Source organism: Streptomyces sp. NPDC007157 (genome assembly GCF_040634235.1).
GTDB lineage: Bacteria > Actinomycetota > Actinomycetes > Streptomycetales > Streptomycetaceae > Streptomyces.
This window is the reverse complement of the sequence record NZ_JBEYFE010000007.1, coordinates 276,494-331,831: the sequence shown is the minus strand read 5'-3', so window position 1 is coordinate 331,831 and position 55,338 is coordinate 276,494. Positions and strand designations below refer to the sequence as shown.

Annotated in this window: 54 protein-coding genes and 8 pseudogenes (2 of these 62 only partly in view); 24 read left to right on the top strand and 38 right to left on the bottom strand. The window is 69.0% G+C overall.

Features of this window, described 5'->3' with window-relative positions; all coding sequences use genetic code 11:
* On the bottom strand, positions 1-456 hold the 5' portion of the coding sequence (locus ABZ642_RS16170; RefSeq protein WP_360483303.1) for a hypothetical protein. 138 nt of this gene lie to the left of the window's left edge; the window shows 456 of its 594 coding nt (coding positions 1-456); its start codon is at positions 454-456; its stop codon lies beyond the left edge, outside the window.
* Between the two features lie 230 nt (positions 457-686).
* Positions 687-1,139 carry a hypothetical protein gene (locus tag ABZ642_RS16165; RefSeq protein ID WP_360483300.1) on the bottom strand — a complete coding sequence of 151 codons (453 nt, stop codon included), beginning with the start codon at positions 1,137-1,139 and terminating at the stop codon, positions 687-689.
* Positions 1,140-1,435: 296 nt separating this feature from the next.
* Here ABZ642_RS16165 and ABZ642_RS16160 point away from each other — a divergent pair, with 296 nt between their 5' ends.
* A complete protein-coding gene (locus ABZ642_RS16160; protein WP_360483297.1) occupies positions 1,436-1,942 on the top strand; it encodes a hypothetical protein in 507 nt (168 codons plus the stop codon).
* A 344-nt stretch (positions 1,943-2,286) separates the two neighbouring features.
* Here the strand turns inward: ABZ642_RS16160 and ABZ642_RS16155 are convergent, their stop codons facing one another.
* The 8 genes from ABZ642_RS16155 to ABZ642_RS16120 all read right to left on the bottom strand — a co-directional run bounded on the left by ABZ642_RS16155 (position 2,287) and on the right by ABZ642_RS16120 (position 8,967).
* The gene (locus ABZ642_RS16155; RefSeq protein ID WP_360483294.1) at positions 2,287-3,555 is read right to left on the bottom strand and encodes a HAMP domain-containing sensor histidine kinase; all 1,269 of its coding nucleotides are present in this window, start codon (positions 3,553-3,555) and stop codon (positions 2,287-2,289) included.
* 40 nt (positions 3,556-3,595) lie between these two features.
* Positions 3,596-4,273 (bottom strand): response regulator transcription factor, encoded by a 678-nt coding sequence (locus ABZ642_RS16150; protein WP_360483291.1) that lies wholly within the window; start codon positions 4,271-4,273, stop codon positions 3,596-3,598.
* Between the two features lie 116 nt (positions 4,274-4,389).
* Positions 4,390-4,596 carry a hypothetical protein gene (locus ABZ642_RS16145; RefSeq protein WP_360483288.1) on the bottom strand — a complete coding sequence of 69 codons (207 nt, stop codon included), beginning with the start codon at positions 4,594-4,596 and terminating at the stop codon, positions 4,390-4,392.
* A gap of 169 nt (positions 4,597-4,765) precedes the next feature.
* On the bottom strand, positions 4,766-5,146 hold the full coding sequence (locus ABZ642_RS16140; protein WP_360483286.1) for a nuclear transport factor 2 family protein: 381 nt from the start codon (positions 5,144-5,146) through the stop codon (positions 4,766-4,768).
* Positions 5,147-5,293: 147 nt separating this feature from the next.
* Positions 5,294-6,076, bottom strand: coding sequence for an alpha/beta hydrolase (locus ABZ642_RS16135; protein ID WP_360483283.1), 783 nt, complete (start codon positions 6,074-6,076; stop codon positions 5,294-5,296).
* 247 nt (positions 6,077-6,323) lie between these two features.
* Positions 6,324-7,250 (bottom strand): helix-turn-helix transcriptional regulator, encoded by a 927-nt coding sequence (locus tag ABZ642_RS16130; protein ID WP_360483280.1) that lies wholly within the window; start codon positions 7,248-7,250, stop codon positions 6,324-6,326.
* A gap of 710 nt (positions 7,251-7,960) precedes the next feature.
* Positions 7,961-8,623: an HD domain-containing protein gene (locus ABZ642_RS16125; protein ID WP_360483277.1), complete on the bottom strand. Its 663-nt coding sequence runs from the start codon at positions 8,621-8,623 to the stop codon at positions 7,961-7,963.
* Positions 8,620-8,967, bottom strand: a complete 348-nt coding sequence (locus ABZ642_RS16120; RefSeq protein WP_360483274.1) for a DUF6616 family protein — start codon at positions 8,965-8,967, stop codon at positions 8,620-8,622. Before ABZ642_RS16120 ends, ABZ642_RS16125 begins: the two co-directional genes overlap by 4 nt.
* Positions 8,968-9,046: 79 nt before the next feature.
* On the opposite strand from ABZ642_RS16120, the gene ABZ642_RS16115 reads away from it, so the two are divergent.
* The gene (locus ABZ642_RS16115) at positions 9,047-10,012 is read left to right on the top strand and encodes a helix-turn-helix domain-containing protein (protein WP_360483271.1); all 966 of its coding nucleotides are present in this window, start codon (positions 9,047-9,049) and stop codon (positions 10,010-10,012) included.
* Between the two features lie 51 nt (positions 10,013-10,063).
* On the opposite strand, the pseudogene ABZ642_RS16110 reads toward ABZ642_RS16115, so the two are convergent.
* Positions 10,064-10,238 (bottom strand): annotated as a pseudogene (locus tag ABZ642_RS16110) (IS110 family transposase); the annotation flags it as partial.
* Positions 10,239-10,441: 203 nt separating this feature from the next.
* Positions 10,442-11,389 (bottom strand): helix-turn-helix domain-containing protein, encoded by a 948-nt coding sequence (locus ABZ642_RS16105; RefSeq protein ID WP_360483268.1) that lies wholly within the window; start codon positions 11,387-11,389, stop codon positions 10,442-10,444.
* 287 nt (positions 11,390-11,676) lie between these two features.
* On the opposite strand from ABZ642_RS16105, the gene ABZ642_RS16100 reads away from it, so the two are divergent.
* Positions 11,677-12,477 carry an alpha/beta hydrolase gene (locus tag ABZ642_RS16100; RefSeq protein WP_360483265.1) on the top strand — a complete coding sequence of 267 codons (801 nt, stop codon included), beginning with the start codon at positions 11,677-11,679 and terminating at the stop codon, positions 12,475-12,477.
* Positions 12,478-12,631: 154 nt separating this feature from the next.
* Positions 12,632-13,681 carry an SgcJ/EcaC family oxidoreductase gene (locus tag ABZ642_RS16095; protein ID WP_360483262.1) on the top strand — a complete coding sequence of 350 codons (1,050 nt, stop codon included), beginning with the start codon at positions 12,632-12,634 and terminating at the stop codon, positions 13,679-13,681.
* A 298-nt stretch (positions 13,682-13,979) separates the two neighbouring features.
* Here the strand turns inward: ABZ642_RS16095 and ABZ642_RS16090 are convergent, their stop codons facing one another.
* The 5 genes from ABZ642_RS16090 to ABZ642_RS16070 form a co-directional block, all read right to left on the bottom strand.
* The gene (locus tag ABZ642_RS16090; RefSeq protein WP_360483259.1) at positions 13,980-14,231 is read right to left on the bottom strand and encodes a hypothetical protein; all 252 of its coding nucleotides are present in this window, start codon (positions 14,229-14,231) and stop codon (positions 13,980-13,982) included.
* Positions 14,232-14,389: 158 nt separating this feature from the next.
* Entirely contained in the window at positions 14,390-14,599 is a 210-nt protein-coding gene (locus tag ABZ642_RS16085; RefSeq protein ID WP_356278289.1) for a DUF6243 family protein, read from the bottom strand.
* A 136-nt stretch (positions 14,600-14,735) separates the two neighbouring features.
* A complete protein-coding gene (locus ABZ642_RS16080) occupies positions 14,736-15,071 on the bottom strand; it encodes a hypothetical protein (protein WP_360483256.1) in 336 nt (111 codons plus the stop codon).
* A 291-nt stretch (positions 15,072-15,362) separates the two neighbouring features.
* A complete protein-coding gene (locus tag ABZ642_RS16075) occupies positions 15,363-15,887 on the bottom strand; it encodes a peptidylprolyl isomerase (protein ID WP_360483254.1) in 525 nt (174 codons plus the stop codon).
* A gap of 410 nt (positions 15,888-16,297) precedes the next feature.
* The gene (locus ABZ642_RS16070; protein ID WP_360483251.1) at positions 16,298-17,155 is read right to left on the bottom strand and encodes an inositol monophosphatase family protein; all 858 of its coding nucleotides are present in this window, start codon (positions 17,153-17,155) and stop codon (positions 16,298-16,300) included.
* A gap of 75 nt (positions 17,156-17,230) precedes the next feature.
* Between ABZ642_RS16070 and ABZ642_RS16065 the strand changes: the two are divergent.
* Positions 17,231-17,996: pseudogene (locus tag ABZ642_RS16065) on the top strand (transposase).
* A gap of 326 nt (positions 17,997-18,322) precedes the next feature.
* Positions 18,323-20,008 (top strand): ribonuclease J, encoded by a 1,686-nt coding sequence (locus ABZ642_RS16060; protein ID WP_360483248.1) that lies wholly within the window; start codon positions 18,323-18,325, stop codon positions 20,006-20,008.
* Positions 20,009-20,831: 823 nt separating this feature from the next.
* On the opposite strand, the gene ABZ642_RS16055 is transcribed toward ABZ642_RS16060, so the two are convergent.
* Positions 20,832-21,758: a LacI family DNA-binding transcriptional regulator gene (locus tag ABZ642_RS16055; RefSeq protein WP_360483245.1), complete on the bottom strand. Its 927-nt coding sequence runs from the start codon at positions 21,756-21,758 to the stop codon at positions 20,832-20,834.
* Between the two features lie 183 nt (positions 21,759-21,941).
* Here ABZ642_RS16055 and ABZ642_RS16050 point away from each other — a divergent pair, with 183 nt between their 5' ends.
* Positions 21,942-22,502, top strand: a complete 561-nt coding sequence (locus ABZ642_RS16050) for a hypothetical protein (RefSeq protein ID WP_360483486.1) — start codon at positions 21,942-21,944, stop codon at positions 22,500-22,502.
* Here ABZ642_RS16050 and ABZ642_RS16045 read toward each other — a convergent pair.
* From ABZ642_RS16045 to ABZ642_RS16020, 6 genes and pseudogenes are all read right to left on the bottom strand, one after another.
* Positions 22,435-23,429: pseudogene (locus ABZ642_RS16045) on the bottom strand (chorismate-binding protein); the annotation flags it as partial. The gene ABZ642_RS16050 and the pseudogene ABZ642_RS16045 sit on opposite strands and share 68 nt — an antisense overlap.
* 115 nt (positions 23,430-23,544) lie before the next feature.
* Positions 23,545-24,414 carry a bifunctional 5,10-methylenetetrahydrofolate dehydrogenase/5,10-methenyltetrahydrofolate cyclohydrolase gene (locus ABZ642_RS16040; RefSeq protein WP_360483242.1) on the bottom strand — a complete coding sequence of 290 codons (870 nt, stop codon included), beginning with the start codon at positions 24,412-24,414 and terminating at the stop codon, positions 23,545-23,547.
* A 210-nt stretch (positions 24,415-24,624) separates the two neighbouring features.
* Positions 24,625-25,530, bottom strand: a complete 906-nt coding sequence (gene purU / locus ABZ642_RS16035; protein WP_360483239.1) for a formyltetrahydrofolate deformylase — start codon at positions 25,528-25,530, stop codon at positions 24,625-24,627.
* Positions 25,527-26,399, bottom strand: coding sequence for a methylenetetrahydrofolate reductase (locus ABZ642_RS16030; protein WP_360483236.1), 873 nt, complete (start codon positions 26,397-26,399; stop codon positions 25,527-25,529). The genes purU and ABZ642_RS16030 overlap by 4 nt, the downstream gene beginning before the upstream one ends.
* Positions 26,400-26,540: 141 nt before the next feature.
* Positions 26,541-27,884 (bottom strand): aminomethyl transferase family protein, encoded by a 1,344-nt coding sequence (locus tag ABZ642_RS16025; RefSeq protein ID WP_360483234.1) that lies wholly within the window; start codon positions 27,882-27,884, stop codon positions 26,541-26,543.
* Between the two features lie 166 nt (positions 27,885-28,050).
* Complete coding sequence (locus ABZ642_RS16020) at positions 28,051-28,251, bottom strand: hypothetical protein (RefSeq protein WP_360483232.1); 201 nt, start codon at positions 28,249-28,251, stop codon at positions 28,051-28,053.
* A gap of 444 nt (positions 28,252-28,695) precedes the next feature.
* Between ABZ642_RS16020 and ABZ642_RS16015 the strand changes: the two genes are divergently transcribed.
* Positions 28,696-30,783, top strand: a complete 2,088-nt coding sequence (locus ABZ642_RS16015; RefSeq protein ID WP_360483229.1) for a pentapeptide repeat-containing protein — start codon at positions 28,696-28,698, stop codon at positions 30,781-30,783.
* Between the two features lie 612 nt (positions 30,784-31,395).
* Positions 31,396-32,460 (top strand): MBL fold metallo-hydrolase, encoded by a 1,065-nt coding sequence (locus ABZ642_RS16010; RefSeq protein ID WP_360483226.1) that lies wholly within the window; start codon positions 31,396-31,398, stop codon positions 32,458-32,460.
* Between the two features lie 188 nt (positions 32,461-32,648).
* On the opposite strand, the gene ABZ642_RS16005 is transcribed toward ABZ642_RS16010, so the two are convergent.
* Both ABZ642_RS16005 and ABZ642_RS16000 read right to left on the bottom strand, forming a co-directional pair.
* On the bottom strand, positions 32,649-33,653 hold the full coding sequence (locus ABZ642_RS16005; RefSeq protein WP_360483224.1) for an AI-2E family transporter: 1,005 nt from the start codon (positions 33,651-33,653) through the stop codon (positions 32,649-32,651).
* A gap of 1,208 nt (positions 33,654-34,861) precedes the next feature.
* Complete coding sequence (locus ABZ642_RS16000) at positions 34,862-35,422, bottom strand: hemerythrin domain-containing protein (RefSeq protein WP_360483221.1); 561 nt, start codon at positions 35,420-35,422, stop codon at positions 34,862-34,864.
* Positions 35,423-35,914: 492 nt separating this feature from the next.
* On the opposite strand from ABZ642_RS16000, the gene ctaD reads away from it, so the two are divergent.
* Together ctaD and ABZ642_RS15990 are read left to right on the top strand one after the other, a co-directional pair.
* The gene (gene ctaD, locus ABZ642_RS15995) at positions 35,915-37,588 is read left to right on the top strand and encodes a cytochrome c oxidase subunit I (RefSeq protein ID WP_360483219.1); all 1,674 of its coding nucleotides are present in this window, start codon (positions 35,915-35,917) and stop codon (positions 37,586-37,588) included.
* Positions 37,585-37,989 carry a cytochrome c oxidase subunit 4 gene (locus tag ABZ642_RS15990; protein WP_360483216.1) on the top strand — a complete coding sequence of 135 codons (405 nt, stop codon included), beginning with the start codon at positions 37,585-37,587 and terminating at the stop codon, positions 37,987-37,989. Before ctaD ends, ABZ642_RS15990 begins: the two co-directional genes overlap by 4 nt.
* On the opposite strand, the gene ABZ642_RS15985 is transcribed toward ABZ642_RS15990, so the two are convergent.
* A complete protein-coding gene (locus ABZ642_RS15985) occupies positions 37,907-39,442 on the bottom strand; it encodes a ubiquinol-cytochrome c reductase cytochrome b subunit (RefSeq protein ID WP_360483213.1) in 1,536 nt (511 codons plus the stop codon). The genes ABZ642_RS15990 and ABZ642_RS15985 overlap by 83 nt on opposite strands.
* A 613-nt stretch (positions 39,443-40,055) precedes the next feature.
* Here ABZ642_RS15985 and ABZ642_RS15980 point away from each other — a divergent pair.
* Positions 40,056-40,337 (top strand): NAD(P)-binding domain-containing protein, encoded by a 282-nt coding sequence (locus ABZ642_RS15980; RefSeq protein ID WP_360483483.1) that lies wholly within the window; start codon positions 40,056-40,058, stop codon positions 40,335-40,337.
* Between the two features lie 127 nt (positions 40,338-40,464).
* Here ABZ642_RS15980 and ABZ642_RS15975 read toward each other — a convergent pair whose 3' ends face one another.
* Positions 40,465-40,650 (bottom strand): hypothetical protein, encoded by a 186-nt coding sequence (locus tag ABZ642_RS15975; protein ID WP_360483210.1) that lies wholly within the window; start codon positions 40,648-40,650, stop codon positions 40,465-40,467.
* A 60-nt stretch (positions 40,651-40,710) separates the two neighbouring features.
* A complete protein-coding gene (locus ABZ642_RS15970) occupies positions 40,711-41,160 on the bottom strand; it encodes an ATP-binding protein (RefSeq protein ID WP_360483207.1) in 450 nt (149 codons plus the stop codon).
* A gap of 861 nt (positions 41,161-42,021) precedes the next feature.
* On the opposite strand from ABZ642_RS15970, the pseudogene ABZ642_RS15965 reads away from it, so the two are divergent.
* Positions 42,022-42,796 (top strand): annotated as a pseudogene (locus tag ABZ642_RS15965) (IS5 family transposase).
* A 19-nt stretch (positions 42,797-42,815) separates the two neighbouring features.
* Here ABZ642_RS15965 and ABZ642_RS15960 read toward each other — a convergent pair.
* Positions 42,816-43,673, bottom strand: coding sequence for an alpha/beta hydrolase (locus tag ABZ642_RS15960; RefSeq protein ID WP_360483204.1), 858 nt, complete (start codon positions 43,671-43,673; stop codon positions 42,816-42,818).
* 100 nt (positions 43,674-43,773) lie between these two features.
* Between ABZ642_RS15960 and ABZ642_RS15955 the strand changes: the two genes are divergently transcribed.
* The 4 genes and pseudogenes from ABZ642_RS15955 to ABZ642_RS15940 all read left to right on the top strand — a co-directional run bounded on the left by ABZ642_RS15955 (position 43,774) and on the right by ABZ642_RS15940 (position 45,359).
* Positions 43,774-44,184: a helix-turn-helix domain-containing protein gene (locus ABZ642_RS15955; protein ID WP_360483201.1), complete on the top strand. Its 411-nt coding sequence runs from the start codon at positions 43,774-43,776 to the stop codon at positions 44,182-44,184.
* 193 nt (positions 44,185-44,377) lie between these two features.
* The gene (locus ABZ642_RS15950) at positions 44,378-44,548 is read left to right on the top strand and encodes a hypothetical protein (RefSeq protein ID WP_360483510.1); all 171 of its coding nucleotides are present in this window, start codon (positions 44,378-44,380) and stop codon (positions 44,546-44,548) included.
* Positions 44,536-44,691 (top strand): annotated as a pseudogene (locus tag ABZ642_RS15945) (aldehyde dehydrogenase family protein); the annotation flags it as partial. The gene ABZ642_RS15950 and the pseudogene ABZ642_RS15945, both read left to right, overlap by 13 nt.
* A gap of 173 nt (positions 44,692-44,864) precedes the next feature.
* The gene (locus tag ABZ642_RS15940) at positions 44,865-45,359 is read left to right on the top strand and encodes a cupin domain-containing protein (protein ID WP_360483199.1); all 495 of its coding nucleotides are present in this window, start codon (positions 44,865-44,867) and stop codon (positions 45,357-45,359) included.
* 75 nt (positions 45,360-45,434) lie between these two features.
* On the opposite strand, the gene ABZ642_RS15935 is transcribed toward ABZ642_RS15940, so the two are convergent.
* The 5 genes from ABZ642_RS15935 to ABZ642_RS15915 all read right to left on the bottom strand — a co-directional run bounded on the left by ABZ642_RS15935 (position 45,435) and on the right by ABZ642_RS15915 (position 48,925).
* A complete protein-coding gene (locus ABZ642_RS15935; protein ID WP_360483196.1) occupies positions 45,435-45,863 on the bottom strand; it encodes a VOC family protein in 429 nt (142 codons plus the stop codon).
* Between the two features lie 124 nt (positions 45,864-45,987).
* Positions 45,988-46,722 carry an alpha/beta hydrolase gene (locus tag ABZ642_RS15930; RefSeq protein ID WP_360483193.1) on the bottom strand — a complete coding sequence of 245 codons (735 nt, stop codon included), beginning with the start codon at positions 46,720-46,722 and terminating at the stop codon, positions 45,988-45,990.
* A 248-nt stretch (positions 46,723-46,970) separates the two neighbouring features.
* Positions 46,971-47,153: a hypothetical protein gene (locus tag ABZ642_RS15925; protein ID WP_360483190.1), complete on the bottom strand. Its 183-nt coding sequence runs from the start codon at positions 47,151-47,153 to the stop codon at positions 46,971-46,973.
* 236 nt (positions 47,154-47,389) lie between these two features.
* Positions 47,390-47,749, bottom strand: coding sequence for a hypothetical protein (locus ABZ642_RS15920; protein ID WP_360483187.1), 360 nt, complete (start codon positions 47,747-47,749; stop codon positions 47,390-47,392).
* 384 nt (positions 47,750-48,133) lie between these two features.
* On the bottom strand, positions 48,134-48,925 hold the full coding sequence (locus tag ABZ642_RS15915; protein WP_360483184.1) for a DUF427 domain-containing protein: 792 nt from the start codon (positions 48,923-48,925) through the stop codon (positions 48,134-48,136).
* A 348-nt stretch (positions 48,926-49,273) separates the two neighbouring features.
* Between ABZ642_RS15915 and ABZ642_RS15910 the strand changes: the two genes are divergently transcribed.
* The 6 genes and pseudogenes from ABZ642_RS15910 to ABZ642_RS15885 all read left to right on the top strand — a co-directional run bounded on the left by ABZ642_RS15910 (position 49,274) and on the right by ABZ642_RS15885 (position 53,431).
* Positions 49,274-49,729 carry a VOC family protein gene (locus ABZ642_RS15910; RefSeq protein ID WP_360483181.1) on the top strand — a complete coding sequence of 152 codons (456 nt, stop codon included), beginning with the start codon at positions 49,274-49,276 and terminating at the stop codon, positions 49,727-49,729.
* A 33-nt stretch (positions 49,730-49,762) separates the two neighbouring features.
* A pseudogene (locus tag ABZ642_RS15905) lies at positions 49,763-50,026 on the top strand (hypothetical protein); the annotation flags it as partial.
* 452 nt (positions 50,027-50,478) lie between these two features.
* Positions 50,479-50,670, top strand: a complete 192-nt coding sequence (locus ABZ642_RS15900; RefSeq protein ID WP_360483178.1) for a hypothetical protein — start codon at positions 50,479-50,481, stop codon at positions 50,668-50,670.
* 194 nt (positions 50,671-50,864) lie between these two features.
* Positions 50,865-51,761 carry an RNA polymerase sigma-70 factor gene (locus ABZ642_RS15895; protein WP_360483176.1) on the top strand — a complete coding sequence of 299 codons (897 nt, stop codon included), beginning with the start codon at positions 50,865-50,867 and terminating at the stop codon, positions 51,759-51,761.
* Between the two features lie 212 nt (positions 51,762-51,973).
* Positions 51,974-52,318 carry a DUF3099 domain-containing protein gene (locus tag ABZ642_RS15890; RefSeq protein WP_360483480.1) on the top strand — a complete coding sequence of 115 codons (345 nt, stop codon included), beginning with the start codon at positions 51,974-51,976 and terminating at the stop codon, positions 52,316-52,318.
* Between the two features lie 552 nt (positions 52,319-52,870).
* A complete protein-coding gene (locus ABZ642_RS15885; protein WP_360483173.1) occupies positions 52,871-53,431 on the top strand; it encodes a hypothetical protein in 561 nt (186 codons plus the stop codon).
* A 25-nt stretch (positions 53,432-53,456) separates the two neighbouring features.
* Here the strand turns inward: ABZ642_RS15885 and ABZ642_RS15880 are convergent.
* The 3 genes and pseudogenes from ABZ642_RS15880 to ABZ642_RS15870 form a co-directional block, all read right to left on the bottom strand.
* A pseudogene (locus ABZ642_RS15880) lies at positions 53,457-54,133 on the bottom strand (FAD-dependent oxidoreductase); the annotation flags it as partial.
* Positions 54,127-54,298 (bottom strand): annotated as a pseudogene (locus tag ABZ642_RS15875) (N-acetyltransferase); the annotation flags it as partial. The pseudogenes ABZ642_RS15875 and ABZ642_RS15880, both read right to left, overlap by 7 nt.
* Before the next feature lie 182 nt (positions 54,299-54,480).
* On the bottom strand, positions 54,481-54,903 hold the full coding sequence (locus tag ABZ642_RS15870; RefSeq protein ID WP_360483170.1) for an OsmC family protein: 423 nt from the start codon (positions 54,901-54,903) through the stop codon (positions 54,481-54,483).
* A 294-nt stretch (positions 54,904-55,197) separates the two neighbouring features.
* Between ABZ642_RS15870 and ABZ642_RS15865 the strand changes: the two genes are divergently transcribed.
* On the top strand, positions 55,198-55,338 hold the 5' portion of the coding sequence (locus ABZ642_RS15865) for a cupin domain-containing protein (RefSeq protein WP_360483167.1). It continues 324 nt past the right edge of the window; 141 of the gene's 465 nt are visible here — the first part of the coding sequence; its start codon is at positions 55,198-55,200; its stop codon lies off the right edge, out of view.

Here is a 55,338-nt window from a genome sequence, read left to right as displayed (position 1 = left end):
GGAGGCGAACACCTCGTCAGGGGCGTCGGTATCGGTGTCCTCCCTGTTCCAGCGATCGTCGACAGCCTCGATGGCACGGCTGCTCACCACCGAGGCCAGATCGCCTGTACCGAACAGGTAGACCGCCGCAGCGTAGAGCACTGCAGCCGCCGCCGGCTCGTCGGCGTCACCAGGACCGTCCTGCCCGTCGTTGTGGCAGTACTCGCTCAGGAGGTATTCGCCCATCCCATGCTTGACCTCTCCGAACGCCGCCGAATTACCCAACGCGGCCTCCCAGAGTGCGTTGAGCAGCGGTCGAAGGCTGAGGGTGTACTCCGCCTGCTCATCGGCTGACAGAGCCTCCTGAGCCCGCATCAATCGCTCCGCCACGCCCACAACGAACACGACGCGTTCATCGACGGATGCACGGGTCAACCGGCTTGCCACTTCGGCCTCCAACTCCTGCCAAGTCGCCATCCACAAGCCTCCGTCCTCAGTCCGATCACCTGACGACGACCCTAGACGCACCGTTATCGAGTATTGGACAGCGGGAACGCGCACCACATCCGCACCAGATCGAGCAGGGAACAACGGGGACCCACGGTTAAAGAGTCTCGCCCCACGAGCCGCACCCCGACCGTTCGCCCAGGTCAGCGGCCGAACCATCCGCGAATGCCCGCAGCTTCCCAAGCTGATGGCCCGGCAACTCAGTATGGCCGCGGAATCTCATGCTCGCTCAACGCAGCCTCGTACCGCGACAGCAGAGCATCTAGGTTCGTCAGAAGTAGGCCGGCGGAGTCCGGAGCTTCATCCAGTTCGCCTCGCTCGCATGCCTCCATCACCTCAGCCACGTCGCTGCGGAGGATGTGAAGGGAGTCGCCCTGCACCAGGACCCCGGGGAACCGTCTGCCTGGCAGGCGAACCACTGCTTCGTTGCCACCATCTGTGAAAAGCTCGGCCTCAATGCGCTCCATCGGATCATCCAACCCGACATCACCTGCTGACATGAACGACGATGGACACAGGCGGCCTTGAGCGATCACGCACGCCTTATCGGCAGGACCGCGTGGGCCGTATGAGAGCCGCTCGATCGAACTCCTGAAGCGGATGTCGAACAGGACGCGGACGGCGAGAAGTCGACTACCAACGGCGTTGGGCATCGGTATGATCCCACTTGGCAGCTGCGCCGCCTGAGCCACTACGTCGTGCCCACACCACTTCGTACACCCTGGCCAAGGTCCTCAGTGGATCGCGCAACACTGGTTGACGCTCAGTGCAGGCAGGGTGTGGGTAACTGCCGGTTCGGAAACTGATGGTCAAGCATTCAACCAGAAAGCGTGCCGCGCGGCGTCGTCAGGCAACGGAGGACGTGCCGTACTCCGTTGCTCGCAGGACAAGCGAACCCTCGCTCGTCATCGAACCACGAGACTCGCTCCACCACCCCTACATCGGCTCCGTGGCCGACCATTGGGCCAACTCTGGCATTCCCGTCATTGGTTGGCGGGCCGGCGGATCGGGCGTGGACCGTTGGGGCGGGATCTGGTTCGACGAGGACTTCCGCGACGACCACGGCTGTGTGTTCCACCAGCTGTACTGGAGCCCCCGTGTCTACTCGCCGTCTGACCGCAGCGGCTGGGAGATGCATCTGATCCCCGCCGGACGCGAACAGGAAGAAACTAAGTACCACCTACCCAATCGTTTCGACCTCGCTCGGCGTGTCTTCGTCCCCTCCCCGCAGCAACTCTTGTCGGACCTGATGGTCTTCATCAACGGCGGTGACACATCGCCCCGCACGTCCCGGACTCTCATCGAGACAGCTTCGTACCGGCTCGACGAAAACGGCATCATCCCGCAGCTGGAGAAGTACGTCAGCAAGGTGGAACAACGGACGGGCGTAGCCCAGTGCTGCCTGGCAGGGATGTGCGATGCGGAAGGACCGGTGCTCTACAGTGCCATCGGCTGAAAGACGCACACGGTGCATCGATGGGTCCACCGCACTCGGCTGGATCACGGCGCTCACGGGGCTCATTGCTGTAATCACCGCAGCACTGCTCGCGTGGAATGGTGCCGCTGGGGCTGCTGCAACAGTCGCTGCAATCGGCAGTGGGTCGTCCCTCGTGGGCAGCATCCACGTCAGGGTTACCGTCCGGAGAGGACTTCCGCGCGGTAACCAGCCGAGCACGTATGACGCCGTTGACCGACCCCTGTAGACCCTTGGCATAGGCGGTCGCCGCACCTCTCGGCTCCCGACGCCACGGGAGCCTTGAGCGCGGCACCCACTCACACGCCCTCGCGCGCGTCCGATCTTCAGTCGCACGGCCATGACGTGCTGCGCGGCTGGTCCTGCCTGGCGATGATCAGGAGCAGGCGGGCACCCCCGTCGGTGGTCCGAGGCGATTCCGCAGTGAGCGTCCCCCCGTGGGCAGTCGCGATGTCGCGGGCGATGGCGAGGCCGAGACCGGTACCTCCCTCGCTGCGGGTACGGGCGTTGTCCAGACGCGTGAAGCGGTCGAAGACCCGCTCCCGGTCGGGTTCGGGGATGCCCCGGCCGTCGTCGCTCACCTCGACGACCAGGTCGTGCTCCGTGTGCCGCACCTGAACCGTCACCGTGCTGTGTGCGTGGCGCAGAGCGTTGTCGAGGAGGTTCGTGAAGAGGCGGGCGAGTGCCGTACGACTGCCCAGAACCGTCTCATCGGGGTCGGAGTCCGCCACGAGGACGACAGGTTGACCGGGGTAGCGCTCGGCGAGGACCCGTCGCAAGAGGTCGGTCATGCACAAGGGTTGGAGTTTCAGGGGCTGGCGGGCATCCAGGCGGGCAAGGAGCAGCAGGTCGGCGACGATGTCCTCAAGACGTGTGGTGTCGCGCAGCGCCTCGCTGCCGACCGCGGTCCACTCAGCCCGGTCGGGACGGGCCAGGGCCAGCTCCAGACGGGCCTTCAGGGTGGTGAGGGGTCCACGCAGTTCGTGCGAGGCGTCCGAGGTGAAGGTCCGCAGGCGGCCGACGGCGCGCTGGAGTTGATCGAGAGTGCCGTTCATCGTCTCCGCCAGCGATGCGACCTCGTCGTCGGAGTCGGGGACGGGGACGCGCCGCTGGAGACTGTGGGCGGTGATGTCGGCGAACTCGGCACGGATGTTCTCCACCGGTCGCAGTGCCCGGCCCATGGCGTACCACGCCAGGTAGGCGACCAGCAGGACCAGCAGGGCGGTACAGGGGACCAGGGCCCAGGTCAGAGTGATGACGGCGGTATGCGCGGGAGCACGGTTCGCAAACGCCTGTACCAGGATCGGTCCCGTGGGCGTGCCCACACTGGCACTGGCACCCTCGTCTGCCGACGCGGTGGACGACGCATCGGCAGGGGGCGCGGTGTCCAGGATGATGTCCGGCAGGGCGGCCTGTACGTCGGCCGGAGGTGTTCCTGAGCCGAGTTGGTGGGCTGCCATGTCGACGTGGTCACGAGCCGCGTTCTGGGCGGAGGTGACCAGGTTGGTGTGGACGGCGTAGAGCAGGACCACCGAGCAGGCGGCGAGGGCGAGGCTGGCGACCAGTGCGACGGCGGCGGTGGCACGGACGCGCACGGTCTGCGGCCGCAGCCGCAGGCGCCGACGGTGTCCGCGGTCATGCTCCGTCGGAGCGGAGCAGGTAGGCCCCGCCGGGCACGGTTTGGATACTGGCCCGGCCGAAGGGACGGTCGATCTTCCGGCGAAGAGCACTGACGTTGACCTCCACGATGTTGGGGCCGCCCTCGTAGGCTCTGTCCCAGACCCGGTCCAGGATGGCGGCCTTGCTGATGGCGATGTCCGGCGTTGCCGCGAGCAGCGCGAGGACATCGAACTCTCGAGGGGTGAGGGCGATGTCCGTGCCTGCGCGGCGGCAGCGGCGGGCTCCCGTGTCGATCTCCAGGTCCCCGAAGTGCTGGACGATCTGTCGCTCCGGGCGCGCGCGACGTATCAGGGCGTGCAGCCGGGCGTTGAGGACGACGAAAGAGAAGGGCTTCGTCAGATAGTCGTCGGCACCGGTCTCCAGCCCCTCCGCTTCGTCGTACTCACCGTCTTTCGCCGTCAGCATCAGGATCGGGGTGTTGTCGCCGATCGAACGCAGGTGGGCGCACACCTTGTAGCCGTTCAGGCCCGGCATCATGACGTCGAGAATGATCACGTCGTAGGTGTCCGCCGCCGCCTTGTCGAGACCGTCAAGACCGTCGCTCGCGGCGTCCACCGCGAACCCCTCCGCGCGAAGGCCCTGTTGGAGCAGCTCCACGAGACGGGCGTCGTCGTCCATCACCAGCACACGCATGCCCTCTACCTTGCCCGACCGGTCGCGCCAGGCGCTGAAGAGGATCTTCAGGACGTTCAGCGTCCCTTCAGCCGGCGGATCGGACTGCCCGCGCGACCGGGTGGTGACCCCATCGTCTACCGGGTCGCCCAGGTGCCGATCGTGTTCGGCGACAGACCCAGGTCGGCGGCGGCTCCGTTGGTGAGCCCGGAGCCGATCAGACGGGTGACCGCCGGCTCGGTATTGGTCAGTGCCTGCCACCCCGGCCCGGGGCCTGCCGCTCCCGTCGCCCACTGTGCCCGTCGAACTCCCGCCCCGCGAAGGACCTCTTGAACGGACAGCATCGAAGCAGCCCACCACGATCAACTCGCCACAGCCGAGCGCGCCGTCGGCCCGCTGTTCGGTGACCGGTCGCCGGGTGTGCTGCGAGCCACCCCAGTGGTGAACGAAAACCAGGGACGGGCGCTGGTTGCTGAGCGGGCGGCCGGGCACCAGGTAGCCCGGCCCGGATGCTCAGGCGGTGGTACCGAGGGGGTTGAGGACGGCCATGCGCCAGGTGCCGTCCTGACCACGGCGGGCGACATTGGCAGTGGTGCCGGTGGCCTTCATCCGGTTGCCGTCGGGACCGGTGATCTCGAGGGTCCACTCCTCGCTGATGAACGCGATGTCGTCACCGGCCACGATGCGCGACGGGCCGTTGGACAGCTGGGCGTTGCCGGCGATCGACCCGGCCGTGTAGTCGAGCAGCGCCTGACCGGTGACGGTCTTACCGCTGACGGTACGCATGACCGCACCGGGCGCGAGCAGGCTCAGGACCTCGTCAAGATTCCCGGAGTTCATGGCCTTCTCGAAGGCCGGGGGGAGCTGCGCCGGGTCGGTGATGGGAGTCGGCATGGTGGGTCCTCTCAGAATTGGATGGTGTGCAGATCGTTGAAATAGCGGGTGCTGCGACCTGCGTGTGAAGGTCCGCCAGGATGCTCTGCGGGCAGCAGCGCCGTGCCGGCCGCCGCCGCAGGTTCCACGCATGAGGGTGTGGGACCGTCAGGCATACCGGCGAAGGAAGCCGGTCAACGCCGGGTTGACCTGGTCGGGGTGAGTGAGGTTCGGCGTGTGTCCGGCCCCGGTCACGGTGACCAACTCCTCGGCACCGGGGATCTTCCCGGCCAGCGCCTGGCCCAACGGATACGGGATCGGCTGGTCCGCGTCGCCGTGGACGACCAAGGCAGGCACTGTGATCCCACCGAGCCGGTCGGTGATGTCGTCAACCCCCATCAGTACCTGCACCGCGTCGGCGAGCCGTTCACGCGGCTGCGTCCGCCACTTGGCCAGCCACTGATCGTGGATCGCAGGCCGGCCCAGCAGCATCCCCAGCAATACCGGGGCCACTGTCTCCGGACCCGCGCCGCGGAATCCCTCCGACACACCACGCATCTGCGCCAGCGCCTCGAGCGGCCAGGAGACCGAGGTCGTGTCGATCAGAGCCAGGGCCTTGACCCGCTCAGGCGCCAGCAAAGCGGCCCGCATCGACAGAAAGCCGCCCTGCGAATGCCCCACCAGCGCCGCCTGTTGCACGCCCAGGTGATCCAGCAGCCCGATCAGGTCGGCGGCCGAGTCCCAGTAGGTGTAGGTCTTGCCGTCGTCCTCGGTCCGGCCGTGCAGCCGCTCGTCCCACACGACGACCCGGAAGTCCCCGGCCAGGACCTGGATCTGAGGCACCCACATGTCACGGTCCATGAGGTTGCCGTGGCTGAAGACCACGACCGGGCCCTCACCACCACTGTCCTCGAAGTAGAGGCGGGCACCGTTGACGTCTGTGTAGGGCATGGTTGTTTTCTCCTTTCCTCCCGGCCTCACCAGACAGTCAGAAGCTTGACCGGAAGCGGATAACGCGCTGACTGCGTGCTTAAACAATGCGCGATGCGTGCTGCGCGGGCGAGGTATGCAAGGGACGCGCCATGGTCGAAAATGGACTCGCCGATCCGTTCAAGGCGTGCGCTTCGGAGAGCCCTGGCTCGGCGCAGTCTCCGCCCCACGGCCCAGATGCCTCTGGCTGTCCCAGCGGTCGGGGTTGTCAGCGCTGCGTGGCGCGGAATGCCCCGGGAGTGGCACCCACCGTCCGCTCGAAGAACTTCCCGAAGTTGGTGGGCTCCGTGAAGCCCAGCATGCGCCCGACGGACGCGACGGGCAGCCCGGTATGTACCAGCAGCCGCTTGGCCTCCAGGGCGACACGGTCGTCGATGAGATCCTTCGCGGTACGGCCCGTAGCGGCCAGACAGGCTCGCGTAAGCGTCCGCGGCGAGTAACCGAGGTGCGCGGCGTACTCGGCAGCACGGCGCCTCGTGGCGAACGCGCGCTCCAGCTCGCCGCGGAAGACCCGGAACACCTCGCCCCCCGCCGCAGGATTCCATTCACCAGGATGCGGCAGCCGGGCAATGCGCACCAGCAGCGCAGCAAGAAGCTGCCTCAGCAACTCCACAGTGAGTTCCGTCTGTGAAGCGTCCCGTTCGGCCAGCGTGGCGTATTCCGCCGCAATCTCGGCCACCGCCACCGACATGGCCCGGTACTCCACCGCGGACAGTGAGAAAGCGGCAGGACTGAGCCCCTCGTCGATGACGGCCGCGCCGGCAGGCACCGGCGGTGGAAAGGCAGGCGTGAACACCACCAAGGTCGCGTCGAGATCCGCGATGCCCCCTTGAGGATCCGCGGGGAAACGCTGCACCTGGCCAGGACGCAAATGCAGCAGGGTCCCCGGAGCGCACGGGTAAGCCACAAAGTCGATCAACGCGGTACCCTCACCGCGGGTGACCAGGGTCAACTGATGGAAGTCCGGACGACTGGGAGCCACCGCGACAGACGGCAGCAGCCGCTCACGCAGCGTCGCGAAGGACAGAACCTCCAGCCCCAGCCGGGGCTGATCCGGGTTGTAATAGCTGACGTCGACAACATCCGGGCTTCCCATACCAGCCATCCACCAATGATCGCAGTTGCGGCTGACCACACCGGCGACGAGCTTCCTTCGCCCCGGACCCACTGACCACGGGCCCGGCGCAAGCCTTTGCGCGGCCGCCTTCCGCTTGCCGGTCGGCGGCCACGTCGGCACGGCGCGCTCAACACCACATCGTGCCGCACCGGGAACACAGCCCACCCGTCCAAGACGCCGCTCTGCGTGGGTAGATGCCGCCGATCACCATCATGGGAACCACCAGGGCCGAGCACGGCACCTCGGTGATCTGTCCGAGGGTGGCGCCACCCAGGCTGTTGACACAGATCACCGTGCCCGCAGCCAGGCCGGCCACCTGACCGGTATCGGTTTCCGCGGCGTGCGTCACGCAGCGGTCGGCGCCGCCCCCGCATCGTGGACCTCGCTCCCTGGAACGCAGGACGGGACGACGAGACCAACGGGCTCGAACACCGCATGTTCGGGGCCAACCGCGAACTGTGCGCCTCCCACATGACCGCCACTCTCGACGCAGCCGTGAAAGCCCTCGCCGAAGAACTCGGCGCCGCTCCCGACGACATCGGTTCCCGCATCGCGACCGCCCCGGCTTTCCTTGGCGGGATGCCGACGCTCAAGGGCCCGGGACGCGGTGCCGGGTCAACACAGGCGCGGAGCCAGGCACACGGGATGCCCGGCTCCGCGTCTCCTTCGTCACAGCTGCCCGCCGGCAAACGGCCACGGAACCCGGCCGCAGCCGTCGCGAGACGTCGTCAGTCCGGACGCACCGGGGCGGCGACCAGCTCGTCCAGCCCGGGGAACGGGTTGTCCGGCCGGTGCTTGCGGTACACGATGTCGACGAACGACAACGGCGCCCACTTCGACGGCTGCTCGTCGATCTGATGGACCAACTGCGCATGGATCTTGTTCCGCAGATCCAGATACGGAAACGCCTCGTGCGCCGCGTCCAGTACCGCCCGGTCCACCTCCTCGATACCGAAAGCGAACATGTCGGCACCGATACCGAAGTGCGCGAGAGCACCGACCAGATGCTTGTGGGGCGCGATCCCCGGTGAGGTGTGCAGCGCCACCGCATCCCAGATCTGGTCGGCGGCGACATCGGACAGCCCGTGCTCCCGGGCGAATCGAGCGGCCCGGAACGCACCGTCCACCTCGAACCGGTTCGGACCCTGCCCCGCGTCGGTCAGACCGATGTCGTGCAGCACCGTGGCGAGAAAAAGCGTCTCGTCGTCGTAGTCCACCCCCGCAACCAGGCTCCTGGCGGCGGCGATGCTACGCGCATAGAAGTAGCTGCGGACAGTGTGGTTGAGCAGCCATTCCGGAGAGTGCTCGGCAGTGAAGGCAGCAGCGGCCTCCGTGGCCGCCGTACGCGGCCACCCTCCGATCTCCTCCGGCAGATTCTCGAGCACGCTCACTTGACCTCAGCCTCCAGCGCCAGGTGCTCGGCCATGACCACCTCGGCCGGGCGCACCTCACCCACGACGTTGGTCTGCTCGAAGTAGGTGTACCAGCCGGAGCTCTCGACACCGTTCAGGAACACGTCGGCCACTTCCCTCGAAGGGGCCTGCCAGACCGCGAACCAGTCATAGGACGCGGAATGCGCGGCCGGTTCCACCCTGCCCCAGCCGAGCGTCACGAATCCGATGTCCGCGAGCTGCTTCATGGCTTCCTGAATCCCCGTGAACAGGTCGTTCCGCGCCTCCTCGGCGGCGGCGAAGAACGCGGGCTTCGGTGTCCACGTCTCGACGACTACGTACATGGTGCGCATCTCCTCACTAATCGCGATCGGCGTGATGCGACCAGCCTAGGAAGACCGAGGGCCACCGTACGATGGCCAGATGGACAGTAATCCCAAAGATCCGGCCAAGGTCGCAGTGGTGGTGCAGCCGGGCTACGTCCTGCTGGACGTAGCCGTTCCCCAGCAGGTGTTCGGCCGCTGGCCGGACTGGGTGACCGCCTGCTGGCCCGGCGGCGCCCCCTACGAGCTGACCTTGGTGAGTGCGATTCCCGCGGGAAACTCGCTGGTTCCACGCGAGGTCGAGCCGCTCGACCGGCTGGACACGGCGGACACCGTGATCGTCGCCGGAGTGCAGGACCCCACCGAGTCTCCGGACGCCGAACTGGTCGAACGACTGCGTGACGCATACGACCGGGGCAGCCGGATGGTGTCGATCTGCACGGGCGCCTTCGCCCTGGCGGCGGCCGGGATCCTGGACGGCCGCAGCGCCACCACCCACTGGCGCTGGGCCGACCTGCTGCGAGACCGCCACCCGTCGGTCAAGGTCCGCGAAGCGGAGCTCTACGTCGAGGACGCCGGCGTCTTCACCTCCGCGGGTGTCCTCGCCGGAACCGACCTGTGCCTGCATCTCCTGCGGCTCGACCATGGTCAGGCCGCCGCGAACACGATGGCCCGCTTCCTGGTCAGCCCGCCCCACCGCGAAGGAGGACAGGCCCAGTTCATCGAGCACATCCCGCCCGACGGCGACTCCGAGATCACCGACGTGATCGCCTGGATCCTGGAAAACCTCGACGAGCCGCTCTCCCTGGAGTCGGTCAGCCGGCACAGCCACATGAGCACACGAACCCTGCGCCGCAGATTCCGGGCCGTGACCGGAACGAGCGTCATGAACTGGGTGGCCATGCAACGCGTAGCCCGCGCGCGCGAACTCCTCGAGACCACTCGCCTCGGCATCGACGACATCGCCCACCGATGCGGCTTCGGCTCCGCGGAGTCATTGCGAATCCACTTCACCGCGATGACCAGGACCAGCCCGTCGAGTTACCGCCGCACCTTCGCATCCTGATGCCGTTGTCCGGCGGTCGCAGCCACGGGGGCGCCACTTTGAGCACCTTCGGTCACGGATCAGGGCCCACGGGACGTCGACGCGCCGACGGGCGAGGGCGAGCTCTGCTTGGAGGTGCTTCTTCCCTCCGACGCGTCTGCGGTCGTAGAAACTTCCGCGAGCTCGGGTCATAGCGGACGCTGACCAGCGCGCAGGTGTAGAAGACACGCTGGAGCCTTCGGTGGTAGACAGCGGCCGGTGAGGGTTGCCGCCAGCCTTGCCCGGACTGCCGCACAGGGCCGAGGTGCGCGATCATGCCCGTTCGAGCCGTACAGGCCACGAGTCTTCTCGACGCCCTACCGTGAAACGCTCTTCCTGCCCTGGACACTGCCGGGGCGGACGAGCGCCTGGGTCGACGGACTCTCTGACCGCGCGGTCCGGCCTTCGCCGTCAGGCGGCCTGGCGCTGGAAGGTGCGGCGGTAGGCCGTGGGGGTATTGCCGACGGTGTCACGGAATCGGGCGCGCATGTTGGCGCCGCTGCCGAGTCCGCACCGGACGGCGATCTGCTCCACCTGGAGGTCGGTGGCCTCCAGGAGTTCTCGCGCGCGGTTGATACGGGCGGTCAGGAGCCATTGGTGGGGGCTGACGCCGGTTTCCTGGCGCCACAGGCGGGTCAGGGTGCGCGGGGAGACGCCGGCATGGTCGGCGAGGTGGGGGATGGTGAGGTCTTCTTCGAGGTGGAGCAGGGCCCATTCACGGGTGTCGGCGAGCGTGGTGGCCTGGGGGGTGGGGAGGGTCCTGTTGATGTACTGGGCCTGTCCGCCGTCGCGGTGCGGTGCGGCGACGATGTCCCTGGCGATGTCGTTCGCGACGGCCGCGCCGAGGTCTTTGCGGACCAGGTGCAGACACAGGTCGATGCCGGCTGTGAAGCCCGCGGAGGTCAGGATGGTGTCGTTGTCGATGTAGAGGACGTTGCGGTCGACGCGCAGCCGAGGGTAGAGCTCTTCGAGGTCATCCGCCTTGGCCCAGTGGGTGGTGACGGTGCGGCCGTCGAGCAGTCCGGCCGAGGCGACGGCGAAGGCGCCGGTGCAGATGGAAGCGATGCGTATCCCGGCGCGGCCGGCGAGCTTGAGAGCGGCCCGCACCCGTGGACGCGGAGGGCGCCGGAAGTCCTCGAAGCCCGGGACGATGATCGTGTCCGCTTCGGCGAGCGCCTCGAGACCCGCGGTCAGCCCGAGGGTGAAACCGGAGCTCGTGGTCACGGCCTCCTCGGTGTCGCCGCACACGGTCAGCTCATAGGGGGTGTTCGGACGGGCGTTGAAGATCTGCGTGGGGATCCCCAGATCCATGGGCAGCACCCCGTCGACCGCCAGGACCATGACCCGGTGCTTGTTCATGGCCGCAATATTACGTCCGACACCAGTGTCACAGGGAAGGCCAAGGAGCCATCGTGCCTCACCCTGGAAATGCTCCCGAGACAAAACACCTGATCAAGTCGCTGATCGTGTGACCGGAAAGCAGGGGCTCACTTGCGGGACATGGCCCAAAAGATGCGCATGCTGGCAGATGAGCCGTGTCCAGGAAGGGATGTTCCGGAGCAGGATCGAAGAGCGAGCGCGGGGCAGCCGACTCCACACACCGGTGGAGTGGTCCGAGAGCCCCGGCCGCGGACGAGGAGCCGGCGATGACTTCGCAGCCTGTGGTGGGCCGTTTCTTCGACGTGCGGGGCGGCCAGGTGTACGCCCACGTCCGCGAGGGTGACGGCCCGGCGCTGGTCTTCCTGCACTACTGGGGAGGCTCACGGCGCACCTGGATCCCGGTGCTGCAGCGGCTGGATCCCGGGCAGGGCTTCGTGGCCTACGACCAGCGCGGCTGGGGCGACTCCACGAGCGTGCCGGGACCTTATGACCTGGAGCAGCTCGCCGACGACGCGCAGCGGGTCGTCGACGCGCTCGGACACTCCCGCTATGTGCTGGTCGGGCATTCCATGGGCGGCAAGGTGGCCCAGCTGCCGGCCGCACGCAAGCCCGCCGGTCTGAGCGGAGTCGTCCTCGTGGCGCCCGCGCCACCCGCGCCGATCGGGGTGACCGAGCAGGTACAGGAGACGGTGTCCCACGCCTACGACAACGAGGAGGCGGTTCTTCAGAGCATCGACCTGATGCTGACCCGCGGCGGGCTGACTCCCGAGCTGCGCCGACAGGTGGTCGAGGACAGTCTGCGCGGCGGCGACGAGGCCCGACTCGAGTGGCCGCGCCGGGGCCTGGTCCAGGACGTGTCGGCCGGCGTCTCGGCCATCGAGGTGCCGGTGCTGGTTCTCGCGGGCGGCCACGACAAGGTCGACCCGCCGATCGTACTCGCCGACCACCTGCTGCCACTGATCCCGACCGCCACGCTGACGGTCCTGAAGGACACCGGCCACCTCTCCCCCCTCGAGGTGCCCGACCAGGTCGCCGCGCACATCGGCGCGTTCCTCGCCCAGCTGTAAGCGCAGCACTCCAGCCGCACATCCCCCGTGTGGCGATCGGCTGTCACGCCACCTGCCGTCCAGCCGCACCCCCCATACCCGGCACGCGTGAACGTGCCGCCCGGCCACCGTGCCGATCCGCCCCGGACCGGGGCCCAAAAGAAGGAGACACATCATGACCACCGACGCACACCTGGCCGTCTTCGAGCAGCTCGACCTCCCCGACACGAGCCTCACCCGGGACACATTCGCCTTTGCGGCACAGGCCACGCCTGCCTTCATCCACGATCACTGCGTCCGCAGCTACGTCTTCGCCCGCGCCCATGCCCAGAACCAGGGTCTGCGCGCCGGTACGGACTACGACGACGAGCTGCTGTTCGTCGCTTGCGTCCTGCACGACTTGGGACTGAGCGAGGAGGGCAGCAACGGCGACCAGCGTTTCGAGGTCGACGGCGCCGACCTCGCAGCGGCATTCCTCAGCGAGCGCGGTGTCGAGGAACGGCGTGTCGCCGTCGTCTGGGACGCCATCGCTCTGCACACCTCGGACGGCATCGCCTCGCGGAAGGGCACGGAGGTGGCGCTGGCCCAGGCGGGTATCGCCACCGACATCCTCGGAATCCAGCGTGAGAGCCTTCCGGCCGGCCTCGCCGACGAAGTGCACGCCCTGCTGCCGCGTCAGGACCTGGCCCACGGGTTCAGCGACCTCATCATCACCCAGGGCGTGGCCAAGCCCCAGAAGGCGTCCCCGACGACCTTCATCGGCGACCTGGTGCGTCGCCACCTGCCTTACGGCGCCTATCCCACCTGGTACGACCTGATCGATGCGGCCGGCTGGGGCGACAAGCCGGTCGGCGTCACCGCCCGGCGCCGTGCCGAGACGCCCCAGCAGGTGGGGACCTTGTACATGGAGTACCTGGAGGCCGGCGACGTCGAGGGTCTGGTGTCGCTCTACGAGCCGAACGCCCACTTCGTCCCCACTCCCGGAACCCACCTGGTCGGCACGGACGCCATCCGCGAGGCCATGCGGCAGATGGTCGACAGCGGTGCCCGCCTCAAGCTCGAACCGCGCGAGATCCGACAGGTCGACGACGTCGCCCTGGTCTCGAACATCGCCACCCTCACCGGGGTCGGCCCTGAGCCGGTGGTCTCCACCACCACCGAGATCCTCCGACGCCAGCCGGACGGCGGCTGGGTTCACGTCGTGGACGACCCCTTCTTCAGCTGACGGCGTCGGGCGGCCTGGGCACGGATGCGCAGGCCGCCCGCCCCTCCAGGACTTGGCGGGCACCTGATCAATGTTCAGGATGCTGTGAGGGATGTACGTTGCAGGCCAACCGCGTCCCCGCCTCATCGCCCGGCGACCCAGCCCCCTATACCTGCTGAGGAGTTCCTCAATGCCGGGCACTCAATGAGCTCGTTCAGAGTGGCCACCGATCGGGTGATGGTCACCCAATGGTCAATCGGCATCCGCCTGACCAGCCGATTGGGCAGGCCCCATGAAGAAACTCACTGATCCACGCTGCTCATCCGCCCGGTCCGGTCACCGTGATTGGGCGTACTGCCGGTTCGAGCGGCGACAAGCTCCGCTGTTGCGCGTCGAGGGCGACGCGGATACCGACCGGCATCGGCAGCTTGGCGCCGACGTGTCCGAACTCGGCGTCGCCCAGGACCGGGATGTCACGGTCGCCGAGGACGTCGAGGACGATCTCGGGCAGGGTCGGGGAGGTGTCGGGCAAGTCGAGTCCGTCGATCGCGTACGGAACGCCCACGACCATGCCGGAGAGCCGATCGAGGATGCCGCAGTACCTGGAGATAGCTCCACACATGCGCTGCCTGGCTGCCCGGCTTCTCCCAGAACACGTCAGCAGGACCGGGACCACGTGTCGCGGTCCGGGCCCTGCCCCGTGCGGTGCCGCCCTGCGGTGGCGATGCGTCAGCTCTGTGCGGTGTTGTCGCCCGTCTGCCCGGCGCCCTCGGCTGTGCCTGTCTTCTCGCGCATTTTGCGCACCAACTCCGCCTTCTGGTCGGCGGCACCCTGGCGGTCGAGGTTGCGGTGCGGACCGTTGTTCTGCCGTTCGGCGCGGGACAGCTTCTTGCGCTGGCCGCCGCCCATGCCCACGGGGTTGTTGATGTTCTTGCTCACGGGTTCTCCCGGAATGTTGTGAAGTGATCTACGGATTCATCGGTGGGGGACGGGCACGGCGACGTCGAAGGACGTCAGCAGGGGCCCGTCACGCTCTCACTCGTAAATCGGCGTCTGGAAGAACATGAGCAAGACGTTACCTGGTCCCGTCGGCTCCGCATACCAAGTTTTTCGCCGTCCCGGCGTCGGCCGGGCCTTCGGTGTGCGCCCAGGGGCAGCCGCTTCCTTCCAGACCCAGCGGGGGCTCGGCCGCCTCGGCGGCTTCGCCGCCCCACTTCAGGGTCTCGTCCAGCGCGCCGAGGTGGATGGGAAGCGGGCGGAAGACCTCCTGACGCATGTCGTCGCGGACCGTGACGCCGGTGGCCGGGGCCTGATCGCGCCACCAGTCCTGCACGACGTCGCGAACGGGGCCGGCCTGCGGCCCGCTGCTCAGCGCTCGCCGTACGGCGTCCGCCGCGTTTCGCCGAACCACGCTCGCGCCGCAGCGGGCGCCACCGTGCCGGCCACGTGAACCAGTCCTCGGCGGCGTAGGGCCCGCACCCATACTCCGCTCCCAGAAGTCGCTCCACGAAGATCCTAGAAGGGCAAGTGGTCATCGGCTCGAACGGCGGCGGCCTGGCCTATATGTGAACCTCCTCCCGGCTGACCCGGTCACCTTCTACGACTGCATCGGCGACGTCGCTTGCGCGGACGTCGGCAACGGCTCATTCACATCACCGTGGGACCAGGCACGCTGGACCCACGGTGACCGCACCGCAGTTCATCAGGGCCGGCAGGACGGCCGGACGTTGAGCAGCTCGGTCCGCAGCACGGGCGTGCCGTCGACAGGCGCCGGGTCCTGCGTAGTTGGCTCGATACCACCAGCAGCGATCTTGTCGAGCGTCTTCAGGCCGGCGGCACCGACGGTGCCGAACACCGTGTAATTGGGTCGCAGCGCGGAGTCGCCGTAGACGACGAAGAACTGCGAACCGTTCGTGTTCGGACCGGCGTTGGCCATCGCCAGCAAACCGCGCCCGTAAAGGCGACGGACGCCGGTCGGATCGCTCGGTGCCGGCGGCAGGTCCACCGGCAGCTCGTCCTTGTACTCGTACCCCGGCCCACCCTCGCCGGTGCCGGTCGGGTCGCCACACTGCAGGACCTTCAGCGTCGGATACGCCGTCAGCCGATGGCACACCGTACGGTCGTAGAACCGGTGCCGCGCCAGGTGCACGAAGCTCTGGACCGTGCACGGCGCCTTCGCCCGGTCCAGACTCAGCGGGAGTGGGCCCTGGCTGGTCCGGACAGCCATACCGACCGTGCCGTGACTGGGGGTGTGCCACGGGTCGGGCGGCAGGGGAACCCGCCGCGCCGCCGGCTCGTCCGGGGTCTGGGTGTACTGGCAAGGACCGTGCGTGGTTCGCGGCGGGGCATCGTAAGCGGAGGCGGTGGTGCTGCCCCCGGACACGACCAACGCTGCTGCCGCCAATGCGGTCATGAGAGCTCGGTTCATCCTGCACACCCTCCAAAAGATCGCCAGATTTCGGAGCCGTCGCAGTCTAAGGCGCGGCCCGGCGGGCGAGAACCCGCCCGCTAGCCATATCCGCCTCCCAGCCTTCGGCCCGCTGCCGCAGGCCACTTCGCTCGGATGCGGCACAGCGACTAAGACTTGTCCCGCAACCGCTGGTCGGGGCGAAATGGTGTATCCGCAGGGAGGGTCTCTCAGTTGGCGGCCACGGCGATGCCCAGGAGTTGTTGGTGGAGTCCGGGGCGGGCGAACAGTGCGGCTCCGGTGTCGGTCCGGTGCTGGCCGGTGAGGTCGCTGAAGGTGCCGCCGGCTTCTTGCACGATGGGGATCAGCGGGGCGATGTCCCAGGGGCCGGCTCCCAGGAGGAGGAAGGCGTCCAGTTGACCGGTCGCGACCAGGAGGGCGCCGTGGCAGGTGCCTGACCCGGTGGACGGTTTGCGGGGCGCCGGCGCGATGGGAACCGCTGCAGTCCAGTCGAGCGACGGTCGGACCCGCGAGACGCCCCGGGCCAGTCTCGCGGCCACGGCGCGTTCCTGCTGGTTCAGTCTGGCCGGAGGCGGCCAGATGCCGACCGCCGCGTCCTGGGCACTTCCGCCTTGGGAGAGGGCCAACCGGTGCGTCGGTGCGGCTGGGTTGGACGGGCATGGACCCGCCCAGGAGCCTGAGTTCGGGCTGGCCCACCACCGGTGGCCAAGGGCCGGGGCGGAGACCATGCCCAGGGTGATGCGGCCGTCCTCTTCGACCGCGATCAGGGTGCTCCACTCCGGTTCGCCGGCAAGGAAGCTCGCTGTACCGTCGATGGCGTCGATGATCCAGCGCCGTCTGCCGTGGCCATGGGCGCCGAACTCCTCACCGATGAACCCGTCGTCGGGATGCTCCAGGCGGATCAAGGAGCGAAGGGTGAGTTCGATCTCCCGGTCGGCGTCAGTGACGGGGCTCCCGTCGCTCTTGATGCGGGATTCGATGGTGGCGGTCGAGAAGTAGCGTCGAGCGATGGCATCCGCCTGGTCGGCGAGGCGGTGCGCCAGTTCCAGGTCTGCCGGGTCCGTCACGAGGCCGCCCTTCCCACCGTGGTCCGCCGTTGAGGCTCCGGACGGAGCGTACAGGCGCGATGCCATTATCGAGCCGTGGCTGCTGTGATCACGGCGTCGGAGCCGTCCTGGATTTCCCCGTTCACCGAACTGAACCCGCGCTGCTTTGCCAAGTTGGTGAGCGCACTACGTCGCAAGGGCGCCGACGGGAGCCGGACGGGCCGACCGTGGAGCCTGCCGTTGGACGACCGCGTCCTGCTGGTCACGGCCTACTGGCGTACGAACTTGACACTGCGCCAGCTCGCCCCGTTGTTCGGCATCTCGCAGTCCGCCGCGGACCGCATAGTCGACCACCTCGTTCCGCTGCTCGCACTCCAGCCCCGGAAGCGATTCCGTAGGGACACCGTGCTCATCGTGGACGGCATCCTGGTGCCCACCCGCGACCACACGGTGGCCGAGCAGTCCAAGAACTATCGGTACTCCACCAACCATCAGGTCGTCGTCGACGCCGACACCCGCCTCGTCGTGATGGTCGGCCGACCACTGCCGGGCAACCGCAACGACTGCAAGGCGTGGGCGGAATCCGGCGCCAAGGCGGCCGTGGGCCAGACGACCACCATCGCCGATGCCGGGTATCCCGGCGCGGGGCTGGTGATGCCGCACCGCCGACGCAACGGTGAGGAGCTCCCCGCTTGGAAAGCGGAACACAACCGCTCACACAAACGTCCGGGCCCGCGTCGAACATGTCTTCGCCCGCATGAAGACCTGGAAGATCCTCCGAGACTGCCGCCTCAAGGGCGAAGGCGTCCATCACGCCATGCTCGGCATCGCACGCCTGCACAACCTCGCCGTCAGCGGATAGAGAGGCGGAGCTCATCGCCGCTGACCGCGCGCACCGCCCTCAAGATCAGTTACGGGACAAGCCTTAGTCCGCGTCATGCAGACCATCGGTCCGCTCACGCGGACCCAACGACATCGCCGAGTCAGGCCGCTCCAAGAGACACCTCCTAGCTGCCAACTGCACTGTGTTTGGGGAGGGGTGTGCGTGGGGTGCACGTTTCGCCCGGGCGTCTGTCGGCGTGATCCGGTCGTCTCGGGGCGCCCTCTGCGCCTGTCCCGCTCCGTCAGGAAGAAAAGATCACGCAGGCAATGGATCACCCCGTCCCGCTCGCCGGGTAACGTCAAGGTATGAGTCATCCGCACCCCGACCTCAAAGCCGCCCCACCCCTTCCCGCAGGAGGGTTGCGGGTCGTCGCCCTGGGCGGTCTGGGTGAGATCGGCCGCAACATGACCGTCTTCGAGCACGCCGGCAAACTGCTCATCGTTGACTGCGGCGTGCTGTTCCCCGAGGAGACCCAGCCCGGCGTGGACGTCATCCTGCCGGACTTCACCTCGATCCGGGACCGGCTGGACGACATCGTGGCCTTGGTACTCACCCACGGCCACGAGGACCACATCGGCGGCGTGCCGTACCTGCTGCGCGAGCGGTCCGACATTCCCGTCGTCGGCTCCAAGCTGACGCTGGCGTTCCTGGAGGCCAAGCTCAAGGAACACGGCATCCGGCCGCGCACGGTGCGGGTACGGGAGGGCGACCGGCGCGCCTTCGGGCCCTTCGACTGCGAGTTCGTGGCGGTCAACCACTCCATCCCCGACAGCCTCGCGGTCGCGATCCGCACCGGCGCCGGGATGGTGCTGCACACCGGCGACTTCAAGATGGACCAGTTCCCTCTCGACGACCGCATCACCGATCTACGCGCCTTCGCCCGCCTCGGCGAGGAGGGCGTGGACCTGTTCCTCACCGACTCCACCAACGCCGAAGTGCCCGGCTTCACCACCTCCGAGCGTGAGCTGAATCCGGCGATCGAGCAGGTGATGCGCACCGCGCCGCGCCGGGTCATCGTCTCCAGCTTCGCCAGCCATGTGCACCGCATCCAGCAGGTCCTGGACGCCGCCCACCAAAACGGCCGCAAGGTCGCCTTTGTCGGCCGGTCGATGGTCCGCAACATGGGCATCGCCCGTGACCTGGGCTATCTGAAGGTCCCGTCCGGACTGGTCGTGAGCACGAAGGAGCTGGAGAAGCTCCCCGACCACAAGATCACTCTGGTGTGCACCGGCTCCCAGGGCGAACCGATGGCCGCGCTGTCACGGATGGCCAACCGCGACCACATGATCCGCATCGGCAAGGGCGACACCGTCCTGCTCGCCAGCTCCCTCATCCCCGGCAATGAGAACGCCATCTACCGGGTGATCAACGGACTCACCCGGTGGGGCGCCCACGTGGTCCACAAGGGCAACGCCAAGGTGCACGTCTCCGGGCACGCCAGCGCCGGCGAACTCGTCTACTGCTACAACATCGTCAAACCCCGCAACGTCATGCCCGTGCACGGCGAATGGCGCCACCTGCGGGCCAACGGCGACCTCGCCATCCGTACCGGTGTCGACCCCGACCGGGTCGTCATCGCCGAGGACGGCGTGGTCGTCGACCTCGTCGACGGGCGCGCGTCCATCACCGGCAAGGTCCCCGCCGGCAACGTCTACGTGGACGGCATGGAAGTCGGCGGCGCCACCGAAGCGTCCCTCAAGGACCGCCTCACCCTCGCCGCCGAAGGCGTGGTCACGGTGGTGGCGATCGTCGACGCAGACACCGGCGCCCTCGCCGAGGCCCCCGACTTCCTGGCCCGCGGTTTCGTCCACGACGACACCACCTTCGAGCCGGTCATCCCCGTCATCGAGAAGACCCTGGCCGCCGCAGCCGAGGAAGGTGTCGGGGACGCACGCCAACTCGAACAACTCCTCGCCCGCGCCGTGGCGAACTGGGCCTTCCGCACCCACCGCCGCAAACCCCTCATCATCCCCGTCATCATCGACGCCTGAGCCACAGCACGGCAGCACGCTCCCCGGTTCCGCTCGCGGCCCGGCGGGCATCGAGGCCGGGCTCGGTAGTCGGCGACCACCCAAAGGAGGCCGGGGTAGCAACGCACCCCACATGACGGTTCATCGGAAACAAGCCACTCACCGCGCGGCCGGGGAAGTCTGCAGGTCAGGCAGATTTTCTCGGCCCGTTGTGCAGGCCGCGCCGGAGCGTCAAACGAGCGTCATGACCGAGGGTGCCGCTCTGCGCGCATGCGCGCGGACGTACTTGCCGGTTACAGCTGCTGAATTGCTGAGCCACTCATACAGGGTCCTCACCCGGGGCGACCGCTGGGGATGGCGAGTTCACGGCCACGGTAAAAGCCTTCCCGCTCCTCCACGAGGGCACGGTGCGGGCGGACCGTCCTGGAGCGGTACGCCCGCTTCAACCGTGCTGCGTTGTGTCTCGGCCAGGTCCACGGGGTGCTCCTCCTGCTCATGGGGTCTTTCAGCTTCTGCCCTGGCCAGGCATGAGGAGGCACGAGGGAGGGCGAAACAGTCGAAACCGTCCGCATCATGCGGTCACTTCTTCGTTCGTCCGGTCACGAAGCGGCAACTAGATCGACAGATCGATTAAGCGCGGCCGTAGCAGACGACTTCAGTGGTGGCGACGGACAGGATGAAGATCATTTCCGGGGGCCGGGAAAAGCACCCGAGGCGCTCGCGGATGATCGGGCTGGTCAGCTCCTTCGGGCGGCGGCATCCGCCACTGACCTGCAAGCATCGATTGCGGCACGGGACCCCCGAACGCCGCCGGGAACAGCCTGTTCGCGACGGGCCACCGCGGTCACACCGAGGCGCGGACCACGACCCGGCCGGGCACCGGCGCCAGTCCCCCGCTGTCGACACCCAGGGCGTTTCGGGCGGCCAGCCGTCCAAGGATCTCGGCGTCGATGTGGACGGTGGTGAGCGCGGGCGTGGACAGGGAACCGTGCTCGGTCTCGTCGAAGCCCATCACCGCCACGTCCTCGGGCACGCGTACCCCGAGGTCGCGCAGGGCGGTCAGGCTGCGCAGAGCGATGTCGTCATCGAAGGCGGCCAGGGCGGTCACGTCCGGGTGCGCCGCCAGGAACGTCTCGACGGCGGCCGCGCCGGCCTCCCGCGGCCGGGGCACGACGAGGTGCTCCAGGGGTGGAAGTTCCAGGCGCCGAGCGGCCTCCCGGGCGAATCCGAGTCGCGCCTCGGTGAGCGGGAAGTCGTGGTCGGGCATGGCCATCGCAAGGCAGGTGTGCCCCCGTTGGGCGAGGTAGCCGATCTGGAGGGCGGCGTTGGCGGCGAACCCGTTCTCCCAGTCCTCTTCACTCGGCGCACGTCCCTGCATGTAGACCTCGCCCAGCCGGAACACCGCCCGCGGCACGATGGCGTCGAGGATCTTCTGCGTGGCCTCGGGCGCCGTGTGCCCGTGCCGGACGAGGAGAACGTGGTCGTGCTCGGCCAGTTCCTCGTCCAGGCCCCGGACGTAGCTCCGGGAGAAGTTGCCCTCCATCCCCCAGTCCACGTTGAGCACGACGATGCGCGAAGACCCCTCGCGCAGCGCACGGGCGATTCCGTGCGGGACGTATCCCAGATCGTTGGCGGCCTCCAGGACCCGCTCCCGTGTCGCCACGGAAATCGTCTGCCGCGGGTCGTCGTTCAGCACGAAGCTCACCGTCGCCCGCGACACACCGGACGCCTTGGCCACATCGCTCAACGTCACCCGGCCAGAACGGCCCATATCGATATGCTCCCTCCGCGGCGGACCGGGTGCGCCCGACCACGAGCGATGTCACCAAAAGTGGTGTGCGGCACCTAGAACGATTAAGCGCTCGAGCCAGCCTACGCGACTAGATCGTTCAAGTTGTTCCCCGCCCGTTTCGGTGCCGCTACAAGATCGATTCGGTGCCGTGTCTGCCAGACGGTGGAGGACGGCATCGCCCGGGCGGGATCCGCCGTGGAACTGCTGCGGAAGCCAGATGCCGAGCCGTGGCTGCCGGAGGGCGTCGACGCCGAGTACGCGGAGTGGCGCCGGGAGCAGGCCGCCTGGCGCTCGGGCGTGGCCTTCCTCGATCTCTCCCATCACATGTCGCACTCCTTCATCGAAGGTCCCGCCGCCGTCCGCCTGCTCGACTCGGTGAGCGCCGACGACTGCACGCGCTTCGAGATCGGCCAGGCCAAGCAGCTGCCTCCCCTCAGCGCGCGGGCCGCGCCACCGGATGTCCCCATCCGCCAAGCGGGTCACGCGAAGTCCGCCGCGGTTCGACAACGCCCTGAAGGGGCGCGGGGAACCGGGCGACCAGCCATGACGGTGCCGCAGCCGATCGACGGCACGCCGCGGCCACGCGGCGGAGCCGCACATCGACACAGCCAGCGGAGCGCTCAGCAGCGGGCTCCGGAGACCTCTGTCGACGCGATGCCAGCAGCCGGCGCGCTTTCAGTTCGGTCTCCTGCCACTCGCGCTCCGGCTCCGAGCCCCAGGTGATGCCGGCTCCGGTGCCGAACTTCAGAAGGCACTCGCCCCGGTCGATCCAGAAGGTGCGGATGCCGACCGCCAGTTCGCCGCGTGCGCGGTCGGCGTCGACCCAGCCGATCCTTCCGCAGTAGGGGCCACGCGGTGACGTCTCCAGTGCGTCGATGATCCGCAGGGCGCTCTCCTTCGGAGCCCCCGTGACGGACCCCGCGGGAAGGTCGCCGCCAGCAGCTCGGGCCAGCCCGTGCCGTCGCGCAGTCGCCCCCGCACCGTGGACACGAGGCAGACGAGCCCCGGGTGCTTCTCCACGACGCACAGGTCCGGCACGGTCACGGAACCGGGCACACAGACACGGCCGAGGTCGTTGCGGACCAGGTCGACGATCATCACGTTCTCCGCGTGGTCCTTCTCCAGCAGGTCCGCCTCGGTACGGCCGGTTCCCTTGACGGGGCCCGAGGCGACGTCCCGGCCGTAGCGGCCGAGAAAGACCTCCGGGGAGGCGGTGGCCACCTGGACGCCGTGCCGCGGAATGCGGATGACGCCTGCGTACGGCGCCGGGTCGTGTCGTGCCAGCTGTCCGGCCAGCGCCTCGACGTCGGCGTCCGCGCCGACGGGAGCGGACAGGACCCGGCACAGGTTCGCCTGGTAGACCTCACCGGCGGCGATGTGCTCACGGATGCGTGTCACGCCGTTCGTGTGGGCGAGACGGTCGAGTGAGGTGGTCCAGGTGTCGGCGCACGGTCCCCGCCATGGCGCCGTGGGGACATGGCGGTCGATCTGCCATACGTCTCGGAAGCGGGCGCACGTCAGCCGGCCCTCGAACGAGGCCGCTACAACCCAGAAGCCCTTGGAGTCCAGCGCCGAGGGATCGCCGGTAACGTCGACGAGTCCGGTGGCGAGGCGTCCGCCGAGCAGGGTCATGGGAGGAAGCTGGTCCATTCCGCGCCTCCTGTGTGGTGCGTTGCCGCGCCCCTTGGGGTGTTCAGCCCGTCCAGGGACGCGGGATCACTGAAGTGCGGTGCGAAACCGGGCCGTTGGGCAACACGCGTGGCGTCTATGCCGCGACGGCCTCGCGTTCGACGCCCCACTGGGCGGCACGCAGCGTGTTGACCATCAGCATGGCGATGGTCATGGGACCCACGCCGCCGGGGACGGGGGTGATGCGGTCGGCGATGCCGTCGAGTTCGGCGGAGCGGACGTCGCCGGTCAGACCGGACGGTGTGCGGTGGATGCCGACGTCGATGACGACGGCACCAGGGCTGATGTGTTCGGGTCCGATGAGCCCGCGGACTCCGGTGGCGACCACGACGATGTCGGCGGGCCGGGTGACCGCCGCGAGGTCGATGGTGAACTCGTGCGCGACGGACACGGTGGCGCCGCGCCGCAGCAGGAGCTGGGCCAGCGGCCGTCCGACCAGTTCGCCCCAGCCGACCACGGCGACCAGGGCGCCCTTGAGTGGTATCCCCTCGACGTCCAGGAGTTCGATGACGCCGCTGGGTGTGCAGGGGCGCAGCCCGCGTTCCCCGCGGGCGAGGAGGCCGGCGCTGGCGGTGGTGAGGCCGTCGACGTCCTTGGTGACGGGGATGCGGTCGATCAGCGCGGGCGCGTCCAGCTGTGCGGGCAGCGGGAGTTGGAGCAGGATGCCGGAGACGTGCGGGTCGGCGGCGAGTTCGTCGATCACCGCGGCCACGTCGTCGTGGGCCGCGTTCGGAGGCAGGTGGCGGTGGAAGTCGCGCATGCCGGCTTCCCGGATGGCGCGTCGTTTGGCTGCGACGTACACGGCGCTGGCCGGGTCGTCGCCGACGAGGATGGTCGCGAGGCCGGGGATGCGACCCGAACCCGTGGCCGTGGCCGCGGCGACCTGCTCGGCGACCTGTGCGCGGATGCGCCGGGCGATCCTGGTGCCCTCGATGGTGATGGTCATGGTGGCGAACCGCTTTCTGGTCGTGAGGAACGATTCGCCCGGGTGAGAGGGGTGTGCTGCGTGCGGTCGGCGTGACCGCGGCTGTACGGCGCCGTGACCGGGCCGGCCGCCGGTCTTCGCGGCCGGACGGCTCGGTCGACAGAGGTGGCGCACGACAAGGCCGTCTGTCCCTGCACCGGGCGGTGTTGCGTGCCGGAGAACGGTCCTCCGTCAGGCGAAGACGATGGTGTGGTTGCCGTCGCGGATGACCCGGTCCTCGGCGTGCCACAGCACGGCGCGGGAGAGCACCGCGCGTTCCACGTCGGCGCCGCGGCGGGTGAGGTCGGTCGCGGTGTGCGCGTGGGTGACGCGGACGACGTCCTGCTCGATGATCGGGCCCTCGTCGAGGTCCTGGGTGACGTAGTGAGCGGTGGCGCCGACCAGCTTGACGCCCCGCTCCTTGGCCTTGGCGTAGGGGCCGGCGCCGATGAACGCGGGCAGAAAGGAGTGGTGGATGTTGATGATCGGTACATCGACCTGCTCGATGAAGTCGCCGGACAGGATCTGCATGTAGCGGGCGAGGACGACGAAGTCGATGTTGCCCTTCAGTAGCCGCAGGTGTTCGGCCTCGGCGGCGGACTTGTCCGCGCCCTGGCAAGGCACGTGGAAGAAGGGGATGCCGAAGCCGCGTACCTCCTCGGCCACGTCGGGGTGATTGGAGATCACCATGGAGACGGCGACGGGGAGTTGACCCTGCCGGTGGCGCCACAGCAGTTCGAGCAGGCAGTGGTCGGACTTGGAGGCGAAGATCGCGACCCGCTTGGGCACCGACATGTCCCGCAGCGTGTAGGTCAGCCCGAACGCGTCCACCAGGCGCCTGTCGAGGTCGTCTCGCAGTGCGGGCAGTGCTGCGCGGAGACTCTCCAGGCCGAAGACGGTGCGCTGGAAGAAGGCACCGCCCTGCGGATTGTCGGAGTACTGGTCGAGGGAGACGATGTTGGCGCCGTGGTCGCTGAGGACCGACGTCACGGCCGCGACGATGCCCGTCGCGTCGGCGCCCTGCACGATCAGCGACGCCTGCTGGGCGGGGGGCTTGCCCGTGGCGGTGCGGGCCGGGGCGTCTTGCGTGAGGGTCATGCGAGGCTGTCCTTCCGGAAGCGGGCGGCCCAGTCGGAGGTGGTCTTGAGCCCGCCGAACGTGTAGAAGTGGATCTTCAACTCGCCGTGGCGGGCGGGGTCGTAGGCCGTGGCGAGGTCGCGCAGGAAACGGTCGGGACCCGCGGTACCCATCAGGTTCGTGATCGAGAACCCGTATTTCCTGACGACGGACGCGCTGGTCCCGACGCCGAAGCGGGACGCGTACGACATGAGCCGGCGCACTCCGGCGGGCCCGGGCACGCCGATCCGGATCGGGAGGCCGATGCCCCGGCCGCGGGCCCCTTCCACCCAGGCGAGCACCGGGTCGACGTCGAACCCGAACTGTGTGATGACACCGCCCTCCAGGGGCTGGGCGGCGAGCGCGGTGTGCTTGTCCCGCAGCGCGGACCAGAGCGTGTCGCCGTCGATCGCCGGGTGGCCTTCGGGGTATCCGGTGATGCCGACGTGCCGGACGCCGTACTCCTGCAGCAGACCCGTGTCGATGAGGGACAGGGAGTCCGCGAACGGGCCCTCGGGGTGTGCCGGGTCTCCGCCGACCAGGAACACGTTGTCGGACGTGCCGTCGGCGTGCAGTCCGGCCAGGAACTGCTCGAAGTCGGCGCGTGATCCGAGACGCCGGGCGGATATGTGCGGCACGGGCACGAAGCCGAGCCGTTTGACCGCGCGGGCCGCCGCCAGGCGCATCTCCAGATCCTCGTTGCCGAGGAAGGTGACGTTGATGCGGGTGCCCTGGGGGATGGTGTCGCAGGCTTCTTCCAGTTTGGGAATGTCCTTGCCGGTCATCTCCAGGGAGAAGTCCTCGAGGAGCGCTGTGCCGACCGCTGTTCGTGCCGTGCTCGCGGGATTCATCGTCTTTCGTCTCGCTTTCTCGTCTGCGGGGGCCGAGTCCTCCGGGCCCCGAGGCACCGCTGGGGCGGGTAGGGCGGGCGGCGACGCGGGGTCGCGTCGCACGACGCGTGGGGCCGGAGCGGTGCCGGGCAGGTGGTCGCGTCAGCGGTCGCGGCGGTAGAAGGTGCGCGCGTGCTCGTTGAACGGGGAGGGCTGGACGGTGGCCCGGATGCGGGGGAAGCCGAGGTCGGCCTCGGGGTCGGTACCGGAACCGGGGTGCTCACCCCAGAGCACCGTCACCTCGGTGCCGGCGGCGGCGTACTCGGCGTCGATCAGGGTCTGCGCCAGCACGGTGCCCACCGGGTCGATCGACGCGCTCTGCATCGTGACGCCGACCGGACCGGCGGCGCTCTCCACCCGATGGCGGGCGTAGCTGAGCACGAAGCCGGGGTCCTGGCCCTCCCCGATGACCGTGCGCACGTCGTCGGGGTCGAGGACGAGGGTGACCTTGGTACGGCGGACCTCGCCCTTGGCCTTCTCCAGAGCGTCCCGGCCCAGGAAGTCGTGGTTGAAGGAGATCATCTTCCCGTAACCGAGTTCGTACGGGGAGACGTAGTAGTCCTCGATGTCCTCGGAGAAGTAGCTGCCGTTCAGCGGGCGCTTGCCCTCGATGCCGAACAGGGCCAGGTGCCGCCGGTAGTCGAGCAGTTCGGGGTCGGTGTAGATGCCGGGCACCGGCGAGGGGATCCAGCCGCTCTCCACGCTGGGCGTGGCGTAGGCCAGGGCGCCGACCTGGATCAGACCGAGCGGCTCGCCGACCTTCAGGAACGTCTCGTGGACGTACGCGGCGTGCTCCCAGGGGCCGATGAACTCGAAGCCGGCCTGGCCGGCCATGCCGTGCCGCAGGGCGCGGATGGGGCGGCCGTCCAGGGTGACCGCGCTGGAGTGGAAGAACTTGGTCTCCGGCAGCGGCCCGCCGAAGGCGCGCTCGACGAGTTCCGCGGCCAGCGGGCCCTGGATCTGGTAGCGGAACAGCTTCGGGGCACCGCCGCCGGGCCGGAAGGCGGACGAGGGGTCGGTGACGAAGCCGACGTCGTAGCCGCCCTTCTCCGCGTGGTACTGCACCCAGTGCTGAGCCGCGGGGATACCGCTGAGCAGGTACTTGTTCTCGCACTCGCGGGCGAGGATCCCGTCGGTGACGATGTGGCCGTTGCGGGTGACCGGTACGTACTGCTTGGCCTGCCCGATGGCGAACTTCTCGAAGTTGTTGGCGCCGTGGTCGGCGAGTACCCGCGTCGCGTCCGGGCCCTCGATCCACATGTCGTACATGTGGTGCGAGAGGTTGAGCAGGGCCACGCCCTCGTGCCACGCGGCCTGCTCCTGACGCCAGCCGGTGTACTCGCGCTCGACGACCTCGGGGGTCCACGGCTCGGCGTTCGGCTGCCACAGCAGCTTCATCGGCGAGCCGGCCTTGTCGATGCCGTCCTGGAGGGAGGGGGTTGCCATAACGGCTCCTCTTTCTTCACTGTCTGTCCCGTGAGAGCTAGATCGATCTAGTAGCCGCCAGCGACAGGCCAACACGACCGACCTGCCGGCGGACCGGGGCGCTAAAACGATCTAGCGAAAGCTAGCAGAGCGGTCCCGCTCAGGAGAGACGCCCGTTTCGCATTCATTACGTGCGATCGACGCACTCGACGTAGGCGGCCGCCATGTGTACCGCGTCGAGGCTCGCGCGGACGTCGTGCACACGCACACAGAACGCGCCCCCGACCGCCGCGAGCGCGGAGACGGCGACCGTCGCCACGTCACGCGCCGCGGGCGGCACCTCGCCGGCACCGCCCTCCGCGAGGGCCGAGCACGAACTCCCGTGCACGGCGCCGCGGTTCCACCCGGGCAAACCACCCTGCGAAAGAAGGCGGGCGACGACGTATGCGGCATCAGTCCGGGGCCGAGTATCAGCTCCACCACACCGGCGGTGAACGCCATCGTGCCCGGCATGGCGAGGGCCGCCAGCACCTGGTACCCGTGGGCCTGAGCCGGAGCCGCCGCCGGGCCCACACCCGCGACCACCCGCGCCGCGTCGAAGAACGCCTCCGCGAGGTCGACCTCGTCGAACTCTTACATCGCCCTGCAGAAGGGCGCCGTCCAGGGCCGCGGCATCGCCCTGCTCCCCCAGCGGTCGGCATACGAGGGGGCTGACTGGTCGCGGGCCGTTGGGGCGCCGTGGAGCAGCCCCGGTCAGTCGCGTCGGTGCAGCGTCAACCAGCCTGTGGAATCGCGCTGTTGGTGATCGGTGATCGGCTCGTATCGTTACCGCATGTGGCCATATGCGGTATGGGGGCTGGTCGGTGCCGCCCTGTACAGATGTCTCATCGTCCGGGCTGCCGTCCTGCGCGACCGTGACCCGTTCCAGCACCGGAACGGGCGGTGGGACTACCCCGACGGGCCCGGTACCGGCGCCTTCGTCGCGGGTCTGTGCGTGCACGCCGTCCTCGGTGCGGCGGTCGGTTGTGCGGCGGCCTTGGCAGGTACGGTCAAGCCCCTGGTCGCGCTGGTCCTGGGGGTCGTCACCCCGATCGTGTTCAAGCCGGTCGGCCGGCTCGCCCTCAAGCTCCTGGTACCCGATGCCCTGGACGGGGGAACCGAGGTATGGGTGACCGACCGCCGGTACTGGAACACGCCGCCCGGTCACCCTCCCGTAGCCTCCGCCGGCCCGTATCCCTGGGCCGACGAACTGGCCCGGCGTATCCGCGCGCAGGAGGTGGCCCGGCCGGTCAACCTGAAAGACGCCCACCTCAGAGGGGCGGACTTGACCGGGGTGGATCTTCCCTGGGTCTACGCGCGACTGGGCACGCTGCCAGGGGTGTGCCTTCGGGAGGCGAACCTGTCCAGGGGCTTCTTCTATGTGGCGAACCTGATCGGCGCCGACCTGACCCGGGCCCGCTTGGAGGGCGCGGAACTGGGCTCCGCGAGGCTGGTCCGGGCACAGCTGACAGGGGCCGACCTGACCGGGGCGGACCTGACAGGGGCGAACCTGCTGGACGCGGACCTGGCGGGAGCACAGCTTCCAGGAGCGGACCTGGGCGGGGCGGTGCTCGTCCGGGCGAACCTCACCGGCGCCGACCTGACCGGGGCCCGGCTTGAGCGGGCCGACCTGACGGGCGCGGACCTGAGCGGCGCGGACCTGACGGGCGCGAACCTCGCCGGGGCACGGTGGACGTCGGAGACCGTCTGGCCCGTCGGGTCGGCCGACCGGATGCAGGACGATTCGGAGCAGCTCTTCGAGGACGTGTACCGCCTGCACGGCTGGTCGCCCGAACCCTACAAGCCCGACCGGAAGAGCCAACCTCCTTTCTTTCAGCGGCTGTTGATCGCCTTCTGCGATGCCGCCCCGGCGTTCCGGCCACTGCGGGCCGGTGACGTCGGCCACGGCAAGGAGCCGCAGACCGCCGGGCGCAACAGGCTCGTCGGGCGGGACGGTCTCAGGGACGCGCTGAAGTCCGGGACGACCGTTTCCGGGGCCTCCCTGTCAGGCGCGGAGCTGTACCGCATCGACCTCACGGGAGTGAACCTCACCGGAACGGACCTCAGCCGGGCCGACCTCACGAAAGCGACCCTGACGGGCGCCGACCTGAGCCGGGCCGACCTGACCCGGACGCGTCTGACGCACGCGAATCTGTCGGGAGCCGACCTGAAAGGCGCGGACCTGGCCGGAGCCAACACCGTCAGCGCTGACGTGACCGGGGCGATCCTGACCGGCGCGAACCTGCGCGACGTCTATCTGGTGGGCGTGGACCTGTCCGGAGCCCGCCTGACCCGAACGAACCTGACCGGCGCCCTGCTCTCGGGGACGAAGCTCACCGGAGCGGACCTGACCGAAGCCGACCTGACCGATGTCGCACTGGACAAGGCGGGTCTGCGCGGCGCGAAGCTCCTGCGGGCCCAGCTGACCTCTGCCCACCTGAGCGAGGCGGACCTGACCAAGGCCATCCTCACGGAAGCCGACCTGACCTGCGCCCATCTCTTCGCCGCGGACTTCTCCCAGGCCCGGATGATCAGGGCCAGGCTCACCCTGGCCTTTCTGTACAAGGCGAGGCTGACGGGGGCCGACCTCACCCACGCGGACCTGGCCGGAGCCCACCTGACCGAAGCACGCCTCGACGGGGCCAGGCTGGTCGGAGCCCGGCTGCGCGGCGCGGACCTGATCGGGGCCGACCTGACCGGAGCCCACACCGACGGCGCCGACTTCGCGGAGGCGGTCTGGTCCAGCAGTACCAAGTGGCCCCGCACGATCGCCGATACCATCCAGGCGCGCTCCGAAACCACCCCCGACGGCACCTTCCGCATACGGGCCACCATCCCTGGCAAGCACCACTCGCCCAGCGGGGGAACCTCCGATCGGTAGTTGGAAGTCGTCCAAGAACCTCTGCAACCGGATCGCCCGGCGCCACTCCTCCGCCGTACCACTTACCCCTGGCCGGCGGGTGCAGCGCCGGCCGGCCATCATGCTGACTTTCCGGTACCCCGTGCGCCGCCCGTCTGCATGAGAACGCGGCCGCTGCCGAGGTGGTCCTGCCTCCACCACCGCCACCGCGCTCGATCCGATGGCCGGTCGACGCGGCGAGCAGGTCCACCGAGGCGACCGCGACGGCGGAGTCGTCGACGAACCAGACTGCCACGCGGAGGAGTTGACTCGGGCAGATAGCGCCGGAACACACTCAACGCGACGGAACGGCATCTTATGTTGCGTGCCGCGCCCTCCCCTCCCGTGCACAGCGGCGGGCAGCATTCGGCCGAATGATCGCGGTTGCGGTATGCGATGCGAGGACGAAGAGCGGGTCGGACCCCGCTGGATCGCGCCCTGCCCGTGCTCATCATGTCCTGCGCACAGCAGAGGAGCCGCCCCGTCATGTGCCAAGCCGCCGAAAACGAACAGTCGATCCATGGCCATGGCCCGGAGACGAGTCCGCCACGGGAAGGGGGGCGGCACGCGTCCCGCAGAGCGGTACTGGGCGCCGTGGCGGCCACCGCCGTCGCCGCACCGCTGCTCGGAGCGGCCCAGGCCGCGGCCGCGACATCCGCGAGCGCCCCCGGCCCGACCCTGTCGCTCGTCCTGCTCGGAACCAATGGCGGACCGCCGCCACTGGCGAACCGCTACGGCATCGCGTCCGCCCTGGTCGTCAATGGCCGGACATACGTCGTCGACTGCGGCCGCGGAGCGGTGACCCAGTACCTGCGCGCAGGGCTGTCGATGCCCTCCCTCGCCGGTATCTTCCTCACCCACCTCCACGCCGACCACATCGTCGACTACTACTCGTTCCCGCTGCTGTCGGCGGGTGCCTCGGGCGCACAGGGCTTCCAGAAGGCGATCGACGTGTACGGCCCCGGCTCCGCCGGTATCGCCTCAACGGTCGTCGGTGCACCCGGTCCCGTGCCGGGCACCGTCGAGATGAGCAATCTGGCCGGGCAGGCATACGCCGCCTCTCCCACCTTCTTCATGACCGAACACGCCGGTACCGACCCGGCGACCCTGCTGAACGTCCACGACATACTGCCGCCGGCCGCGACCGGCGCCTCCACGACGAACACCGCACCCGCCATGCGGCCCTTCACCGTCATGGAGAACGACGACGTCAAGGTCAGCGCCGTCCTCGTACCGCACGGCGCGGTCTACCCCGCCTATGCCTACCGGTTCGACACCGACCGCGGCAGCGTCGTCTTCTCCGGCGACACCGCCCCCACCTCCAACATCATCACGCTCGCCAAAGACGCGGACGTCCTGGTCCACGAGGCCATCTACCCCGCCGGGCTGGCGAGCCTCGGCCTACCGCAGTCCGTCATCGACCACATCCTGACCACCCACACCAACGTCGCGGAACTCGGCCGTATCGCGGCCGAAGCCGGTGCCGGCACTCTGGTCGCCACGCACCTCGGCCCGGGAGACCCGGCCGCCGTCTCCGACGCGACCTGGCGAGGACTGCTCCGTGACAGCGCTCACCGGTCCGGGTACGGCGGCCGCACGCTCCTGGGCACGGACCTGATGCACGTGCCTGTTCGGCGCGGCCGCGGCCGCCAGGGGTAGCGGAAAACGGGTTCTCGATGGTGTTGGCAGCCTCCAGGCGCGGACCTCATTGTCGACGCGAACAGATTCGCCAAGGAGCACCAGCCGTCCCACACCTCTCGGCTGACGGTCGTTGGGACGGACCTCGACAACGGTCGCGGGGTGTCCCTCCGGGCGCCGGTCCGGGAGGGGCGTCCGTCCACGGGGCGTCATGTCCGTTCCTTCTTGGGAAAAACGTACTCGTCGAGGACCAGGCCGACGGCGACGGCCGCCGGGATGGCGACAAGGGCGCCGATGATGCCCAGGAGCGCGCCGCCGACCAGCACGGCGAGGACGGTGACGAGCGGGTGGACGTCGACGGCGAACTTCATGGCCCTCGGCACGATGAGGTAGTCCTCGGCGACCCGGAAGACGATGTAGAAAACGGCCGTCGCGATCGCGACGGGGACGGACACGGACAGGGCGACCAGGCTGACGACGATGCCGGCCAGGGTGGAGCCGACGATCGGGATCATGTCCATCAGCGCTGTGAAGATCCCCAGCGCGGCGGCGTACGGAACACCGGTCGCCGCGCACCAGCCGAAAGTCGCCACGCCGGCGATCCCGGAGGTGACGAGGTTGCCGAGCATGAACTTGCCTATCCGGTTCATGATCTCTTCGGCCACGCCCTCGACGCGCTCGCGGTGGCTGACCGCCACGAAGCGGAAGCAGAACTGTTTGATGGCCGGCAGCGCCGCCATGCAGTACAGGGTCACCGTGATCACGATCGCCGTGGAGGTGAGGGTGCTCAGGACCATCTGGCCGGCGCCCAGAACCCCTCCGGCCAGGCCGGTGGCTCCGCCTCCCGACCCGATCTGCTGCTTGGCCTTCTCGACCACGTGGTAGCGGTCCTCCAGGCGCCCGATCGCCGACTGGTGGTCGTGGAGCTGCTGTAACCAGCCCGGTACGGCGTCGACCAGTGCCGAGACCTCCTTGGTCACCGGCGGGATGACCAGTGCCAGGAACCCGCCGAGCACCATGACGAACCCCGTCAGCACGATCGCGACGGCCCAGCCGCGCCGCAGACCCCGGCGAGTGAACCAGACGACGAGCGGTTCCAGGCTGATCGCGATGAACACCGCCAGCAACAGCAAGGTCAGCATCGAGCTGACCCGCAGTACCGTCTGGACGGCCAGCCACGCCAGGCTCGCCCCCAGCCCCAGAGCGAACCCCACGGTCACCCACGACCGCCGACGACGCTCACGCGCATCCCGGTGCGGAGACTCCTGGAACTCGGACCGGGGCGCCGGCACGCCATCCGCGGAGCCCGCGCCAGGGTCGTGCGCGCGCGTCCCCTCGACAGCGCCGTGCTCCTCACCAACGGCCCCGGGGCCGCGCTCCTCACCAACGGCCCCGGGCTCGGACTGCGCAGACATCGCAACACCTCTCCTCGACTGCCTCGGACGGGCGTGGGTACCACTGCGGGACACCGTCGGCCGCCCGTTCGCGGTGCCGGGCGCGGGCAGCCCTGTTCGCCCTGTGCCGTCACCCACGAGCAGGTCGTCCAGGACGGGCCGGCGGCACCGGCGCCGGGTACCCAGACGCTCCGCTGGTACCGCCGCGTCCGCGGTCGGGCATCCGCAGCGAGGAAGTGCGCCGCCGTGTGTCTAACTCGACGTCATCGAGCTGCCCAAGCGGCAATTCGTCCAGACAGGTGTCCTGTTCGAGGATGCCGTCGGCGCCAAGCCGTTTCTGATAGCTCTTCGACTGTGTCTCGGAGCCAGATGACCATCGGGGTGACGACCAACGGCCGTTGAAGGTGTAGTCGCGTTTGATGCCCCTATGGATGTCAACCAGCGGGAGCTGGTGTTGCAGGTCGTCTGCCAGTTCGTCGGTCTCGGCGAACTCTGTGGGGAGCTTCCGAGGCCCGGGGCCTCGACTTCGGGGGCCTTTGCTGCCGGACCGTCGGCGGGTTGTGCCGAATGAGCCTGGGAGTCCCGCCGCTGCCGGGAATCAGCCGCTCAAGCGGTTGCGCAGCAGTGCCTTGCCCAGGTCCGCGCCCTTGCGGCTGTCAGCCTGTGCCTTGGTGAACAACTCGACCAGTTGTGCGTCCTTCTCCCGCTCGGCGTCCTTGATGAAAGTGTCCAGCCGCGGTGATCCTTCCGGACTCTGTGGCGCCGGCCATCGTCGTCACTCTGTCCGTTGTGTTGAAGCGGGTGTCGACCCGCCGGCCTTGTCGGCCGGACTGGCCGAGTACCTCGCAGGGACACGACGCACCATGGGAGCCGGTCACCATGGCGATCGCACCCACCCGACAGTGCCGCGGTTGCCCGGCACCGCCAGCTGTGCGCCGGCGAATTTCCCGCAGCTGTCCCGCTGGAGCTCCTGGTCAGGAGTCCGGATGTGTGCCGCATGGCCCGGAACCAACTCCTGCGAGTGTGGGTCAGGACTTGCCGCGGCCGGTGATGAGGTCGCGGGCCCGGTCCACCAGGCCGGCGCCCGGAGCGAGGAGCTTGTTCGCGGGCGGGGTGTTCGGCGCGGAGGGGTGCGGGCGGGTCGGGGCGAGGGACTTGGCACGGCGGATCTTGTCCCCGAGGTCGTTGAGCGCCTCCGGAGAGCAAGCCTGCCGCAGCATCGGGAACAGGTTCTCCTCCTCGTCCTGGACGTGCGCGGAGACCTCGTCCATGAGCTGCTGCAGCAGCGGACTCATCCGGGCGTCCTCGGTGTCCGTCCTCTCCAGCTCCTTCAGGAGCTTCTCGACCCGGGTGTGGTCCGCGATCTCCTTGTCCGCGATCCGGTCGCCGCCCTCGATGTGCTCACGCACCGCCGGATACAGGTACTCCTCCTCGGCGACCGAGTGCCGTACCAGTTCGATGGTGACGTCGTCCACGAGATCACGGAGTTCCTGCCCGCCGCCCGGCATCCCCTGGATCCGGGCGAACATCTCCTCGACCTCCCGGTGGTCGGTCATCAGTTCCGCAAGCGCGTCTCCGCCATGTCCCATCGTCCATCCGCCTCTCGTCTCGCTGGTGGTGCCTGGGCCGGGTCGATCCCGCCCAGCTGTCAGTGGTTCCCCACCGGGATGGGCGCGGCGCCACCTCGGGCGAGGTCCACCCGGTCGGGTGCCTGTGTCGTTCCGGGAGCAACGAACCGGCCGGTCCATCACCGTGCGTATGCCGGGCGATACGGAAGGCCCGGTGGTCGGGTCACTTGGTACCGCTGCCTCCCCCGGCCGAAGGAGCCGCTGGAGCCGGGCTGCCGGCGGGACTGAGCATGGGCGCCGAGTACCCGCCACACGGCAGCGAATCCCAGGCCGAAGGGGCGTGGCTGACGTGGCCCGCGGCTGCTCGCCGGTAGCGTCGCGGCGGAGCGGACAGACACCGCGCATCGGCCATGCCGGCGAGTGTCGCCCCTCCGCGGGAGCCGGCGGTCTCCCGGGGTGGCGGGCAGGGCACCCACGAGGCGCTTCCCGCGCTGGACTCGGCTGAGGAGGACCATGACCGAACTGTCGCAGCCGGTCGGCGAGACGACCGGGTCCTCCGCCGCTCCGGCGCCGCTCGGGCGCAGACTGCTGGGCTGGGCCACCACCACCGACCACAAGGTGATCGGTCGGCTGTACATGGTGACAGCGTTCTGTTTCTTCCTCCTCGCCGGCCTGCTCGCCCTCGGCATGCGTGCGGAACTGGCCCGCCCCGGGCTTCAGCTGATGAGCCAGGACTTCTACAACGAGCTCTTCACCATCCACGGCACGATCATGATGCTGCTGTTCGCGACCCCGATGTTCGCGGGGTTCGCGAACGCGGTGATGCCCCTGCAGATCGGCGCCCCGGACGTGGCGTTCCCCCGGCTGAACGCGCTGTCGTACTGGATGTACCTGTTCGGCGGGCTGATGGTGGTCTCCGGGTTTCTTCTGCCGGGGGGCGCCGCGTCGTTCGGGTGGTTCGCGTACGCGCCGCTCAACAGCGCGTACTACTCCCCCGGCGCGGGCGCCGACCTGTGGGTGATGGGGCTGGTGGTCACCGGCGTGTCCACCACGCTGGGCGCGGTCAACTTCGTCACGACGATCCTGTGCCTGCGGGGCCCGGGCCTGACCATGTTCCGGATGCCGATGTTCACCTGGAACGTGCTGTTCACGTCGGTCCTGGTGCTGCCGGCGTTCCCGGTGCTCACGGCCGCGCTGCTGGCTCTGGAGTGCGACCGGAAGTTCGGCTCGCACGTCTTCGACGCGCACAACGGCGGGGCGTTGCTGTGGCAGCACCTGTTCTGGTTCTTCGGGCATCCCGAGGTGTACATCGTGGCGCTGCCGTTCTTCGGGATCGTCTCGGAGATCATCCCGGTGTTCTCGCGCAAGCCGCTCTTCGGCTTTCTGCCGATGATCGGGGCCACGACCTCCATCACCATGCTGTCCGCGGTGGTGTGGGCGCATCACATGTTCGTGACCGGGGCGGTGTTGCTGCCGTTCTTCTCCGTGATGTCGTTCCTGATCGCGGTGCCGACCGGGATCAAGTTCTTCGCGTGGATCGGGACGATGCACCGGGGTTCGCTCTCGTTCGAGACGCCGATGCTGTGGTCGGTGGGGTTTCTGGTGTCGTTCCTGCTGGGCGGGTTGAGCGGGGTGCTCCTCGCATCGCCCCCGCTCGACTTCCATGTCACCGACTCGTACTTCGTGGTGGCGCATCTGCACTATGTGCTGTTCGGCACGGTCGTGTTCGCGATGTTCGCCGGGTTCTACTTCTGGTGGCCCAAGTTCACCGGGAAGATGCTCGACGAACGGCTCGGCAAGGTGCACTTCTGGCTGCTCTTCCCCGGATTCCAGTTGACGTTCCTGGTGCAGCACTGGCTCGGTGAGCAGGGGATGCCGCGACGGGTCGCCGACTATCTGCCGGCGGACGGGTTCACGCTGCTCAACACCCTTTCCTCGGCGGGCGCGTTCCTGCTCGGGATCTCCACACTGCCGTTCCTCTACAACGTCTGGCGTACGGCCCATCGCGGGCGGCAGGTCGAGGAGGACGACCCCTGGGGATACGGACGCAGCCTGGAGTGGGCCACCTCCTGCCCACCGCCCCGGCACAACTTCGTGGCGCTGCCCCGGGTGCGGTCGGAGTCCCCGGCGTTCGACCTGCACCATCCGGGGATCGTGCGACAGGCGGAGCGGGAGGGGCTGCGGTGAAGGTCGAGGCACTGCTCTTCGGTGGGGTGGCCGTCTTCTTCGGTGCGGCCGCCACGCTCTACGGCGTGTGGTCCGACGCCGATCCGGCCGGTACGGCGGCGCTGATCGTGGCGTTCGGGATGGCCGCGATGGTGTCGTTCTTCTGCGCCACCCAGTACGTCCGGCACGGTCCGCGCCCGCAGGACCGTACGGACGCGGAGGTGGCGGACTCCGCCGGGCCGCTGGAGTTCTTCCCGCCGCACAGCCCCTGGCCGATCGTCACCGCGTTCGGGTTCGCCGTCGCGGCGGTGGGGGTGGTGTTCGGGCTGTGGCTGTTCCTCATCGGCTTCGGCGTTCTGGCTCGGGGTGTTGCCGGGCTGGTGTTCCAGTACCTGAACCGGGGGGTTGGTCAGGGGGACTGAGCGGCCTGCGGGGGGCGCCCGGCCGGAACGACGTCACCGGGCGGTGGTCGCTCTCGTAGCCACCGGCGAGGGTCTGCCGTACCTCCCCCGTCTCCTCGCCCACGGTCAGCAGTTCCTGCTCGGTGTGCAGCAGGGTGCGGCACAGCGTGCGGGTCACGAAGAAGGCGGCGACCGGGGCCACGATCAGGGCGATCCGGAAGATCCAGGTCAGGGCGTTCACCGAGATCCGGAAGCTCTGGGCGATGACGTCGTTGCCGCCGGCCAGCAGCAGCACGGCGTAGAAGGTGACGCCGGCGACGCCGAGGCCAGTACGCACAGGCCGCTCGCGTGGCCGGTCGCTGAAGTGCTGCTCGTGGCTGTCCTCGCCGGTGAGCCGTTGCTCGACGAAGGGGTAGGCGTACAGGACGAGGAAGAGCAGCGCGGGCAGCACGACGGCCGGCAGCAGGACGTTCCACATGAGCGTGTGCCCGGCGAGGTTCGTCTCCCAGGGCGGGACGAGGCGCAGCGAGCCTTCGAGGAAGCCGACGTACCAGTCCGGCTGGGAGCCGGTCGACACCTGGTCCGGTCGGTAGGGGCCGTACGTCCACACCGGGTTGATCTGCGCGACACCGGCGAGCACCACCAGTAGCCCGGAGACGGCGAGGGACAGGCCGATGGAGGAGGCCGCGAACTGGGGGTAGAGCGGCTTGCCGGTCACGTTCTTGTTCATGTGTCCCGGGCCGTGCCACTGGGTGTGCTTCAGGTAGAACACCAGCATCAGATGGAGGGTGACCAGGGCGAGCAGCGCACCGGGCAGCAGCAGGATGTGCAGGGTGTACAGCCGCGGAATGATGTCGTGACCGGGAAACTCGGAGCCGAAGACGAACATGCCGAAGTACGTCCCGACCACCGGGATCGACAGCATGATGCCCTGGGCGATCCGCAGGCCGGTGCCGGAGAGCAGGTCGTCGGGGAGCGAGTAGCCGGCGAAGCCCTCGGAGAGGGCGAGCGTGAAGAGGGTGACACCGATGGCCCAGTTCAGCTCGCGCGGCCTGCGGAAGGCGCCGGTGAAGAAGACCCGCAGCAGGTGCATGCCGATCGCGGCGACGAAGACCAGCGCGGCCCAGTGATGGGTCTGCCGCATCAGCAGACCGCCGCGGACGTCGAAGCTGATGTGGAGGGTCGAGTCGAACGCGCCCGACATCAGCGTCCCGCGCAGGGGTTCGTACGTGCCCTCGTAGACCACGTCCGCCATCTCGGGGGTGAAGAAGAACGTCAGCCACACGCCGGTCAGCACCAGCACGATCAGGCTGTAGAGGGCGATCTCGCCGAGCAGGAACGACCAGTGGTCGGGAAAGGACTTGCGCAGCAGCCGACCGGCCCCGTCGTGGACGGGCAGCCGGGCGTCCACCGCGTCCGCGAACCGTTCCCCGCGGTGGCGTTCCTCGCCCCCGTCCGGTCCCGTCCCCCTCATTCGGCGCCCGCGGCGCTTCGCGCGCATCGCACTGACCTCACGTGACGCCCTCCTCAGGACCGTGTGCCTCGCACTCTCGCCATCCCTTGCCCGGGAGCCGCGGCACGACTGCCCCGCCGCCGCGAAACACTCGCGCGACCGGGCCTCGGCACCCGATCGGATGAGTCGCCGACGTTCCCAGCGCGAGGGTCCCGACCGCTGGGTCACCAGCGACGACCGGAGGCGCAACGGGTCACCCGACGAACTGGGGAGGCGCCTCATGCCAGGTGGGGTACCTGTGACCGCAGGGTCGGCCCGCCGCTCGTCGACTTCGATAAGGACGACAGCGCCGCCCTGAGGCGCGCCGGCACCGTGGATTGCTGCAGAGCGCACCCCCGGCCGAAGGCTCAAGGCGGGTTTCACAACCGGAGCCGTCCGGCGGTGGACCGTCTCGTCCGGGCGGGAGGTTAGGGGGCGCAGAGTGTCGCGGCGGCAGTGACCGACGCGGACGTGGTCATCACGACGCGACCCCCGCGGACCCGCAGGTCGCCTCGGTCGCGCTCGTCCGGACGGCGTGCTGGCGCACGCCCGCACGGGCACCCTCTCATCGACATGAGCAGCGTCAGCCCTCAGGATCACCGAGGCCCGGCGCGACAAGGACGTCCGCGTCCTGGACGCCCCCGGGTCCGGTGGCGAGGCCGGCGCCGTCGACGCCGTGCTGTCCGTCATGGTCGGCGGCGACGCGGGCGACTTCGCCGACGCCGACCCGCTCTTCCGTACCCTCGGGACGACCGTCGCACTGACGGTGTTCCGGTGCCGCTATCCACCGGGCCCCCGCCCTCGCTGCAGGCCCTCTCTCCCTGCGGTGATGCACCGCTGGTGGATCCGGCCGTCGCCCGGCCACCCGCCTCGATGATCTCGCCCTGGAGTGCTGCGCCGCCCTACCCCACGCAGTCTTCCTTCGACTGACAACTACTGCAGGTCAGCCACGGCGGAGGCCCGGCAGCCTTGATCGCCTCACCGCCCAAAGGTACAAGAACTGGTCAGCGCTGCCCGCCGCGTCCCTCGAAGTCCCGTCGTACGGCCGCGCCTTGATCCTCAACCAGCCCTGGGTCTTCCGGAACATCCAGGACGGTCGCGCAGTGCTCGCACAGTTTCCCGTCTCCGGCTGGTGTCCCGCACACCTTGCAGAACCGCTGGACCTGCAGGTCTTCGGTCTTCTCCGTCATGGCCTCTCCCGGACGGGCGAACAGCGTCCGCCGCCGGGTACCCCGAGCAGCAGCAAAGATCTACTGGCGTCGTGGCGGCGTCGGCGCGTCCACGTCGTGCGTCGAGGCGTCGGGCACGCGGAAGCATGCGCTGACCGACTTCCCGTGGGGACAGGGGTGCGACTCCCATGCGTCGGCCACGGCGTCCACCAGGAGCATGCCGCGCCCGCCGAGGCTTTCGGTGCCGGCCTCCCGAGGAACCGGCAGGTCACGGGAGTTGTCGTGCACGGAGACATGCAGACAATGGTCGTCACAGATCATCACCAACTGGGCGCTGCTGTGGGCGTGCCGGTGTGCATTGGTCACCAGCTCGGAAACGGTGAGCAGTATCGCGTCCACCGTCTGCGGAGCAGCGGTGGTCCAGCCCCGCGCGTCCAAATGCTCACGTGCCCAGTCACGGGCGGTCTTCACTTCACTGTTCAAGGGCAGCGTGCGCGCCCAGCCCACTGCCCGGAGCGACGAACTTTCCACGGCGATCCTTCCTAGTTGAGGCGAGTGCGGTCAGCGATGGCATCAAAGCTTCCCCAGAGGCGCCGGACTTGGGCCCGACGCGCGGGTCGGCAGCGGCCCGACGTGCCTGCTCGGCCAGCCGTCGTCCCTGACGGCTCGCGGCGAGTTGCTCGATGCGTTCCGTCGTGCCTGGAATGGCACCCCCTTCTCAAGACACCGTGCCTGCACCTGCTTCGGATACCCTCCAAAACGTCGATCCAGCCCTGCCGCTCGGCACCCCCCAGAACACGTGCCCTCAGCGCCGCCCCGCGCCTGCGGTCGCCGCAGTATGAGCGAGCGTGCCATCGGCACGTCGTCGGAATCGGCCTCAAAATCGGGCACGCGGCGGTCTGGAAGCGCGGTCCGCGAGCAGACCGATGACAGCGATCACGTACGCGTGGGTGATGCCGACGACGCTTCCGAAACCAGTTTCTGGGCGCAAGGCCGTCGCGGCAACGGAGGCACACCCGTAACCGAACTCAGCCAGTCACAGCGCCCAGCCGTGGGAGGCCGATTCCGCCTCGAGTTCCACGTTCCGTCGATGCGACGGAGCAGGGAGGCGAGAAGGTCCGCAAGACCGTCAGAAGCCTGCCTGTCCGAGCGGCCGGCCGGGCGCGCGGGTCCAGCAGGAAACCGTGGCATCCGCCCCCGGGGAAGAAGGGGACGGGCCATGCCATACGACACCAGGGCCCTGGCAGCCTTCCGACAGCCAGCGAGGTCCTGGCACGAGACCAAGCGGCCACCCTGGCGGGCCCAGGAATCGCTGGGAAAGATCGACTGGTCTCGCCTCGGGCCGCTCACCCGCCGCAACGCGACCATGCTCTGTGGTCACTGGGGAGACCTGTGCCCGCCCTTCCATCATGGCTGACCGAACCGCTCTGGGACCAATTCGCAGCCCTGCTGCCCGAGCGGCCGGAGTACCACCCGGACCATCCACTCGGCTGCCACCGCCGACGCATCAGCAACCGGATCATCTTCGACAAGGTGCTGCAACTGCTGCGCTTCGGCTGTTCTTACGAGGCGATCGCCGACACAACCTGCTCGGCCACCACGATCCGCAGCCGCCGCGACGAATGGACACGACTGGGCGCTTTCGCCCGGCTCATGCAGCTCGCGCTGGAGTCCTACGACCGGATCGTCGGTCTCGTCCTCGACCAGATCGCCGTCGACGGAGCGATCACCAAGACACCTGGAGGCGGGGAGGCCACCGGACGTTCACCGGTCGACCGCGGCAAACAGGGACTGGAGCGCTCGGGCATGACGGATGGATACGGCATGCCGCTGGGCCGTGTCCTGGCCGGTGCCAACCGCCTCGACTCGCCGCAGCTCGCCCCGACTCTGGACCGTCTGGAGGGCCACGGCCCGTTGCCCGACATCATCACCGTGCACTTGGACGCCGGCTACGACTCGGACACCACCCGCGCTCTGCTCAGCGAACGCGGCCTGCACGGATGCATCGCACACAAGGGGAAGAAGGTCTCGCCCGGGGCTACGAGCGTCGCGTCACTGTCATTGATGCCTTCTTCGACTCGCCGACGCAATCATCACCGTGCGCAGCCTGATCCGGCGGTCCTGGACAACTCACCGCTGGGACGAACGCCCGAAGCGCCGGCCGTGATCCTTCGGCCCCGCTTCGGTCACTTCGGCAGATCGGCGGAGAGGAAGGGAGCAAGGAGCGCGAACAACGCGTCGGGGCGGTCGAGGGGGATGATGTGGCCGCAGTCCTGGAGATGGTGTCCGACCAGGTCATCGGCGATGGGACGGAGTTGGCGTTCGAGCCCGGTGCCGACGGGGTGAGAGCCGACGGCCATGGTGGGCATGGTCAGCCGAGCCGTCGCGACGGCGTCCTGGATCTGCTGCGCGCTGGTGGGCAGGGCCCGGTAACAGGAGAACGCGCAGCGCAGGGCTTCGCTCCCGGTGTACGCGTGGACGAAGGCCGCACGGATGTCGTCGGGTACTCCTCGCCCGAGCGTCCCCGAGTCGAGGAACCAGTCGATGTACGGGGCCTCGTTGCCGACCAGGACGGTCTCGGCGAGGCCGGGGACGGCGTGGAAGCCGAACCACCACGGGGCATCCCCCGCCACGACGTGCTCTGCTCCGGGCAGGCGGCCGAGCAGTGCCTCCATCACGACCAGGCGCCGGACGAGGCCGGGGCGGCGCAGCGCGAGCAGGACGGCGGGGGCGGCGCCCGCGTCGATGCCCACCACCGCTGCCGAGGGCTCGCCGAGTGCGCCGAGCAGCCCTTCGGCGTCGGCGGCGAGGGTGCCTGCGTCGTAACCCTCGATGGCACGTGCACTGTCACCGAAGCCTCGCAGGTCCGGGGCGATGACCCGGTACTGCCCGGCCAGTCGGCCCATGATGCCGCTCCAGAGTTGCCAGGTGTGCGGGAAGCCGTGCAGCAGGAGAACCGCAGGTCCGTCCCCGGCGATCGCGACATTGAGTTGGACGCCGTTCGTCGCGATGCGGCGCAGGTGGTGTGCGGTGGTGACGGGCATGACGGCTCCTCCGACTGGTTACCATTGGTGACCACAGAACGATAGGTAACTGTCCGACCGCTTCCTAGACGGCACTTTCAGGGAAGGTGGTGAGCCACAGGTGACCACCCGAGGAGCCCGGGCCGCCGGTCGCGGGGTACGCGGCGATCTGTTCGATCCCCGTTGCCCGACGCGACAGTTGCTGGACCGCATCGGTACGAAGTGGACGTCCATGGCCGTCAAGACGCTCGCCGATGCCGCACCGGACGAGGTGCGCTTCGCGGAGCTGAGACGTCGGATGCCCGGCGTCTCACAGAAGATGCTGTCCGTGACGCTGCGAAGCCTGACCCGCGACGGGCTGGTGTCGCGCCGGGTCGAACCGACCGCGCCGCCGCGGGTCTTCTACCGTCTCACCGGACTCGGGCTGTCTCTGGAAGTGGCGCTTGCGGGGCTGCGGACCTGGGCGGAGGAGCACATGGCCGAGATCGACCGCGCCAACGAAGCCGCCGACCAGGAGGTCGATGAGGGGTAGGCAGGCCGGTTCCGCGCTCAGTACTGGTGGCTGGGGTACTCGATGTAGCCGGCGTCGCCGCCCTGATACCACGTCGCTTTGTCAGGTCGACGCCGGAGGAGGACTTCGACGCGATGGTGTTGGGCACGTCGTTCACTTCGACGGGCAGGGCACGGCGACGGCCGCGGGCGCGATGAAGCGGTACTGCGGGCTGTTGGGCGAGCAGGAGGTGGAAGGGAATTCGCCGGCGCAGTGGCTGGCGACGAAGGAGCTGGTGAAGCACAACGGGGAGATGGTGTTCGAGGGGGGCATCTCCCGGTTCTGCCCGAAGTGCACCAAGATCCCGAAGTCGGCCCTCGAGGGCACCTATCCGCTGTTGTCTTAAGACAACAGCGCGTTGGCCGGGAATCCGGGGGAGAGCACAACTTCCAGGCACCGTTCGGCGGTTACAAGCAGTCCGGGAACGGCAGGGAAATGCGTCACGCCGGCATCGAGGAGTTCCTGGAGACCAAGGCGATCACCCGCTGACCCTGGTCGCCGTCGTGTGCGGTCCGGCCGGAATCCGCGGACCGCCACGCCCGGCCCTGCGCGGAGTCAGGTGTCACATCGGCTGGTGCTGGGCGGTCTGATGGGAGAGGGCCGCTCTTCGGCGGGCCCCACCGTTGCGTCACCCGGGCACGTCGCAGGAGAGGACCCGAGCCATGTCGTATCCCTACCCGGAACAGAAATACTGGGGCGAGGACGGGGAGGTCAGCGCCGTTTTCCGCCCTGCGAGCACCCCGCCGGACATCGGGGAGAGCGGCACCGGAAAGGACGCTCTCCACTACCTGGCGACCACGGACGTCACCCGGGGCGAGTTCGGGCTGTACCGGGTGGAGATGAGGCCGAGGGCCGGCGGCCCCAAGACACACTTCCACCGGCGCATCTCGGAGTCGTTCTACATCCTGGAGGGCACGGTGCGTGTGTTCGACGGCGTGCAATGGGTCGACGCACGCAAGGGTGACTTCCTGCATGTGCCCCAGGGCGGCCTGCATGCCTTCCGCAACGACTCCGACGCCCCGGCGGACATGCTGCTGCTGTTCACGCCGGGCGCACCGCGCGAGGAGTACTTCGAGCAGGTGTCGCAGCTGGCGCACGCCTCGGAGGAGGAGCGCGCCGCGTTCTTCGACAAGCACGACTCCTACTTCGTGGAGTAACCGGATCAGCAGGGAGGCGCCGGCCGAGTCATCGGGCCGGCGCCTCCTTGCTGTCCCTGCGGTGAGCAGGCCGCCTCAGGCCGGGACTTCCTGAAGCACCCATCCGTTGCCGTCCGGATCTTCGAACGCCGCGTACGAGCGATAGCGGCGGCGCTGCGGGTCCAGGCCGCTGATCTGCCGTTCGTCCGTGCAGCGGTGGAAGATCTCGCTCGTGTCGTGGAAGATCCCGCCCATCGCCACGCCTCTGGCGGTGAGTTCCTGGTGTGCTCTTTCGATGTCGGAGACGACGAGGTGCAGCCCCTGTGCCGACCCGGGAGGGGCCGGGGAGACTCCGACGCCGAAGATGATCGAGCACGGTGAACCGGGAGGTGTCATGTGCACCACGCGGTAGGTGTCGTCGGTGACATGGTCCGCGTCGAGGCGGAACCCCAGCGTCTCGTAGAACGCCTTGGCCCGGTCGACGTCGGAGACGGGGAGGACCATGACTTCCAGTTTGAAATCCATTGTCGCCATCGCTTTCGCGGAGAGTCCGAGGAGGCCGTGGGCCTCAGCCGTAGGGGGCGTGTGCCGTAGGGGGCGTGTGCCGTTGGGGGCGTGTGCCGTTGGGGGCGTGTGCCGTTGGGGGGCCTCAGGCGTTGGCGTGCGCCGCCCAGTGCGCTTCCAGAAGCGCGGCGACCTCCGCAGGCCGCTCGAGCACCGTCCAGTGGTTGCAGTCGAGCCTGGCGACCTGGGTCGCGCGCAGGGACGCACCGAGCCGCTCGCCGAACTCGATCTGGCAGGCGGGGTCGCGCGCTCCCCAGAACACGAGACACGGGGCGGCGACGTCGGCCAGTCCCGTTTCCCACTCCGACCCCGTCATCACGGCGGAGCGGTACAGCTTGAGAACGCTGTCCTTCATCACGTCGTCGACGCGGCTGGCCATCTCCTTGGCGGCTCCGACGGGAACGTCGAAACCGCGTACCAGGTCCGCGGCGAAGGAGTCCGCTTCCAGCCGTTCCATGAAGCGGTCGCCCGCGACCTGGTCCTGCCATGTCAGGGCCAGCGGATGCCAGGCGTACTCCGAGCTGATCGGGCCGTTGCCGCCGGCCCAGGTGCGGACGAGATCGGGACGCAGAGACGCGACACGGGCGGTGAAGATGCAGCCCCAGTCGTGACCGACCAGGTCGACCGGCTCGCCGATCCGCTCCAGCCGGTCGATGAGCCAGGCGACGTACTCCTCCTTCGTGGACGCGAATCCGTCCGGCCGCGCCGCGGCAAACCCGGGGAGGTCCCAGGCTTCCACGTCGGTCCGGGAGAGGCTTCGGCGAACGTCGTCCCACACGTGGTGGGTGTCGGGGACGCCGTGGATCAGGATGGCAGGCATGGACTGTGCCTTTCGTCGGCAACGGGCGGGGCGTGCTGGGTCACGAGGGGTGGGGCGGGCGGCCGTGGCTCGCCGGCATCCGCGCTCCGGTCGTGATCTCCCCCGCTCAACGGATTAGTGTCACACCGTGTTAGTTCTTGGTGAATGAATGCCCCGTGCCGGGAACTCGGCCTGGCGCGCGCCCAGTTACCCCGGCCGAGCACTGCCATTGAGACCGAGTGGACCGTGGATGTGTGACAGCCGGGCCGTCAGGTCCATGAGCGGAGCTTGTCGGGATTCGAGGTGACCCAGACCTGGACGACGTAGGGAGCGGCGACGTCCAGGGTGAGGACCGCGGCTATCTCGCGCTCGTAATGGGAGACGAGACCGGTACGACCGTTGACGGAACGGGTGTTCAGGGTGGAGCGGGGCTGCGGGGCCAGCAGCGTCAACAGGCTCCGGGCGACCTGCCGGCTGCCGGCTGCCGTGGACGCTACCCACCCGGGTCCGTACCTTGCCTCCCCCGTCGAAGGAGACGCTCACGTCCGGCGCGAGCAGCGCCATCAGAGCTCCGGGAGTCTGTGCCACACAGGCGTCCCGCAGCGCGCCGCTCACCGCGTTGTGCTCCTGCGGCGCCGTGGGTCGCGCGCGTCGGGCACGCAGGCTGTGCCGTGCGCGGTCGCTGGGCTCACCGCCCTCCGGCCTCCGACCGTCCGACGGCGGCGGAGTACGCGCCCGGTGTCGCCCCGACGACCCGGTACCGGATGCGGGCGTCGTCCGCTCGGCCCGGAGCGGGGGCGCCCGGCGGGTTCGACGGTCCGGCGAGCCGTGCCCGGCAGATGTGGCCCGTACTCGTGACGAGCCAGGAGCGCGGCTGTATGATCCGCGCCCGCTCCCGTGCGGGCAGGCCGTACCAGCGCCGATACACCTCGTCGACCACGCTGCCCGCCCCGGCCCTGCTGCCGAGCATCCGGTACGCGACATCCATCAAATGCCGCCGCTCCTCCACCATCTCCGCGATCGACATCACATCGTCGACGGAATCCATGCGCGCGCCTCCACACCCACAGCGTCGAGCCGGGCGTTCATCCGGTGGCCTCCGGGTCGTGCGCCCCGCGCGCCTGCGGCCTGCCCCATCACAAAGTGTGCACGGTATTCACGTCGCGCGCCAGAGAATCCCGCACTGTGTTTCGGTCTGCGCATCGCTTCGACCGACCGGTCGGGACCTCACGGATCCGGCGGCCTGTCGAAGTGGCGCCGGGCGCCGTCTCCGGGGGAAAAGACGGCACCCGGCGCACCGCACCCGCTCGGCTGCCGGGCTGGCGCGAACGTCGTCACATCGTCACGGTGACCGTGTCGAACACGATGTTGTGGACGTTATGTTCAGCATACACATCGATGGAAGGGATCGGGTGCGCGGTCCGGCGGCGTGCTACCGGGGAACCGCTTCGCGGGAGGGATCGGCGGGCCGCGGCAGCAGGACTCCGTCCACGTACAGGTCGACGTGTTCGTTGTAGAAGGCGACGAGGCCGGCCACGCGGTTGGCGTGGATGGTCGGGAAGTCGTAGCCCCAGGCGATGTCCTCGTGGGCACCGCTCGCGCCGTCGAAGGACCAGTACCCGCTCGTCGTTCCCTTGTACGGGCACTGGGTGACCGTGGCCGAGTGCCGCAGCTTGGTCCAGTCGACGTACATACGCTCGACGTAGTAGCGCGTCGACAGCCCCGTTTCGAACAGCTTCACGCAGTTGGGCGCGTCCGCCAGCACGACTCCGTCCAGTTCCACGCGGACGCTGCTCGACGAACGCAGGGCGTCCACACGGGAGTAGGGACTCCTGGGGTGCACGAAGACCGGCTCGTCCTCCTCGAACCAGGAGTCCAGCGCGGTCCATTCGAACCGGACGGTCCCGTGCAGTGAGCTCGGGGCGTCCACGTCCCACACCCATGCCGCGCCCTCGCGGACTTCGGAGCCGACCCGCAGCGTGTGGCGGCGGGCGGGTCCCGCACCGTGGTGCTCGGTGTGATGGTCGTCGACGAGCGTCCCGTCGACCAGGTCCTCGACAGGGATGCTGAACTGCGGGTAGGCACGCCATTCCCACACGTAGAGCGCGCGGCGGCTGTCGAAGACGACCCGGCCTCCGATGACACCCCGAACGCGGCGCGGGACGGGCTCGACGTGGCCGACCGGGACGATCAGGCTCGGGTGCAGAACGCTTTCGGTTGCCATGGTGGTACCTCGCAGGAGTCAGAACGGGATCATGGGCTTCGGTGGCGTGCGGCGGCCGGCCATCTCGCAGGAGGCGCACGCAGGTATGCGCGCCGACCGTGGCCGCGCGAACCACCGGCTTCCTCTTCCACTGACCGAACGGGCGACAGATCTGTGACGGACTCAGGTGCTCCGCCCGCCTGCCGGACCGCCCTGTCACAGAGCAAACCCGTACGCGGTCAGTGTTCTCGTACGCGATCAGTGTCGCTGCACAGTGGCGAGCGCTCCGAGGTCACCGCATGCGATGCGGCAGGTGCGCCACCGCCATCCGCACTCCCCCGCCTCCCGGCAACGAAGGGACGACGCACCATGGCATCTCACGGCGAGCTCCCGGCGCCTGCACACGGCCTTCTCCTGTCACAATTCCTCACCGTACGTGACGTCGCCGTCTCGCGGCGGTTCTACGCCGACGTCTTCGGCGGCGAGGTGGTGATGGACGAGAATCCGGCGATCGTGCAGATCGCCAACAGCTGGATCATCATGAATCCCGGAGGCGGACCGACCCCCGACAAACCCGGCGTCACCCTGGAAGTGCCGCAGGACGGTGAGCGGGTGTCCGGCTTCCTCAACGTGCGCGTCGCCGACATGGCCGCGTTCTACGCCCACGCCATCGCCAAGGGCGCCCGGTTCCTCACCGAACCCGTCGACCGCGCCTCCGAGCTGCGCTGCTATCTGCGCGATCCCGACGGCTACCTGATCGAGGTGGGTCAGTCCACCGGCCTGATCAGGGGCATCAAGGCCGCCCCAGCACGTCCCGAGAAGTAGGGCGTGTGTCGGAAGTGCTCTGGGTCGGCTGACGTGAGTGGGCGGGGGCGGAGTCATCGACATGTCGGACCGGCCGAGCTGAAGGCCGCGGTCCGGCCTGGTGACGGTAGGCGTCGGATCGGCTCGGCAGCTGACTTCGATGGCTGGATCGCGGAACAACCGGCGGCGGAGCTGGCCGAACCGTCCACCTTCGTGGTCGGTGTGGACGGTGTGCTGCGGCTGGCGCCGCGGCGAAGCGAACACGTCGCCTGTGCCGGCGCAGACATGGTTCTGAGTGCCGGCGAGATCAGCTTCATGCTCGTGGCAGGTCGGCTCGGCCCTGGTGCCCGGTGGGCGCCTGTTCGTCGAGCTGCCGCCCGACCGTCTTCCGGTACGCCGCGTCCTGCGGGCTCTGCCCGAGCAGCGGGTCGGGGAGCACGTCTACGGCGGACGCATGGTGATGTCGGCGGACGGGGCCGCATCCGAACCCGTGTCGACTACTGGGTCCGCTCGGCGGAAGGTGTCCTCCGCACGGGTACCGAGACGTTCTGGATGTGGCCGGCTTCCCGCGCACGGACCCTGGCCGACCTTCGCACGTACGGATTCGCGCCGCTCCCCGGCCATGACCATCCGGCCGTCCTGGCAGTCACGCTCCGGGACCCGCGGTGACTTCCTCCTCCTGCTGTCACAGGCGCGTCGGCAGCCCGGTCATGGTGGGTGACGGCCGACGACGGCCGTAGAGACCATCCGACGCCGAAAGGACGCCCGCCATGCACCTGGACTCCGATATCAGGCTTTCCCTGGCAGCCGAGGCCGCCGCTCTCGAGGCCCACGCCGTGATGCTCGGGGAAGCGATCGAGATGCTCGATGCCGACATCCGGGCGGCGACCGAGCGCCTGGCGCGGCTGCGCGGCCCGGACGACACCGCCTCCCCGTCGAACCCACGCGGCCGGCTTCCTTGACGTCGGGCGGTCGGTGAATGCCGCCGCGACGACCGGGCCCGGGGCCGTCAGAAACGCGCGGACACCTCAGATGACGTCGAGTGACAGCGTGTGTCACGACATGAGCGCGCACCTCCGAGCAGTCACACCCTTCGAGCAGCGTGCTGGGAACACGCTGTTAGCATGGGCGGTGACCAGGTCGGAGGGGACTTTTCATGCACGGCGGCGCCGGATCCGAGGCCCTCGATCAAGCGACGAGGGACTTCCTCGCGGTCCGGTCGCGGCTCTTCGGCATCGCCTACCGTGTGCTGGGCAGCGCGGCGGAAGCCGAGGACGTGGTCCAGGAGACCTGGCTGCGGTGGCAGCACACCGACCGCTCGAAGGTGAACGATCCCGCCGCCTTCCTGGCCACGGCCGCGGCCCGCCTGGCGATCAACGTGGCCCAGTCGGCCAGGGTGCGGCGGGAGTCCTACATCGGGCCGTGGCTCCCCGAGCCCGTCGACACCCAGAACGACCCCCAGCTCGGGGCCGAACGGGGCGAGGCCGTGGAAATGGCCGTTCTGCTGCTGATGGAGAAGCTGAACCCGGTGGAGCGCGCCGCCTACGTGCTGCGAGAGGCGTTCGATTATCCGTACGCGCGGATCGCCGACATGCTGGAGACCAGCGAGGCGAACGCCCGCCAGCTGGTGAGCCGCGGGCGCAGGCACCTGGCCGCCGAACGCAGGGAGCAGGTCAGCCCGGAAGCCCATCGGCGCCTCCTCGAGGTGCTCCTGTCCGCCGCGCGGACCGGGGATCTGACGGTGCTGGAGGACGTGCTCACCGCGGACGTGGTCAGCTACTCGGACGGCGGCGGCATCCGCGGGGCGTCCAGGATCCCGGTCGTCGGACGGGTGCACGTCTCGCGGTATCTCGCCGCCTTCGCGCCGCGCTTCTGGCCGGGGAAGGAGATCCGCTGGGTCGAGGCGAACGGCCGCCCGGCGGTGTTGGTGTCGTCCGACGGGGAGGCCGTGGCCCTGCTGTCCGTCGACGTCTCCGTGGACGGCATCGACCGGCTGATGTGGGTGATGAACCCGGCCAAGCTCCTGCCGTACGCGGCATCCCTGAGCGGCTGAACGCCGTACCGACCTCGCGGCGGCCTCGACGGCCACCCGGGCGGGCCCGGTCACGGCCGTACGGACGTGCGGTGGAGACAGAGGAAGAAGGCGTGGCTGACCCCCCTGTCACACATGCTGGGTCAACGCTGTCCATACGGATGTCAGTACGACGACTTCCGAGGGCGCCCGGCACGGCAAGGTGCCCGGGCCCGGACGGGCGGTGGAACGTGATCACGAAACGCGGCGGCATCCAGGTCTTCCGCATCACCACAGCGAGACAGGGACTTCACGAGGACGTCCGCGGCCGTCAGCGCCGCTACGTCGCGTCCATGTCCGTGCGCACGCTCTCGGTGATCCTGGCGGCCACCCTGTGGAACGTCGAACGGTACGTCGCGCTCGTCGCCCTGGTGCTCGGCATCCTGCTGCCCTGCGCGGCTGTCGTCGTCGCCAACGCGGGCCGCAAGAGTGATGCCACACCTCTGCCGCCCTTCGAGCCCGCCCCCTCCCGCCCGATGATCTCCCCGCTGCGCGACGGCGCACGTACGACGACGTCTCCACATGCTCGCCATGGGTGAGGAGGTCTGGGGCAAGCCCGACGTCCAGCCATCGAGCCGCGGTACGCCGGAGGGTCGCGCCGGTGCCTCCGCGGCCCCGTCCGGATCGTGCGGTCGGCTGCGGCCCGGGGTCTCCGTCAGGTCAGCCGGTTGGCGCCGTCCGGTCGAGGAAGCGTCGCAGGCCGGTCCGGACGCCCGAGGTCGTCTCGGCCCTCCGTGTGACCGGCGAGGACTGCCTGCTGCTCGACATGCACTGTGCCCACGCCGAACGTCGGGAACAGATCGTGGACTCCCCCGCCCACTACGGTCCGGTCACCACTTCGCTCGTCCTGCGCAGCTACCCGCGCTGCCGACGGCACCGCCTGCGACGCCCTGAACCGCGCGGCCATCGTGAGCGGTCGCTCCACGGCGGCCGTCTCCCCATCGAGCGGCGAGGACCAAAAGGTGTGACACGGATCCCGGGACACGGGACCGGTGCCTATCATGTGAGCGCGGTACCCACTTTCGCCTCCGGACTGGTTGACACGCCGCTGGCGGGATGTGGCCGCAGCGGATAGAGGATGAGAGGAACGCATGGGCTCTGCAACCCACTCGATGCGCGACGTCGAGGCCACCGCCGAACGCCTCCAGGGGGACCTGGCCCGTCTGCAGCTCCAGAAGCAGGCGCTGGAGAGGGAACTGGCCGCGGTCGTGGCGCATCTCGGCTCGGTGCGCCAGGCTCTCGGCGCCTTCGAGACCCTGCTGCGTACCCCGGCCGCCACGGAGCAGGTGACGGTTCCTCGGCCCGCCGCCGGCGAGGCGGAAGTCGCCGTCGCCGAGTCCGCGACCGTCCCGGCACCACCGGCGCCCGGCGCCTGGACGTCCCCGGCCGAGACCGAGGACACGGACCGTCCCGCTCCGGCCGAGGACGACACGGACGAGCAGCAGAAGTACGGCCGCCTGACCGAGCAGATCATGAAGTTCTTCGCCTCGGCCGGCGACACCGACGTACGGGCCCGTGACGTGGCTGCCGCCCTGGGCCGTGACACGGACAGCGGAACCATCAACGGGGTCCGCAGCACACTCGACCGTCTGGTCGGCGCCTCGCGCATCCAGCGCACCGGGCGGGGCCTCTACCGCGCCCGTCGTTCCTAGGGCAGACGTCTCATACGGCCGCGCGCTAACTCCTGGGGCGCTCGTCGGGCCGCCGCGGGTCGCCACTGGTGACGAACGCGTCCCGTGGATGCTGCACGGAGGCGAGGGAAACGAGGTCCCGTTCGAAGACCGCGGCCGTGAGCCAGACCGTGAGGACACGGATCTTGCGTTCCCAGGAGGGCACGGCCGGCACGTGGTAGCCCCGGTGCATCAGCCAGGCCGGGAACCCCTTGATGATGATCCCTCTGTACTGGAAGATCCCTCGTCCCAGCCCCAGTGTGGCCACCACACCCAGACTGCTGTGCCGGTAGTTCGCGACGCGTGTGCCGCGCAGGTCGGCCACGATTTTTTTCCCAGGCGCCCGCCCTGTCGCACGGCGTGCTGGGCGTTCGGCACCGTGTGCGCGCCCGGCACCGTGGACGCCAGGTCGGGCACGGCCGCGTCGTCGCCGACCGCCCATGCGTCCGGCACAGCCTGCCCGTCGGTGCCCACGCGCAGGTCGGCTCGGACCACGAGCAGGCCTCGTTCATCGACCGGGAGATCCGTGTGGTTGTGCACGACGGGATTGGAGGCGTTGCCGGCGGTCCACACGACCAGCGCGGAGTCGAACTCCTCCCCGTCGGAGAGCACCACCCGGCCGTCGGCGAGGGAACTGATCTGCGTGTCGAGGTGGACGTGCGCGCCGCGGCGCTCCAGCTCGCGGCGAGCCAGACCTCACCACTGACCATCCCTGCGGAAGTGGTCCACACCGAGCTGACCGGGCTGCCACTGACCGGTGATGCCTCGGGCAAGCAGCCGGCGGGCAGCGTCGTCACGCAGTCGCACGAGAGCAGCAAGGTCGGTCTCTTCGGCGAGACGGAAGCGCAGATCGTTTCACGCCGAGATCCTCGCACAGGCCAGAATGGGCGCCCCGCTCTTTCACCGGGGTCGGTGGCAGGCGTTCGATGCGGTCCAGGTCGCCGCTGAGCAGGTCGCGTCCTCACCAACGGAACGCCCTGAAACCTCGCCGCCACGATCGATTTGCAGGCCAACCGACGAGCAGCCGGTCATCACGCCGACTGCCCCGGCTTCTCGGTCGGCCGTTGCCACACCGTGGGCACGGTCCTCACCGGGACACCGCCCGTCAGCAGCCGCTGCACCGGGCACCGCCCAGCCACTGCCAGGAGCCGCTCGGCCTGGGCGGGCTCCAGATCGCCCGACAGGTGAACATTCTTGACGATCCCACCGTCGGCGTCGAATTCGAGGTCCACGTCGACCTGGCGCAACGGCCACTCGTGCCGGTCGGCGAACGCGCGCACGGTCATCGACGTGCACGATCCCAGCGCTGCCAGGAGGAGTTCACCAGGAGTGGGCCCGCAGTCGGAGCTGACGGGCTCGGGCTCGTCGGACCTGACCAGGTGCGTGCCGATCGCGACGGTGCGGGCCAGCCGACTGCCCTCGCGGACGGAGACGATACGTGTGGTTGCGGACATCGGTCGGCCTTTCCGGGAGTCAGAAGAGGGAGCGGCCGGAGAGCACGTGCGGGCGAGGACACCCGCAGACTGCTACGGCTCTGCCAAGTAGGACAACGCACAGGACGTCGGTGTGACACGCGCATCGAACGGCGTCGGCACAACGGTGATGCTGCGCGTCACGCCGTCACAAATCTGTCCCGTGTCCGGTCAGTGGAGGTGCAAGCAGGTGGTTGCGAAGACCGGCCACCACCACGCGTCGGGACGGCCGATGTACCGTCCGGGGCGCTGTCGAGTCACGGAAGGTGCGTCACAGTGTCAGAGAATGCGCAGCACAGTCACGGTCACGGCGACCATGGTCACGGGACCGGCGGTGAGGACGGGCCGAGCTGGACCAGGGCGGCCACGCTCCTCCAGGACGCGGCGCCGATCACGGTTCCCGAGGGCGCCTCGGCG

What these genes read in the sequence shown, in the direction of transcription:
- ABZ642_RS15935 (WP_360483196.1), bottom strand. Translation starts at nt 45,863, where the DNA reads ATGGATTTCAAACTGGAAGTCATGGTCCTCCCCGTCTCCGACGTCGAC.
- ABZ642_RS15910 (WP_360483181.1), top strand. Translation starts at nt 49,274, where the DNA reads ATGGCATCTCACGGCGAGCTCCCGGCGCCTGCACACGGCCTTCTCCTG.
- ABZ642_RS16090 (WP_360483259.1), bottom strand. Translation starts at nt 14,231, where the DNA reads ATGGTCGTGGGCGTTCCGTACGCGATCGACGGACTCGACTTGCCCGAC.
- ABZ642_RS16135 (WP_360483283.1), bottom strand. Translation starts at nt 6,076, where the DNA reads ATGCCCTACACAGACGTCAACGGTGCCCGCCTCTACTTCGAGGACAGT.
- ABZ642_RS15985 (WP_360483213.1), bottom strand. Translation starts at nt 39,442, where the DNA reads ATGAGGGGGACGGGACCGGACGGGGGCGAGGAACGCCACCGCGGGGAA.
- ABZ642_RS16030 (WP_360483236.1), bottom strand. Translation starts at nt 26,399, where the DNA reads ATGAATCCCGCGAGCACGGCACGAACAGCGGTCGGCACAGCGCTCCTC.
- ABZ642_RS16150 (WP_360483291.1), bottom strand. Translation starts at nt 4,273, where the DNA reads ATGCGTGTGCTGGTGATGGACGACGACGCCCGTCTCGTGGAGCTGCTC.
- ABZ642_RS16105 (WP_360483268.1), bottom strand. Translation starts at nt 11,389, where the DNA reads ATGAACAAGCACCGGGTCATGGTCCTGGCGGTCGACGGGGTGCTGCCC.
- ABZ642_RS16015 (WP_360483229.1), top strand. Translation starts at nt 28,696, where the DNA reads ATGTGGCCATATGCGGTATGGGGGCTGGTCGGTGCCGCCCTGTACAGA.
- ABZ642_RS16115 (WP_360483271.1), top strand. Translation starts at nt 9,047, where the DNA reads ATGGACAGTAATCCCAAAGATCCGGCCAAGGTCGCAGTGGTGGTGCAG.
- ABZ642_RS16025 (WP_360483234.1), bottom strand. Translation starts at nt 27,884, where the DNA reads ATGGCAACCCCCTCCCTCCAGGACGGCATCGACAAGGCCGGCTCGCCG.
- ABZ642_RS15915 (WP_360483184.1), bottom strand. Translation starts at nt 48,925, where the DNA reads ATGGCAACCGAAAGCGTTCTGCACCCGAGCCTGATCGTCCCGGTCGGC.
- ABZ642_RS15885 (WP_360483173.1), top strand. Translation starts at nt 52,871, where the DNA reads ATGGGCTCTGCAACCCACTCGATGCGCGACGTCGAGGCCACCGCCGAA.
- ABZ642_RS16120 (WP_360483274.1), bottom strand. Translation starts at nt 8,967, where the DNA reads ATGTACGTAGTCGTCGAGACGTGGACACCGAAGCCCGCGTTCTTCGCC.
- ABZ642_RS16040 (WP_360483242.1), bottom strand. Translation starts at nt 24,414, where the DNA reads ATGACCATCACCATCGAGGGCACCAGGATCGCCCGGCGCATCCGCGCA.
- ABZ642_RS15895 (WP_360483176.1), top strand. Translation starts at nt 50,865, where the DNA reads ATGCACGGCGGCGCCGGATCCGAGGCCCTCGATCAAGCGACGAGGGAC.
- ABZ642_RS15975 (WP_360483210.1), bottom strand. Translation starts at nt 40,650, where the DNA reads ATGACGGAGAAGACCGAAGACCTGCAGGTCCAGCGGTTCTGCAAGGTG.
- ABZ642_RS15900 (WP_360483178.1), top strand. Translation starts at nt 50,479, where the DNA reads ATGCACCTGGACTCCGATATCAGGCTTTCCCTGGCAGCCGAGGCCGCC.
- ABZ642_RS16100 (WP_360483265.1), top strand. Translation starts at nt 11,677, where the DNA reads ATGACTTCGCAGCCTGTGGTGGGCCGTTTCTTCGACGTGCGGGGCGGC.
- ABZ642_RS15960 (WP_360483204.1), bottom strand. Translation starts at nt 43,673, where the DNA reads ATGCCCGTCACCACCGCACACCACCTGCGCCGCATCGCGACGAACGGC.
- ABZ642_RS16145 (WP_360483288.1), bottom strand. Translation starts at nt 4,596, where the DNA reads ATGCTGTCCGTTCAAGAGGTCCTTCGCGGGGCGGGAGTTCGACGGGCA.
- ABZ642_RS16165 (WP_360483300.1), bottom strand. Translation starts at nt 1,139, where the DNA reads ATGCCCAACGCCGTTGGTAGTCGACTTCTCGCCGTCCGCGTCCTGTTC.
- ABZ642_RS15930 (WP_360483193.1), bottom strand. Translation starts at nt 46,722, where the DNA reads ATGCCTGCCATCCTGATCCACGGCGTCCCCGACACCCACCACGTGTGG.
- ABZ642_RS16060 (WP_360483248.1), top strand. Translation starts at nt 18,323, where the DNA reads ATGAGTCATCCGCACCCCGACCTCAAAGCCGCCCCACCCCTTCCCGCA.
- ctaD (WP_360483219.1), top strand. Translation starts at nt 35,915, where the DNA reads ATGACCGAACTGTCGCAGCCGGTCGGCGAGACGACCGGGTCCTCCGCC.
- ABZ642_RS16000 (WP_360483221.1), bottom strand. Translation starts at nt 35,422, where the DNA reads ATGGGACATGGCGGAGACGCGCTTGCGGAACTGATGACCGACCACCGG.
- ABZ642_RS15940 (WP_360483199.1), top strand. Translation starts at nt 44,865, where the DNA reads ATGTCGTATCCCTACCCGGAACAGAAATACTGGGGCGAGGACGGGGAG.
- ABZ642_RS15920 (WP_360483187.1), bottom strand. Translation starts at nt 47,749, where the DNA reads ATGGATTCCGTCGACGATGTGATGTCGATCGCGGAGATGGTGGAGGAG.
- ABZ642_RS16095 (WP_360483262.1), top strand. Translation starts at nt 12,632, where the DNA reads ATGACCACCGACGCACACCTGGCCGTCTTCGAGCAGCTCGACCTCCCC.
- purU (WP_360483239.1), bottom strand. Translation starts at nt 25,530, where the DNA reads ATGACCCTCACGCAAGACGCCCCGGCCCGCACCGCCACGGGCAAGCCC.
- ABZ642_RS16075 (WP_360483254.1), bottom strand. Translation starts at nt 15,887, where the DNA reads ATGGCTGTCCGGACCAGCCAGGGCCCACTCCCGCTGAGTCTGGACCGG.
- ABZ642_RS15870 (WP_360483170.1), bottom strand. Translation starts at nt 54,903, where the DNA reads ATGTCCGCAACCACACGTATCGTCTCCGTCCGCGAGGGCAGTCGGCTG.
- ABZ642_RS16140 (WP_360483286.1), bottom strand. Translation starts at nt 5,146, where the DNA reads ATGCCGACTCCCATCACCGACCCGGCGCAGCTCCCCCCGGCCTTCGAG.
- ABZ642_RS16055 (WP_360483245.1), bottom strand. Translation starts at nt 21,758, where the DNA reads ATGGGCCGTTCTGGCCGGGTGACGTTGAGCGATGTGGCCAAGGCGTCC.